Source organism: Streptomyces sp. NPDC004721 (assembly GCF_053601495.1).
This window is the reverse complement of sequence record NZ_JBSGBZ010000019.1, coordinates 113,322-163,554: the sequence shown is the minus strand read 5'-3', so window position 1 is coordinate 163,554 and position 50,233 is coordinate 113,322. Positions and strand designations below refer to the sequence as shown.

45 protein-coding genes (1 of these 45 running past the window's edge) are annotated in these 50,233 nt (G+C 71.5%); 24 read left to right on the top strand and 21 right to left on the bottom strand.

All coding sequences use genetic code 11. The features are described 5' to 3' along the window. The 3 genes from ACWEK3_RS19790 to glgB all read left to right on the top strand — a co-directional run. The coding region (locus ACWEK3_RS19790) for an alpha-glucosidase C-terminal domain-containing protein (protein WP_390730031.1) at window positions 1-360 on the top strand (360 nt) is incomplete at its 5' end. Window positions 361-465: 105 nt separating this feature from the next. Further along, window positions 466-1,860: a maltokinase N-terminal cap-like domain-containing protein gene (locus ACWEK3_RS19785; protein WP_453250217.1), complete on the top strand. Its 1,395-nt coding sequence runs from the start codon at window positions 466-468 to the stop codon at window positions 1,858-1,860. Between the two features lie 70 nt (window positions 1,861-1,930). After that, window positions 1,931-4,486 carry a 1,4-alpha-glucan branching enzyme gene (gene glgB / locus ACWEK3_RS19780; protein WP_453250216.1) on the top strand — a complete coding sequence of 852 codons (2,556 nt, stop codon included), beginning with the start codon at window positions 1,931-1,933 and terminating at the stop codon, window positions 4,484-4,486. 91 nt (window positions 4,487-4,577) lie between these two features. Here glgB and ACWEK3_RS19775 read toward each other — a convergent pair whose 3' ends face one another. From ACWEK3_RS19775 to ACWEK3_RS19755, 5 genes are all read right to left on the bottom strand, one after another. Beyond that, the gene (locus ACWEK3_RS19775) at window positions 4,578-6,812 is read right to left on the bottom strand and encodes a HelD family protein (protein ID WP_453250220.1); all 2,235 of its coding nucleotides are present in this window, start codon (window positions 6,810-6,812) and stop codon (window positions 4,578-4,580) included. Between the two features lie 191 nt (window positions 6,813-7,003). Further along, complete coding sequence (locus tag ACWEK3_RS19770; RefSeq protein ID WP_453250215.1) at window positions 7,004-7,336, bottom strand: thioredoxin family protein; 333 nt, start codon at window positions 7,334-7,336, stop codon at window positions 7,004-7,006. Beyond that, window positions 7,333-7,761, bottom strand: coding sequence for a MerR family transcriptional regulator (locus ACWEK3_RS19765; RefSeq protein WP_361417519.1), 429 nt, complete (start codon window positions 7,759-7,761; stop codon window positions 7,333-7,335). The genes ACWEK3_RS19770 and ACWEK3_RS19765 overlap by 4 nt, the downstream gene beginning before the upstream one ends. A 29-nt stretch (window positions 7,762-7,790) precedes the next feature. Continuing rightward, window positions 7,791-8,588, bottom strand: a complete 798-nt coding sequence (locus ACWEK3_RS19760; RefSeq protein ID WP_453250214.1) for a DUF2127 domain-containing protein — start codon at window positions 8,586-8,588, stop codon at window positions 7,791-7,793. 106 nt (window positions 8,589-8,694) lie between these two features. Next, window positions 8,695-10,368, bottom strand: coding sequence for an MFS transporter (locus tag ACWEK3_RS19755; protein WP_453250213.1), 1,674 nt, complete (start codon window positions 10,366-10,368; stop codon window positions 8,695-8,697). 106 nt (window positions 10,369-10,474) lie between these two features. On the opposite strand from ACWEK3_RS19755, the gene ACWEK3_RS19750 reads away from it, so the two are divergent. Next, complete coding sequence (locus tag ACWEK3_RS19750; RefSeq protein WP_450542446.1) at window positions 10,475-11,092, top strand: TetR/AcrR family transcriptional regulator; 618 nt, start codon at window positions 10,475-10,477, stop codon at window positions 11,090-11,092. Window positions 11,093-11,160: 68 nt separating this feature from the next. Here the strand turns inward: ACWEK3_RS19750 and ACWEK3_RS19745 are convergent, their stop codons facing one another. Further along, window positions 11,161-12,528, bottom strand: coding sequence for a cation:dicarboxylate symporter family transporter (locus ACWEK3_RS19745; RefSeq protein WP_390727031.1), 1,368 nt, complete (start codon window positions 12,526-12,528; stop codon window positions 11,161-11,163). A 164-nt stretch (window positions 12,529-12,692) separates the two neighbouring features. Between ACWEK3_RS19745 and ACWEK3_RS19740 the strand changes: the two genes are divergently transcribed. Next, the gene (locus tag ACWEK3_RS19740) at window positions 12,693-14,363 is read left to right on the top strand and encodes a sensor histidine kinase (protein ID WP_453250212.1); all 1,671 of its coding nucleotides are present in this window, start codon (window positions 12,693-12,695) and stop codon (window positions 14,361-14,363) included. Then, window positions 14,360-15,070 (top strand): response regulator, encoded by a 711-nt coding sequence (locus tag ACWEK3_RS19735; RefSeq protein WP_376397294.1) that lies wholly within the window; start codon window positions 14,360-14,362, stop codon window positions 15,068-15,070. The genes ACWEK3_RS19740 and ACWEK3_RS19735 overlap by 4 nt, the downstream gene beginning before the upstream one ends. A 113-nt stretch (window positions 15,071-15,183) precedes the next feature. Here the strand turns inward: ACWEK3_RS19735 and ACWEK3_RS19730 are convergent, their stop codons facing one another. Then, window positions 15,184-16,209, bottom strand: a complete 1,026-nt coding sequence (locus tag ACWEK3_RS19730) for an ATP-dependent 6-phosphofructokinase (protein WP_225075630.1) — start codon at window positions 16,207-16,209, stop codon at window positions 15,184-15,186. Between the two features lie 199 nt (window positions 16,210-16,408). Between ACWEK3_RS19730 and pta the strand changes: the two genes are divergently transcribed. The 3 genes from pta to pyk all read left to right on the top strand — a co-directional run bounded on the left by pta (window position 16,409) and on the right by pyk (window position 21,323). Then, window positions 16,409-18,484: a phosphate acetyltransferase gene (gene pta / locus ACWEK3_RS19725; protein WP_453250211.1), complete on the top strand. Its 2,076-nt coding sequence runs from the start codon at window positions 16,409-16,411 to the stop codon at window positions 18,482-18,484. Window positions 18,485-18,575: 91 nt separating this feature from the next. After that, the gene (locus tag ACWEK3_RS19720) at window positions 18,576-19,784 is read left to right on the top strand and encodes an acetate kinase (RefSeq protein WP_453250210.1); all 1,209 of its coding nucleotides are present in this window, start codon (window positions 18,576-18,578) and stop codon (window positions 19,782-19,784) included. A 108-nt stretch (window positions 19,785-19,892) separates the two neighbouring features. Beyond that, a complete protein-coding gene (pyk, locus tag ACWEK3_RS19715; RefSeq protein ID WP_361417489.1) occupies window positions 19,893-21,323 on the top strand; it encodes a pyruvate kinase in 1,431 nt (476 codons plus the stop codon). A 104-nt stretch (window positions 21,324-21,427) separates the two neighbouring features. Here pyk and ACWEK3_RS19710 read toward each other — a convergent pair whose 3' ends face one another. From ACWEK3_RS19710 to ACWEK3_RS19695, 4 genes are all read right to left on the bottom strand, one after another. Continuing rightward, a complete protein-coding gene (locus ACWEK3_RS19710; RefSeq protein WP_453250209.1) occupies window positions 21,428-22,831 on the bottom strand; it encodes a hypothetical protein in 1,404 nt (467 codons plus the stop codon). Next, window positions 22,821-23,432, bottom strand: coding sequence for a DUF6114 domain-containing protein (locus tag ACWEK3_RS19705; protein ID WP_450542433.1), 612 nt, complete (start codon window positions 23,430-23,432; stop codon window positions 22,821-22,823). Before ACWEK3_RS19705 ends, ACWEK3_RS19710 begins: the two co-directional genes overlap by 11 nt. Before the next feature lie 131 nt (window positions 23,433-23,563). Beyond that, window positions 23,564-24,205, bottom strand: coding sequence for a DUF6230 family protein (locus ACWEK3_RS19700; protein WP_450542431.1), 642 nt, complete (start codon window positions 24,203-24,205; stop codon window positions 23,564-23,566). Window positions 24,206-24,851: 646 nt separating this feature from the next. After that, window positions 24,852-25,823 carry a tetratricopeptide repeat protein gene (locus ACWEK3_RS19695; RefSeq protein WP_450542430.1) on the bottom strand — a complete coding sequence of 324 codons (972 nt, stop codon included), beginning with the start codon at window positions 25,821-25,823 and terminating at the stop codon, window positions 24,852-24,854. Between the two features lie 237 nt (window positions 25,824-26,060). On the opposite strand from ACWEK3_RS19695, the gene ACWEK3_RS19690 reads away from it, so the two are divergent. Further along, window positions 26,061-26,678 carry a TetR/AcrR family transcriptional regulator gene (locus ACWEK3_RS19690; RefSeq protein WP_361417475.1) on the top strand — a complete coding sequence of 206 codons (618 nt, stop codon included), beginning with the start codon at window positions 26,061-26,063 and terminating at the stop codon, window positions 26,676-26,678. Window positions 26,679-26,720: 42 nt separating this feature from the next. Here ACWEK3_RS19690 and ACWEK3_RS19685 read toward each other — a convergent pair whose 3' ends face one another. The 4 genes from ACWEK3_RS19685 to ACWEK3_RS19670 form a co-directional block, all read right to left on the bottom strand. Continuing rightward, a complete protein-coding gene (locus ACWEK3_RS19685; protein ID WP_384425879.1) occupies window positions 26,721-28,421 on the bottom strand; it encodes an acyl-CoA mutase large subunit family protein in 1,701 nt (566 codons plus the stop codon). 79 nt (window positions 28,422-28,500) lie between these two features. Beyond that, entirely contained in the window at window positions 28,501-28,842 is a 342-nt protein-coding gene (locus tag ACWEK3_RS19680) for a DUF3817 domain-containing protein (RefSeq protein ID WP_376547583.1), read from the bottom strand. A gap of 102 nt (window positions 28,843-28,944) precedes the next feature. Beyond that, window positions 28,945-29,454, bottom strand: a complete 510-nt coding sequence (locus ACWEK3_RS19675; protein WP_141358265.1) for a MarR family winged helix-turn-helix transcriptional regulator — start codon at window positions 29,452-29,454, stop codon at window positions 28,945-28,947. 44 nt (window positions 29,455-29,498) lie between these two features. Further along, window positions 29,499-30,773 (bottom strand): MFS transporter, encoded by a 1,275-nt coding sequence (locus ACWEK3_RS19670; RefSeq protein WP_453250208.1) that lies wholly within the window; start codon window positions 30,771-30,773, stop codon window positions 29,499-29,501. A 135-nt stretch (window positions 30,774-30,908) separates the two neighbouring features. On the opposite strand from ACWEK3_RS19670, the gene ACWEK3_RS19665 reads away from it, so the two are divergent. Then, window positions 30,909-31,889: an ArsR/SmtB family transcription factor gene (locus tag ACWEK3_RS19665; RefSeq protein ID WP_388724191.1), complete on the top strand. Its 981-nt coding sequence runs from the start codon at window positions 30,909-30,911 to the stop codon at window positions 31,887-31,889. A gap of 47 nt (window positions 31,890-31,936) precedes the next feature. On the opposite strand, the gene ACWEK3_RS19660 is transcribed toward ACWEK3_RS19665, so the two are convergent. After that, window positions 31,937-32,248 carry an MTH1187 family thiamine-binding protein gene (locus ACWEK3_RS19660; RefSeq protein ID WP_361417459.1) on the bottom strand — a complete coding sequence of 104 codons (312 nt, stop codon included), beginning with the start codon at window positions 32,246-32,248 and terminating at the stop codon, window positions 31,937-31,939. Further along, on the bottom strand, window positions 32,245-32,589 hold the full coding sequence (locus ACWEK3_RS19655; protein ID WP_225075616.1) for a DUF3817 domain-containing protein: 345 nt from the start codon (window positions 32,587-32,589) through the stop codon (window positions 32,245-32,247). The genes ACWEK3_RS19660 and ACWEK3_RS19655 overlap by 4 nt, the downstream gene beginning before the upstream one ends. A gap of 217 nt (window positions 32,590-32,806) precedes the next feature. Between ACWEK3_RS19655 and ACWEK3_RS19650 the strand changes: the two genes are divergently transcribed. The 4 genes from ACWEK3_RS19650 (at window position 32,807) to ACWEK3_RS19635 (ending at window position 35,460) form a co-directional block, all read left to right on the top strand. After that, window positions 32,807-33,439: an AIM24 family protein gene (locus ACWEK3_RS19650; RefSeq protein ID WP_365426246.1), complete on the top strand. Its 633-nt coding sequence runs from the start codon at window positions 32,807-32,809 to the stop codon at window positions 33,437-33,439. A 1-nt stretch (window position 33,440) separates the two neighbouring features. Next, window positions 33,441-34,091: an AIM24 family protein gene (locus tag ACWEK3_RS19645; RefSeq protein ID WP_225075614.1), complete on the top strand. Its 651-nt coding sequence runs from the start codon at window positions 33,441-33,443 to the stop codon at window positions 34,089-34,091. Continuing rightward, the gene (locus ACWEK3_RS19640; protein WP_453250207.1) at window positions 34,088-34,891 is read left to right on the top strand and encodes an AIM24 family protein; all 804 of its coding nucleotides are present in this window, start codon (window positions 34,088-34,090) and stop codon (window positions 34,889-34,891) included. Before ACWEK3_RS19645 ends, ACWEK3_RS19640 begins: the two co-directional genes overlap by 4 nt. Before the next feature lie 92 nt (window positions 34,892-34,983). Continuing rightward, window positions 34,984-35,460 carry a MarR family winged helix-turn-helix transcriptional regulator gene (locus ACWEK3_RS19635; protein ID WP_384425897.1) on the top strand — a complete coding sequence of 159 codons (477 nt, stop codon included), beginning with the start codon at window positions 34,984-34,986 and terminating at the stop codon, window positions 35,458-35,460. A 112-nt stretch (window positions 35,461-35,572) separates the two neighbouring features. On the opposite strand, the gene meaB is transcribed toward ACWEK3_RS19635, so the two are convergent. Both meaB and ACWEK3_RS19625 read right to left on the bottom strand, forming a co-directional pair. Further along, window positions 35,573-36,529 carry a methylmalonyl Co-A mutase-associated GTPase MeaB gene (meaB, locus tag ACWEK3_RS19630; protein ID WP_361417441.1) on the bottom strand — a complete coding sequence of 319 codons (957 nt, stop codon included), beginning with the start codon at window positions 36,527-36,529 and terminating at the stop codon, window positions 35,573-35,575. 81 nt (window positions 36,530-36,610) lie between these two features. Continuing rightward, the gene (locus tag ACWEK3_RS19625; protein ID WP_365775181.1) at window positions 36,611-37,819 is read right to left on the bottom strand and encodes an acetyl-CoA C-acetyltransferase; all 1,209 of its coding nucleotides are present in this window, start codon (window positions 37,817-37,819) and stop codon (window positions 36,611-36,613) included. A 149-nt stretch (window positions 37,820-37,968) separates the two neighbouring features. Here ACWEK3_RS19625 and mce point away from each other — a divergent pair, with 149 nt between their 5' ends. The 7 genes from mce (at window position 37,969) to ACWEK3_RS19590 (ending at window position 47,771) form a co-directional block, all read left to right on the top strand. Further along, on the top strand, window positions 37,969-38,409 hold the full coding sequence (gene mce, locus ACWEK3_RS19620; protein ID WP_376547570.1) for a methylmalonyl-CoA epimerase: 441 nt from the start codon (window positions 37,969-37,971) through the stop codon (window positions 38,407-38,409). A 233-nt stretch (window positions 38,410-38,642) separates the two neighbouring features. Continuing rightward, window positions 38,643-42,488, top strand: a complete 3,846-nt coding sequence (gene scy / locus ACWEK3_RS19615; protein ID WP_453250206.1) for a polarized growth protein Scy — start codon at window positions 38,643-38,645, stop codon at window positions 42,486-42,488. A gap of 181 nt (window positions 42,489-42,669) precedes the next feature. After that, on the top strand, window positions 42,670-43,605 hold the full coding sequence (locus ACWEK3_RS19610) for a cellulose-binding protein (protein ID WP_450542420.1): 936 nt from the start codon (window positions 42,670-42,672) through the stop codon (window positions 43,603-43,605). Between the two features lie 103 nt (window positions 43,606-43,708). After that, a complete protein-coding gene (locus tag ACWEK3_RS19605) occupies window positions 43,709-44,677 on the top strand; it encodes an ABC transporter ATP-binding protein (RefSeq protein WP_450542418.1) in 969 nt (322 codons plus the stop codon). 3 nt (window positions 44,678-44,680) lie between these two features. Beyond that, the gene (locus ACWEK3_RS19600) at window positions 44,681-45,448 is read left to right on the top strand and encodes an ABC transporter permease (protein ID WP_361417424.1); all 768 of its coding nucleotides are present in this window, start codon (window positions 44,681-44,683) and stop codon (window positions 45,446-45,448) included. A gap of 113 nt (window positions 45,449-45,561) precedes the next feature. After that, on the top strand, window positions 45,562-46,899 hold the full coding sequence (locus ACWEK3_RS19595; protein ID WP_450542414.1) for an ATP-binding cassette domain-containing protein: 1,338 nt from the start codon (window positions 45,562-45,564) through the stop codon (window positions 46,897-46,899). Further along, the gene (locus tag ACWEK3_RS19590; protein WP_450542412.1) at window positions 46,896-47,771 is read left to right on the top strand and encodes an ABC transporter permease; all 876 of its coding nucleotides are present in this window, start codon (window positions 46,896-46,898) and stop codon (window positions 47,769-47,771) included. The genes ACWEK3_RS19595 and ACWEK3_RS19590 overlap by 4 nt, the downstream gene beginning before the upstream one ends. Window positions 47,772-47,775: 4 nt before the next feature. On the opposite strand, the gene ACWEK3_RS19585 is transcribed toward ACWEK3_RS19590, so the two are convergent. After that, window positions 47,776-48,117 carry an ATP/GTP-binding protein gene (locus tag ACWEK3_RS19585; protein WP_450542410.1) on the bottom strand — a complete coding sequence of 114 codons (342 nt, stop codon included), beginning with the start codon at window positions 48,115-48,117 and terminating at the stop codon, window positions 47,776-47,778. Between the two features lie 223 nt (window positions 48,118-48,340). On the opposite strand from ACWEK3_RS19585, the gene ACWEK3_RS19580 reads away from it, so the two are divergent. Further along, the gene (locus ACWEK3_RS19580; protein WP_450542408.1) at window positions 48,341-49,369 is read left to right on the top strand and encodes an LLM class flavin-dependent oxidoreductase; all 1,029 of its coding nucleotides are present in this window, start codon (window positions 48,341-48,343) and stop codon (window positions 49,367-49,369) included. Between the two features lie 84 nt (window positions 49,370-49,453). Here ACWEK3_RS19580 and ACWEK3_RS19575 read toward each other — a convergent pair whose 3' ends face one another. Then, window positions 49,454-49,846, bottom strand: coding sequence for an SCO5389 family protein (locus tag ACWEK3_RS19575; RefSeq protein ID WP_225075600.1), 393 nt, complete (start codon window positions 49,844-49,846; stop codon window positions 49,454-49,456). 300 nt (window positions 49,847-50,146) lie between these two features. Between ACWEK3_RS19575 and nucS the strand changes: the two genes are divergently transcribed. Next, on the top strand, window positions 50,147-50,233 hold the start of the coding sequence (gene nucS, locus ACWEK3_RS19570) for an endonuclease NucS (RefSeq protein ID WP_225075599.1). Its footprint extends 585 nt past the window's final position; 87 of the gene's 672 nt are visible here — the first part of the coding sequence; it begins with the start codon at window positions 50,147-50,149; its stop codon lies off the right edge, out of view.

Sequence of the window (50,233 nt, the reverse complement as noted above, 5' to 3'; positions counted from 1 at the left end):
GTCACCAACGTCGAAGCGTCGATGTCCTCCCCCTCGTCGCTGCTGCACTGGACCCGCCGCATGATCGAGATCCGCAAACAGAACCCCGCCTTCGGGCTGGGGTCCTTCACCGAACTCCAGTCCTCCAACCCCGCGGTCATCGCCTTCCTGCGCGAGTACGAGGACGACCTGGTCCTGTGCGTCCACAACTTCTCCCGCTTCGCCCAGCCCACGGAGCTGGACCTGAGCGCGTTCCACGGACGGCATCCGGTGGAGCTGTTCGGCGGAGTCCGCTTTCCGGCCATCGGAGAGCTGCCGTACCTGCTGACCCTGGCGGGTCACGGCTTCTACTGGTTCCGGCTGCGCCGGGACGCCGCCTAGGTTTCGGGGTGCCCCGGGGCGGGGCGGGCGTTTCCTCCGCCCCGCCCGTGGGCACGCGTCAGTCACACCCGACCAGCGATTGGACGCGACGCCATGTCGGAAGCCATGTCGCAAGCCGTCACACGCTCAGTCACCGCCGGGGGCCCCGGTCTCCTCGCGTCACTGGACCCACTGCTGCGGGAGTGGCTGCCGCGGCAGCGCTGGTTCGCGGGCAAGGGCCGTCCGGTGACGGGCTTCTCGCTGGTCGCCGCCACCGAGCTGCTGCCGGGCGACCGGAAGCTGGGCCTGTACCACCTGCTCGTCCGCGCCCACCAGCCGCTTGCGCCCGTGCACGGCGCGGTTCCGCACCCCGGTGACTGCTACCAGCTGCTCATAGGCGTGCGCGAGGCGCTGCCCCCGCGGCTGGCGCCCGCGCTGATCGGCCATGTGCACGAGGGCCCGCTCGCCGGACGCACGGTGTACGACGCCCTGTACGACCCCCGGCCCGCCGAGGTGATCCTGGAGGCACTTCGCACCCGGGCCCGTATCGGCGGACTGCGTTTCGAACGGCGGGACGAGATACGCCCCGACCTGGTCCCCCGCGTGGTCACCGCCGAGCAGTCCAACTCGTCGGTGGTCTACGGCGATACGTTCATCCTGAAACTGCTGCGCCGGGTGGTGCCCGGCGTCAACCCCGACCTGGAGCTGCCGCTGGCGCTGGCCGAGGAGGGCTGCTCGCGGGTGCCGCCGCCGACGGCGTGGATGACGGCGGAGCTGGACGGCGAGTCGTACGTGCTCGGAGTGCTCCAGCCCTTCGTGCAGGGCGCCTCGGACGGCTGGGAGCTGGCACTGCGCGAGCTGGCCAAGGGCGAGGACTTCAGCGCCGAGGCGCGGGCCCTGGGCCGCGCCACCGCCGAGGTGCACACCGCGCTGGCCCGGGCGCTGCCCACGGTCACGCTCGGCCACATGCAGCTCGAAATCCTGGTGAACGGCATGACCGAGCGCCTGGAGTCGGCCGCGCAGGCGGTGCCCGCGCTCGGGCCGTACGTCTCCGGTCTGCGCTCCGCGTTCGAGGCGCTGGCCAATCTGGCGGCCGAGGGCCACACCTGGACCGCCCAGCGCATCCACGGCGACCTCCACCTGGGGCAGTGCCTGCGCTCCCCCTCCGGACAGTGGTGGCTGATCGACTTCGAGGGCGAGCCGGCGAAGCCGCTGGCCGAGCGGCGGATGGCCCAGCCCGTGGTGCGGGACGTGGCCGGGATGCTGCGTTCCTTCGACTACGTGGCGCACTCGGCCGGCGGCCCGCCGGCACCGGAGTGGGCCGAAGCCTGTCGCGCCGCGTACTGCACCGGATACGCCGAGGTCAGCGGCAGCGACCCGCGCACCGACCCCGTCCTGCTGCGCGCCTACGAGACGGACAAGGCCATCTACGAGGTGCTCTACGAGGCCCGGCACCGCCCCGACTGGCTCCCGGTACCGATGTCCGCGGTACACCGCCTGGCCGCTCCGGACACGACCTGACGCCCTCCCCCGTCCACCCCCCCGTCTGCCCAGTCCACCGCACCCGACCTGCGCCGAGGAGGCACCACCCGTGACCCCCCGCACCCCGTCCAGCGGTTCTGATCCGAAGAACACGGCCGAGGCCGCGGGCCACGACCGGCCGGCACCGGCGAAGAAGGCAGCCGCGAAGAAGGCCACGGCCAAGAAGGCGGCGGCGAAGAAGACGACAGCCAAGAAGACGCCGGCGAAGAAGGCAGTGGCGAAGAAGACCACCGCGAAGGCGACGACCGCGAAGGCCGCGGCCACCGGGGCCGCCGCCAGGAAGACCGCCAAGAAGGCGGCAACGGCGGCGAAAAAGGCACCGGCCACGAAGGCAGCCCCCCGACCCGCGGCGCCGGAGCCCATGGCACCGGAACCCGTGGCACCGGCACCCGCGGCCGCCCGGCGCCCGGAGGACCCCGCTCTGGTCGCCGTCGGGGCCGGCGACCGGGAGCGGTTGCTCGCGGGGACGCATCACGATCCGCATTCCGTGCTCGGTGCGCACCCGGTACCCGGTGGCGTCGCCTTCCGGGTGTTCCGGCCGTACGCGCTGGGCGTGACCGTGGTCGCCGGGGAGCAGCGGACCGGGCTGCGCGACGACGGGGAGGGGTTCTTCTCGGGGCTGCTGCCGCTGCCGGAGGTGCCCGCGTACCGGCTGGAGGTGGAGTACGCGGGGACGGTGCAGCACGCCGATGACGCCTACGGCTTCCTGCCCACGCTGGGCGAGTTCGATCTGCACCTGATCGGCGAGGGCCGGCACGAGCAGCTGTGGCAGGCGCTCGGGGCGCATCCGATGACCCACGAGGGCGTGACCGGTACCCGGTTCGCGGTGTGGGCGCCCAATGCCCGAGGAGTGCGCGTCGCCGGTGGCTTCAACTTCTGGGACGGCACCGGGTACCCGATGCGCTCGCTCGGCGCCACGGGCGTGTGGGAGCTGTTCGTGCCCGGGATCGGCGAGGGCGAGCTGTACAAGTTCGAGATCACCCGGCCGGACGGCTCCAGGACACTGCGCGCCGACCCGCTGGCCCGCCGTACCGAGGTGCCGCCGGCCACGTCGTCCATCGTCCACGCCTCGCACCACGAGTGGGGCGACGCGGAGTGGATGGCGCACCGCGCGGACACCCCGGCGCACGAGGCCCCGTTCTCGGCGTACGAGCTCCATCTGCCGTCCTGGCGGCCTGGTCTGACCTACCGTCAGCTCGCCGAACAGCTCCCGGCGTACGTCAAGGACCTCGGCTTCACCCACGTGGAGCTGATGCCGGTCGCCGAGCATCCCTTCGGCGGCTCCTGGGGCTACCAGGTCACCGGCTTCTACGCGCCCACCGCGCGCCTGGGCACTCCGGACGACTTCAAGTTCCTGGTCGACGCCCTGCACCAGGCGGGCATCGGCGTCCTGATGGACTGGGTGCCGGCGCACTTCCCGCGCGACGAGTGGGCCCTGGCCGAGTTCGACGGCCGGCCCCTGTACGAGCACGCGGACCCGCTGCGGGCCGCCCATCCGGACTGGGGCACCCTGGAGTTCGACTTCGGCCGCCGCGAGGTGCGCAACTTCCTCGTCGCCAACGCCCTTTACTGGTGCGAGGAGTTCCACATCGACGGCCTGCGCGTGGACGCGGTCGCCTCCATGCTGTACCTGGACTACTCGCGCGAGCCGGGCCAGTGGACGCCGAACGAGCACGGCGGCCGGGAGAACCTCGACGCGGTGGCGTTCCTCCAGGAGATGAACGCGACCGTGTACCGCAGGGTGCCGGGCGTGGTCACCGTCGCCGAGGAGTCCACGGCCTGGGACGGCGTCACCCGCGCGACCCACCACCGGGGCCCGAGCGGTTTCGGCGGCCTGGGCTTCGGGCTGAAGTGGAACATGGGCTGGATGCACGACTCGCTCCAGTACATGAGCCACGACCCCGTCCACCGCAGGTTCCACCACGGTGAGATGACGTTCTCGATGGTGTACGCCTACAGCGAGAACTACGTGCTGCCGATCTCGCACGACGAGGTGGTGCACGGCAAGCGTTCGCTGGTGTCGAAGATGCCCGGCGACTGGTGGCAGCAGCGGGCGGACCTGCGCGCCTACCTGGGCTTCATGTGGTCCCACCCGGGCAAGCAACTGCTGTTCATGGGTCAGGAGTTCGCGCAGGGCGCCGAGTGGTCGGAGACCCGCGGCCCGGACTGGTGGCTGCTCGACCCGAACTACGGTGCCGCGGCCGACCACCGGGGGGTGCTGGACCTGGTCCGCGACCTCAACACCGTCTACCGGGCCACGCCCGCCCTGTGGGCGCGCGACGTCCACCCCGACGGCTTCCAGTGGATCACCGGGGACGCCGCGGACGACAACGTCTTCGCCCTCCTGCGCTACGACACCGACGGCACCCCGCTGCTCGCGGTGTCCCACTTCGCCCCGGTCGTCCGCCCCGACTACCGCCTCGGCGTCCCCGACGACGTGCCCGCCTGGCTGGAGGTCCTCAACACCGACGCGGCCCGCTACGGCGGCAGCGGCGTCGTCCACCCGCACCCGGTCAAGCCGGAGCCGCAGGGGCGGCACGGCCGCCCGGCGAGCATCCGCCTGACCCTGCCGCCCCTGGCGACGGTGTGGCTGCGCCCGGCGTGAGGATTTCCTGTCAGCCCGTCCGGCGCTCGAGGACGAGGCCGTTCGGGCCGAAGCGGGGGTCCGGGGGCGGCAACCCCCGGACCGGCCACCGCTACTCCGTGAACGCCTCCACCAGAGCCGGAGGCAACACCTCCGTGTACAGCACGCCCAGCCGCTGTGTGGCGCGGGTCAGCGCCACGTACAGGTCGCTCGTGCCGTAGCGGGCGGGTTCGACCACCAGGACGGAGTCGAACTCCAGGCCCTTGGCCTGGCGCGGGTCGAGAAGGACGACCGTCCGGGTCAGGTCGGGCTCGGCACCGGCCTCGACCCCCTCGAGGCGGGCGGCCAGCCGCCGGTGCAGGTCGCGCGGGGCGATCACGGCGAGCCGGCCCTCCTCCGGGGTGAGTTCCGCGACGGCCTTCTCCACCGCGCCGGGCAGGTCGTCGGTGGCGCGGGCCCAGGGCCGTACGCCCGTGGAGCGGACCGAACTAGGAGGCGCGAACCCGGGGTGCTCGGCGCGGACCACGGCCGCCGCCACGTCCATGATCTCGGCCGGGGTGCGGTAGTTGACGCCGAGACGGGTGTGCTCCCAGTGGTCCTCGACGTACGGCCGGAGGATGTCCGCCCAGGAGCCGACGCCGGCCGCCTCCGCCGTCTGCGCGGGGTCGCCGACCAGGGTCATGGAGCGGGTCGGGCTGCGCCGCATCAGCAGCCGCCACGCCATCGGCGACAGCTCCTGCGCCTCGTCGACGATGATGTGCCCGAACGCCCAGGTGCGGTCGGCCGCCGCACGCTCGGCGGCGCTGCGGTGGTCCTCCTCCTCCTGGCGTTCGGCGAACCGCTCGGCGTCGATGATGTCGTGCGCGGACAGCACCTCCGAGGCGTCCGGGTCACCGTCCTCCTTGTCCTCGAACTCGTACGTCCGGGACGCGTACGACACGTCCAGCACGCCCTGGGCATAGGCGATCTGGGTCTCGCGCTCGTGCTCGGCCAGGGCGCGGGCCAGGCGGTCGTCCTCGCCGAGCAGTTCGGCGGCCTCGTCGAGAAGGGGAACGTCCGCGACGGTCCACGCCCCGGTCACCGGGCGGCGGATCGCGGCCGCGTCCTCGTCGCCGACGTACCCCTCCGGGTCCGCCAGGAAGTCCGCCACCAGCCGCTGCGGGGTCAGCCGCGGCCACAGCTGGTCGATGGCCGACCAGACCTCGGGGTTCTCGGCGAGTTCATCGCGGATCTGGCTGATGTCGCTGGGGTCGAGGAGGTTGGAGCCGTCGTAGGGGTCGGTGCCGATGCGCTCGGCGACCAGGTCGGTGAGCGTGTTGAGGATGTGGCCCTCGAAGTGCTCGCGGGCCGCGTTGTGCGGCAGCTTCGCGGCGCGGGTGCGCTCACGGGCGACGCCCACCAGGCCGTCGTCGAGCATCAGGATCTCGCGGTCGTGCTCGATGGCGATCACCGGATCGGGCAGCGCCTGCCGGTCCCGTACGACGGCGGCGAGCACGTCGGCCATGCCGGCGCGGCCCTTCACCGCGGCGGCCTCGGGAGTGTCCGCCGCGGTGGCCTTCACTCCGGGGAACAGCTCGCCGACGGTCGCCAGGAGCACCCCGGTCTCGCCGAGCGAGGGCAGCACCTCGCCGATGTAGCCGAGGAACGCGGGGTTCGGGCCGACGATCAGCACGGCGCGCCGGGCGAGCAGTTCCCGGTGCTCGTACAGCAGGTAGGCGGCCCGGTGCAGGGCGACGGCGGTCTTGCCGGTGCCCGGGCCGCCCTCGACCACGAGCACTCCGCGGTGCGGGGCGCGGATGATGCGGTCCTGGTCGGCCTGGATGGTCCGCACGATGTCGCCCATCCGGCCGGTGCGCGCGGAGTCGAGCGCCGCGAGCAGCACCGCGTCGCCGGTCGGGTCCTCGTGGCCGGTCCGGGTGGTGTCGCCGAGGTCGAGGATCTCGTCGTGCAGGGCGGAGACCCGGCGGCCCTCGGTGGAGATGTGCCGGCGGCGGCGCAGGCCCATCGGGGTGTGGCCGGTGGCCAGGTAGAAGGGGCGGGCGACGCCGGCCCGCCAGTCGATCAGGATCGGCGTGCGCTCGGCGTCGTCGGCGCGCAGGCCGATGCGGCCGATGTGGTGGCTGTCTCCGTCGGTGAGGTCGATCCGGCCGAAGCAGAGCGAGCCGTCCACGGCGTTCAGCGCGGCCAGCAGCCCGGACCGCTCGGCGACGAGAATGTCCCGCTCCAGCCGGGCCTGCATGGGCGTGTCGCCCTGCGCGAGCGCGTCCGCGACGGAGGTCTCGGTGTCACCGCGCAGCGCGTCCACGCGCGCGTACAGTCCGTCGATGAATTCCTGCTCCTGCCGCAATTCACCGTCTGGAAATTCGGTGTTTGACAATTCGGCTCCCGCCCGGATATACTGTGCTTAGTGAACTTCTTCGTGGCCTGACGAATACCAAGTACACGAATCACCGAATATACGCAAAGAAAACCCCCGGGCGCAATTACCCCGGGGGATTTCTCATTCTCCGGCCCGCCGTCACAGCAGGTCCGGGCAGGTCACAGGACGTCCGACAGCTCCTCAAGCAGCCGCCGCCTGGGCCGTGCGCCCACCATGGACTTCACGGGTTCGCCGGCGCGGAAGACCATGAAGGTCGGCATCGACAGCACCTTGTACGCGTTCGTGGTGTCCGGGTTGGTGTCCACGTCGAGTTGCACCACCTTCAGCCGCTCGCCCTGCTCGGCGGCCAGTGCGCTGAGCACGGGCCCCATCTGCCGGCACGGCGGACACCAGTCGGCGGTGAACTCCACCAGCACCGGCCGGTCCGCGCCGAGCACCTCCGCCGCGAAGTCCGCGTCCGTCACCTCCGCCACTCCCGCTGTCCTGATCACCGCTGCTGCCCTCCCAGTTCGCACCTGGGCTCCGGACCGCCCGGAACCCCTGCGTCGGCGGCCAGCGCCTCCCGCGCCTGCTCGGCCCTCACGAGCTGGGCGCCGACCTGCTCCCGCACGGCGCGCAGCTCGCCGATCAGCGCGTCGAGCTGGTCCAGCTTGCGCCGGTAGACCGCGAGGGACGCCGGGCACGAGTCGCCCTCCGGGTGCCCGGCCCGCAGACACTCGACGAAAGGCCGGGTCTCCTCCAGCTCGAACCCGAAGTCCCGCAGCGTCCTGATCTGCCGGAGCAGCCGCAGGTCGCGCTCGTCGTAGGAGCGGTGGCCCTGCGCGTCCCGCCGCGCGGGCAGCAGCCCCCGCGACTCGTAGTACCGCAGCGCCCGCGTCGTGGTCCCGGCCCGCTCGGCCAGCTCGCCGATTCGCATGCGTACGAACGTAAGCCCTGACGCCGACGTCAAGGCAACGCCGGCGGAGTGCGGACCGCCGCTGAGGCCGTCACGCCGGCCGACTCCTCCACTTCCAGCAGGGAGGCGCTGCGGCGCTCCTCGTCGAAGGCCCTGCGCCCGCCGCGCAGGCCGAACAGGCGCTTGGCGAGGGCGATGTAGAGGACGGCGACGATATTGAGGACCAGTGTGGTGATCTTGACCGCGCTGACGTGCTCGGTGAGCTCGTAGATCTCCAGCGGCAGGAAGGCGGCGGTGGCGACCACCGTCAGGTACTCCGCCCACCGCTTGGCGTACCACAGGCCGACGGCCTCGATCAGTTCGACCAGCGCGTAGGCCACCAGCACGGAGGCCACGACGAGCAGCGTGGAGTGCCGGTAGCCGAAGGTCTTCTGGATGGTGCCGATGACGGGCGAGTGGTCGAGGTCGTAGTGGAAGTGCCGGAAGACGGGGCGGAAGACGTCCAGGTACTCGTTGAACAGGCGGCGCACCGCGTCCTGGCTGTTGCTGAACTTCCACACCGCCACCGCGACCAGCACGATGAACACCCCGCGCAGTGCCCGTTCGAAGGCGAGGAACCGCAGGATGAACAGGTCCCGCAGCACCTTGCCGCGCGGCACCAGCGGGGCGTCGCCGGCCGGTCCCGAGCCGTGCGGCTCGCCGAGCGCGAAGTCGCCGCAGCGCAGGCAGCGCCACACGTCGCCCAGCGCGGTCCGCGCGTGCAGCCGGATCCGCAGCCTCGGATCGTCCGGTGCGTAGGTCACATGCCCCCTGCGCGCGCACGTGCGCCGGTCCCAGTCGATCGCCATCCCGTGGTTGCCTCCATGCCTGCCGATGTGCCTGCGGCCGTGCCGTGCCGGTCGGTCCGGCACGGCACGGTAGTACATCGCAGTAAGAGACGACCGCCGGGAGCTTTCAGTTCACACCGCTGCCCACCAGCTCCTTCGCCTCCTCGGCCGACTGCTCGTCACGGGCGGTGCCGCGCGGCAGCAGCAGGGCGACGGCGAGGGTGCCCGCGCCCAGGATCACCGCGCCGACCAGGCTGGTGTGGGCCACCGCGTCGGAGAAGGACGAGCCGACCGCGTCCTTCATCCGCTGGGCGCCCTGGGCGAGTTGGCCGGCCTGTGCCTTGAGCTGCGCGGCCTGCTGCGGGTCGGTCGCGTGGGCGGCCTGCGCCGCGAGCTGCCGGGCCTTCTCCCCGATGCCCTGGGCGACGGCGTATCCGGCGCCGACCGAGTCCTGGGCGGTGGACAGGGCGCCGGCCGGGAGCCCGCCGCCGGCGGTGGCGTCGGAGAGGTGCCGGGCGTACGAGGTGGACAGCAGGGAGCCGAGGATCGCGATGCCGAGCGAGCCGCCCAGCTCCAGGGAGGTGTCGTTCACGGCACCGCCGACACCCAGCTCGGACTCCGGGAAGGCGCCCATGATGGCGTCGGTGCAGGGCGAGAGGGCGAGTCCGATCGCCAGCCCCAGGATCACCAGGGGTGCCACGAAGTCGCCGTAGCCGGACGAGCCGTCCACCCGGGTCAGAAGCGCCAGGGCCGCGGTGCCGCCGACCATGCCCGCGGTCACCGTCCACTTCATGCCGACCCGCGGGGTGAGGTAGCCGGTCAGCGCCGAGCCGGCGAAGACGGCGCCGGCCAGCGGCAGCATGCGCAGGCCGGTGGCCAGGGCGTCGTAGCCGAGGACGAACTGGAGGTGCTGGGTGAGGTAGTAGAAGGCGCCGAAGACGGCCAGGAAGAACAGGGCGACGGCCAGGTTGGAGCCGGCGAAGCGGCGCTGCCCGAAGCGCCGTACGTCGAGGACCGGGCGCGGGTGGCGCAGCTCCCACAGGACGAAGGCCACCAGGCCCACACCCGCGACGGCGGCCGCGGTGACCGCCTTGGCGTCCCAGCCGAAGTGCGGACCCTCGATGATCATGTAGACCAGCGAGCCGATCCACACCACCGACAGCAGTCCGCCGACGTAGTCGATCCGGCCGTGGTGCGCCGCCCTGGAGGGCGGTACGAGGACGAAGGCGCCGACCAGGGCGACGGCGGCGACCGGCACGTTGATCAGGAAGGTCGAGGACCAGCCGTGGTCCTGGAGCAGCGCGCCGGCGACGAGGGGACCGGCGGCGATGGCGAGGCCGGCGGTGGCGGTCCACAGGGTGATCGCCTTGGCACGCTCGGCGCGCGGGAACGTCGCGGCCAGCAGGGAGAGGGTGGCCGGCATGATCAGCGCGGCGCCCACACCCATCACGGCGCGCGCCGCGATGACGGTGGCCGCGCTGTCGGCGAGGTAGCCGAAGACGGCCCCGCCGCCGAACACGACGAGCCCGAGGACGAGCGCGCCGCGCCGGCTGTACTTGTCGCCGATCGCGCCGAGCAGCAGCATCAGCGCCGCGTACGGGACGGTGTAGCCGTCGATGACCCACTGGAGGTCGGCGCTGGACAGGCCGAGGTCCTGGGTCATGTCGGGCGCGGCGACCGTGAGCGCGGTGTTCGCCATCACGATGATCAGCAGGCTCAGGCAGAGCACGAGGAGCGCCCACCAGCGCCGGGCGTAGGGCCGGTCCATCCTTTCGGCCGGTTCGTTCATGACGAGTCGCATGGCAGGGGGGCCTTCCTCGGTCTACTTGCACAGCGGAGTGCAATTGCACAACGATGTGCAATGTACGACCCTTGCACAGCACTGTGCAAGTCGAGGAGAGGGCAGAATGTCAGCCATGACCACGGGTAGCACCAGTCGCGCCGACGTGAACCGGCGCCGGATCCTCGACGTCGCCCTCGCGGAGCTGCTGCGCGACCCCGACGCGTCCATGGACCAGATCGCGCGCGCGGCCGGTGTCGTACGGCGCACGGTGTACGGCCACTTCCCCAGCCGGGAGGCGCTGATCAGCACGCTCGTCGACGAGGCGGTGCTCGCGCTCGCCACCGCGCACGCGACGGGCCGGGAGGGCGTCGAGGACCCGGCGGAGGCCGTGGCGCGGTCGGTGCTGGCCGTCTGGGAGATCGCCGACCGCTACCGGCTGCTGGTCGCGCTCGCCCAGCGCACGGTGACCACGGAGGGCATCCGCGAACGCCTCACCCCCGTCCGGGAGAGCGCCGCGGGACTCCTCCAGCGCGGCCTGGACGAGGGCGTCTTCGCCTCTCCCCTGCCCGCGCCTGCGCTGGCGTACGTGAAGGAGCAGATCCTGTTCGCCGTGATGGAGGCGGTGAACGACGGACTGCTGGACCCCCGCGAGGCGGGCCGCACGGCCGCGGTGACGGTCCTGACCGCGGCCGGGGTGCCCGCCTCCCTCGCCGCCGCCCTGGTGGCCAAGCTCAGCGGCTGACCGCCCCGGAACGCGAAGAGACCCCGCGCCCCTTGAAGGGGCGCGGGGTCTCGGTGTCCCGTGGAGCGCTACGCCTTGGCCAGCTCGCGCTGCTCGGGGACCCCGGCGGAATCGTCGGCGTCGTCCAGCAGCGTCTTCTCGTCGAAGGGCAGCTCGCCGGCGAGGACGCGCCGGACGCGGTCCTTGTCGACCTCGCCGGTCCAGGTGCCGATCAGCAGGGTGGCGACCGCGTTGCCCGCGAAGTTGGTCAGGGCGCGGGCCTCGCTCATGAAGCGGTCGATGCCGACGATCAGGCCGACGCCGTCGACCAGGGCGGGCTTGTGGGACTGAAGGGCACCGGCGAGGGTGGCCAGTCCGGCGCCGGTGACACCGGCGGCGCCCTTGGAGGCGATCATCATGAACAGCAGCAGCGTGATCTGCTGGCCGATGGACAGCGGCTGGTCCATCGCGTCGGCGATGAACAGCGAGGCCATGGTCAGGTAGATCATCGTACCGTCGAGGTTGAAGGAGTAGCCGGTCGGCACCGTGATGCCGACGACCGGACGGCTCACGCCCAGGTGCTCCATCTTGGCGATGAGCCGGGGCAGCGCGGACTCCGACGACGACGTCGACAGGATCAGCAGGAACTCACGGCCCAGGTACTTCAGCAGCTGGAAGATGTTGACGCCGGCCACCAGCCGGGTCAGCGCGCCCAGCACCACGAGCACGAACAGCAGACAGGTGACGTAGAAGCCGAGCATGATCGCGGCGAGTGCCTTCAGGGCGTCGATGCCCGTCTCGCCGACGACGGCGGCCATGGCGCCGAAGGCACCGATCGGGGCGGCCCACATGATCATGGCGAGCACGCGGAAGACCAGCCGCTGGATGTGCTCCACCCCGCGCAGGACCGGCTCGCCCTTGCGGCCCATGGCCTGGAGCGCGAACCCGACGAGCAGGGCGACCAGCAGGGTCTGGAGCACCTGGCCCTCGGTGAACGCCGACACGAGCGTGGTCGGGATGATGCCGAGCACGAAGTCGACCGGGCCCTCGCTCGCGGCCTGCGCCTGCGCCTGGCCGGCGCCCTTCACGGCTTCCGTCAGGTGCATCCCGCTGCCGGGGTGGACGATGTTGCCGACCACGAGTCCGATGGCCAGGGCGACGAACGACATCGCGAGGAAGTAGCCGAGCGCGAGCCCGCCGACCTTGCCGACCTTCGCGGCCTTGCGCACCGAACCGACGCCGAGCACGATCGTGCAGAAGATGATCGGCGAGATCATCATCTTGATCAGGCTCACGAAGCCGGTGCCGAGCGGCTTGAGCTCCTTGGCGAAGTCGGGCGCGGCGAACCCGACGGCGACGCCGAGGACCACCGCGGCGATCACCGCTATGTACAGATAGTGGGTACGGTCCCGCTTGGCTGCGGGTGCGGCAGGTGCCGTATCGGCTGCGCTGCTCAAGGCGGCCCTCCTTGACGACGTCATCGGCATCACCGGCGTGCGGCTCACGTCCGGGTGTGGGGGAATGCCGCGACTATCTCCCGTCCTGTGAGGGGGGTCACGCTTCCGTTCATTAAGTTCACGCCACATAGTTCACGCCAGAACGAAAGAGGCAGACTGGCGGCATGCGCATACCCGTCCTCCCCAGACCCCGCAGCCTGGCGGGCCAGCTGTTCGCCATGCAGGCCGTGCTGCTGGCGCTCGTCGTGGCCGGGTACGCGCTCTTCAGCTACGTCAGGGACCAGGGCCAGGCCGAGGAGGCGGCCCGCCGCCAGACCACGGCGGTGGCCCGCTCCATCGCCGACGCACCCTCGGTCCTCACGGCCATCCACACCTCCGACCCCTCGGCGGAGCTCCAGCCGTACGCGCTGAGGGTCCAGCAGGACACCGGCGTCGACTTCGTCACGATCATGACTCCGGGCGGCATCCGCTGGACGCACCCGGATCCGGACCAGATCGGGCGGTCCTTCCTCGGCAACATCTCCCGCGCCCAGCGCGGCGAGTCCTTCACCGAGACCTACACCGGCACCCTCGGCCCGTCCGTCCGCGCGGTGACGCCCGTCGAGGAGCACGGCCGCGTGGTCGGCCTCGTCAGCGCCGGCATCAAGGTGGAGGCGATCAGCGAGCGGGTCCGGGAACAGGTCATCGCCCTGTTCTCGGTCGCGGCCGGGATCCTCGCGCTCGGCGCGATCGCCACGTACGTCATCAACGCTCGTCTGCGCCGCCACACCCACGGCATGAACGCGGCCGAACTCAGCCGTATGCACGACTACCACCAGGCCGCCCTGCACGCGGTGCGCGAGGGTCTGCTGATGCTGGACGCGCAGCACCGGGTGGCGCTCATCAACGACGGCGGGCGGGAACTGCTGGGCGTGGGACGCCAGGAGGACGTGATGGGCCGGTCGGTGGCGGACCTCGGCCTGCCGGCCCCGCTGACGGGCGCGCTGCTGGCGTCCGAACCGCGGGTGGACGAGGTGCACCTGACCGAATCGCGCGTGCTGGTCGTCAACACCTCACCGGTGTCGGGCGGGCAGCGCCGGGGCACGGTGGTGACCCTGCGGGACGTCACCGAACTCCAGTCGCTGATGGGGGAACTGGACTCGGAGCGCGGCTTCAGCCAGGCTCTGCGCTCCCAGGCGCACGAGGCGGCCAACCGGCTGCACACGGTGGTGTCGCTGATCGAACTGGGGCGGGCGGAGGAGGCCGTGGAGTTCGCGACGGCGGAGCTGGAGCTGGCCCAGGCGCTGACCGACCAGGTGGTCAGCGCGGTGAGCGAGCCGGTGCTGGCCGCCCTGCTGCTCGGCAAGGCGGCCCAGGCCAACGAGCGCGGCGTGGAGCTGGTGGTGTCCTCGGACAGCGGCCTGGACGACGGTCTGCTGCCGCGGAGCCTGCCGCCCCGGGACCTGGTGACGATCCTCGGCAACCTCGTCGACAACGCGGTGGACGCGGCGCGGGGCTGCATGCCGGCGCGGGTGACGGTCACGGCGTGCGCGGAGGACGGCGAGCTGGTGCTGCGGGTCGCGGACACCGGGCCGGGCGTGCACCCGGCCCATGCGGACCGGGTGTTCCAGCACGGCTTCTCCACCAAGCCGACGGGTCCCGGCGGACGGGGACTGGGGCTGGCGCTGGTACGGCAGGCGGTACGGCGGCACGAGGGGACGCTGACGGTGGCGGACGCCGAAGGGGGCGGCGCGGTGTTCGAGGCGCGGCTGCCCTTGGCGCACGGGACGGAGGACCACGTGACCCGCAAGGCCGTGTCCGGGGCCGAGAGCGGCCTGCCCGGAGGCGTGGCATGACGGACGGCGGGAGCGGGACGCAGCCCATCCGCGTCCTGGTGGTGGAGGACGACCCGGTCGCGGCGGACGCGCACGTGATGTACGTGGGCCGGGTGCCGGGATTCGTCGCGGTCGGCAAGGCGCACACCGGCGCCGAGGCCCGGCGGGCGCTGGAGCGCACCCCGGTGGACCTGCTTCTGCTGGACCTCCACCTGCCGGACGTGCACGGACTGAAGCTGGCCCGGTCCCTGCGGGCGGGCGGCCATCACGCGGACGTGATCGCGGTGACCTCGGCACGGGACCTGGCGGTGGTGCGCGAAGGGGTCTCGCTGGGGGTGGTCCAGTACGTCCTGAAACCGTTCACCTTCGCCACGCTCCGGGACCGGCTCGTGCGATACGCCGAGTTCCGCGCGGCGGTCGGGGAGGTGGGCGGCCAGGACGAGGTGGACCGCGCGATAGCGACCCTGCGCGCCCCGAGCCCGGCCGCCCTCCCCAAGGGCCTGAGCGCGCCGACGCTCCAGCGGGTGACGGACGCGCTGCGCGAGGCGGAGGAAGGACTCACGGCGGCGGGGGTCGCCGGGGCGGTCGGCATCTCCCGGATCACCGCCCGGCGCTACCTGGAGCACCTGGTGGACGCGGGCCGGGCCGTACGCAGCCCGCTGTACGGGCAGGTGGGCCGGCCGGAACTGGTGTACCGGTGGGTGCGGGAGAGTGGCGGGGACCGGTAAGGGGGCCGCCCCCCCCGTAGAGAGGTTCTGCAGCCCCCGTAGAGGGGTTCCGTGGAGAGCTTCGCGTCCGCGCGGGCCTCTTCAGAGAACGGCGCCGCCCGGACCACCGGCTCCTAGAACACCGACTCCGTCTCGTCCATGCGGTCCTTGGGGACGGTCTTCAGCTCGGTCACCGCCTGGGCCAGCGGGACCATCACGATGTCGGTGCCGCGCAGCGCGGTCATGTGGCCGAACTCCCCGCGGTGGGCGGCCTCCACCGCGTGCCAGCCGAAGCGGGTGGCGAGGACGCGGTCGTACGCGGTCGGGACGCCGCCGCGCTGGACGTGGCCGAGGATGACCGGCTTGGCCTCCTTGCCGAGCCGGCTCTCCAGCTCGTACGCCAGCGCCGTGCCGATGCCCTGGAAGCGCTCGTGGCCGAACTTGTCGATCTCGCCCTTGCCGTAGTCCATGCTGCCCTCGGCCGGGTGGGCGCCCTCGGCGACGCAGATCACCGCGAACTTCTTGCCGCGGGCGAAACGCTCCTCGACCATCTTCACCAGGTCGGCCGGGTCGAAGGGGCGCTCGGGCAGGCAGATGCCGTGGGCGCCGGCCGCCATCCCGGACTCCAGCGCGATCCAGCCCGCGTGCCGGCCCATGACCTCGACGACCATCACGCGCTGGTGCGACTCGGCCGTGGTCTTCAGCCGGTCCATGGCCTCGGTGGCCACGCCGACGGCCGTGTCGAAGCCGAAGGTGCGGTCGGTGGAGGAGATGTCGTTGTCGATCGTCTTCGGCACGCCCACCACCGGCAGCCCGGCGTCCGACAGCATGCGCGCCGCGGTCAGCGTGCCCTCGCCGCCGATCGGGATCAGCGCGTCGATGCCGAACCGGTGGATCATGTCCGAGGCGTTCTCACAGGCCTCGCGGAGCCGGTCGCGCTCCAGTCGGGAGGAGCCGAGGATGGTGCCGCCGAGGGCGAGGATGCCGCCCACCGCGTTGAGGTCCAGAGCGCGGTAACGGCCGTCGAGCAGGCCCGCGTAGCCGTCCTCGAAGCCGATGACCTCGTCGCCGTACGTGGTGACCGCCCGGTGTACGACCGACCGGATCACCGCGTTCAGTCCCGGGCAGTCGCCGCCCGCCGTGAGAACTCCGATACGCATCCTGCTGTGTCTCCTGCTCGCTGTTGACACCGGTGATCCCATCCGATTGTTTCATGTCCGGGAGGCGTCCACGGCCTGACGGGCGCTATATCTACCGACGGGGGTATTGTCAAGAGGATTCCGCTCACCCCGGTGGGCGTTTTTTGCAGGACGCCATCCCCGGCCGACGAGTGATCCCCCGAGGAAACGGAGAGCCCGCGTGACCCGCAGCGTGTACGTGACCGGCATCGAGCGCGGTGACGGCCGACAGGTCGTCGAGCTGGGAGTCATGGAACTGCTGACCCGGCAGGTGGACCGGGTGGGCGTCTTCCGCCCCCTCGTCCACGACGGCCCCGACCGCCTCTTCGAGCTGCTGCGCGCCCGCTACCGGCTCTCCCAGGACCCGGCGACCGTCTACGGCATGGACTACCACGAGGCGTCCGCCCTCCAGGCCGAGCAGGGCACGGACGAACTGGTGTCGGCCCTCGTCGACCGCTTCCACCTGGTCACCCGCGACTACGACGTGGTCCTCGTCCTCGGCACCGACTACGCCGACACCCAGCTCCCGGACGAGCTGTCCCTCAACGCCCGGCTCGCCAACGAGTTCGGGGCCTCTGTCCTGCCGGTCGTGGGCGGCCGCAGGCAGAGCGCCGAGTCGGTGCTCGCCGAGACCCGCAACGCCTACCGCGCCTACGACGGCCTGGGCTGCGACGTGCTGGCCATGGTCACCAACCGGGTGGCCCGCGAGGACCGCGACGAGATCGCCGAGCGACTGGCCGGCCGGCTGCCGGTGCCCTGCTGGGTGGTGCCCGACGAACCGGCCCTGTCCGCGCCGACGGTCGCGCAGATCACCCAGGCCCTGGACGGCCGGGTCCTGCTCGGCGACGACTCCGGTCTGGCGCGCGACGCCCTCGACTTCGTGTTCGGCGGCGCCATGCTGCCCAACCTCCTCAAGGCGCTGACGCCCGGCTGCCTGGTGGTCACCCCCGGCGACCGCGCCGACCTGGTCATCGGCTCGCTCGCCGCGCACAGCGCCGGCACCCCGCCGATAGCCGGCGTGCTGCTCACCCTGAACGAGGCGCCGCGGCAGGAGATCCTCACCCTGGCCGGCCGGCTCGCCCCGGGCACCCCGGTCGTCTCGGTGTCCGGCAACAGCTTCCCCACCGCCGAGCGGCTGTTCTCCCTGGAGGGCAAGCTGAACGCGGCCACCCCGCGCAAGGCGGAGACCGCGCTCGGCCTGTTCGAGCGGTACATCGACACCGCCGACCTCAGCAAGCGCGTCTCCGCGCCCAGCAGCGACCGGGTCACCCCGATGATGTTCGAGCACCAGCTGCTCGAACAGGCCCGCAGCGACAGGCGCCGGGTCGTGCTGCCGGAGGGCACCGAGGAGCGCGTGCTGCACGCGGCGGAGGTGCTGCTGCGCCGGGGCGTGTGCGACCTGACGCTGCTCGGCCCGGTGGAGGGGATCCGCAAGAAGGCCGCCGACCTCGGCATCGACCTCGGGGACGCGCAGCTGATCGACCCGGCCACCTCCGAACTGCGGGACGCCTTCGCCGAGCGGTACGCGCTGCTGCGCGCCCACAAGGGCGTCACCGTCGAGCTGGCGTACGACGTCGTCTCGGACGTGAACTACTTCGGCACGCTCATGGTGCAGGAGGGTCTGGCCGACGGCATGGTGTCGGGCTCGGTGCACTCCACGGCCGCGACCATCCGGCCCGCGTTCGAGATCATCAAGACTCGCCGGGACGCCTCGATCGTCTCGTCGGTGTTCTTCATGTGCCTGGCCGACAAGGTCCTCGTCTACGGCGACTGCGCGGTCAACCCCGTCCCGGACGCCGAGCAACTCGCCGACATCGCCATCCAGTCGGCGGCCACCGCCGCCCGGTTCGGCGTGGAGCCGCGGATCGCCATGCTGTCGTACTCCACCGGCGACTCCGGCTCGGGCGCCGACGTGGACAAGGTGCGCGAGGCGACCGAGCTGGTGCGGCTGCGCCGCCCGGACCTGATGATCGAGGGGCCGATCCAGTACGACGCGGCCGTGGAACCGTCGGTGGCCGCCACCAAGCTGCCCGGTTCGGAGGTGGCGGGGCAGGCCACCGTGCTGATCTTCCCGGACCTGAACACGGGCAACAACACGTACAAGGCCGTACAGCGTTCGGCCGGCGCGATCGCGGTCGGACCGGTCCTCCAGGGCCTGCGCAAGCCGATCAACGACCTGTCCCGCGGCGCCCTGGTGCAGGACATCGTCACCACCGTGGCCATCACGGCGATCCAGGCCCAGTCGTCCGGCAACTGACCTCCCCTCGGCCGTGTGTACCGGGGCCGCCGCCCCCGGGCGCACACGGCCGCAGACCTCCACAGCTCCCGACCAGAAAGCGCCAGCGCTCGTGACCGCGACCCGCGTCCTCGTCCTCAACTCCGGCTCCTCGTCGGTGAAGTACCAGCTGCTCGACATGCGCGACGCGACCCGGCTCGCCGTCGGCCTGGTGGAGCGCATCGGCGAGCGGACCTCCCGGCTCGAGCACACCTGCCTGACCACGGGGGCCACCCGCGAGGAGAACGGCCCGATCGCCGACCACGACGCCGCGCTGAAGTCGGTCGCGGAGGAACTGGCCCGGGACGGGCTCGGCCTGGACTCCCCCGAACTGGCCGCGATCGGGCACCGGGTGGTGCACGGCGGCATGTTCTTCACCGAGCCCACCGTCATCGACGACGCCGTGCTCACCGAGATCGAGCGGCTGATCCCGGTGGCGCCGCTGCACAACCCGGCCAACCTCACCGGCATCCGCACGGCCATGGCGCTGCGTCCCGACCTGCCGCAGGTCGCCGTCTTCGACACCGCGTTCCACACGACCATGCCGGAGTCCGCGGCACGCTACGCGATCGACACGAAGATCGCCGACCGGTACCGGGTGCGGCGCTACGGCTTCCACGGCACCTCGCACGCCTACGTCTCCCGGGCGACGGCGGAGCTGCTGGGCAAGGCCCCCGAGGACGTCAACGTCATCGTGCTGCACCTGGGCAACGGCGCGTCGGCCTCGGCGGTCCGGGGCGGCCGGAGCGTGGACACCTCCATGGGGCTCACCCCGCTGGAGGGACTGGTGATGGGAACGCGTTCCGGTGACCTCGACCCGGCCGTCATCTTCCATTTGCAGCGTGTCGGCGGAATGTCCATGGACGAGGTCGACACTCTCCTCAACAAGAGGAGCGGTTTGTTCGGCCTGTGCGGCGACAACGACATGCGGGAGATTCGGCGCCGGATGGAGGAGGGCGACGATGAGGCACGGCTCGCGTTCGAGATCTACACCCATCGGCTGAAGAAGTACGTGGGTGCCTATTACGCGGTACTCGGCACGGTGGATGCGGTCGCCTTCACGGCCGGGGTCGGCGAGAACGCGGCCTTTGTGCGCGAGGCCGCCCTCGACGGCCTGGAGGGGCTGGGCCTGGCGGTGGACCGGGAGCGGAACGCCGTCCGCGGCGACGGTGCGCGGCTGATCTCGCCCGAGGGCGCGCGGACCGCCGTGGCCGTGGTTCCCACGGACGAGGAAATGGAGATCGCCACCCAGACTTACGCACTGGTCGGAAAGGACGGCTGAGCACGTCCACGGAATTCCGGCCGGCACTCGACTGAGCGCGAAGGCGCCCATTTGCTGCTTCCACCAGACGGAATATTCCGGAGCGAAACAAACCGATAGGATCGCCCCATGCGCCGTTCGAAAATCGTCTGTACTCTCGGCCCAGCGGTCGACTCCCACGAGATGCTCGTCGCCATGATCGAGGCGGGCATGAATGTGGCCCGTTTCAACTTCAGCCACGGAACGCACGCCGAGCACCAGGCACGGTACGACCGTGTCCGCGCCGCGGCCAAGGAGACCGGCCGGGCCATCGCCGTCCTCGCCGACCTCCAGGGCCCGAAGATCCGGCTGGAGACCTTCGCCGAGGGGCCGGTGGAGCTCGAGCGGGGTGACGAGTTCACCATCACCACCGAGGACGTCCCGGGCGACAAGCACATCTGCGGTACGACGTACAAGGGGCTGCCGGCCGACGTCTCGCGCGGCGACCAGGTCCTCATCAACGACGGCAACGTCGAGCTGAAGGTCCTGGACGTCGAAGGCCCGCGGGTCAAGACGATCGTCATCGAGGGCGGCGTCATCTCCGACCACAAGGGCATCAACCTGCCCGGCGCCGCGGTGAACGTGCCCGCGCTGTCCGAGAAGGACGTGGAGGACCTGCGGTTCGCGCTGCGCATGGGCTGCGACATGGTCGCCCTGTCCTTCGTCCGCGACGCCAAGGACATCTCCGACGTCCACCGGGTCATGGACGAGGAGGGCCGCCGCGTCCCCGTCATCGCCAAGGTGGAGAAGCCGCAGGCGGTGGAGAACATGCAGGACGTCGTGATGGCGTTCGACGGCGTGATGGTGGCCCGCGGCGACCTTGCCGTCGAGTACCCGCTCGAGAAGGTCCCCATGGTGCAGAAGCGCCTGATCGAGCTGTGCCGGCGCAACGCCAAGCCGGTGATCGTGGCGACCCAGATGATGGAGTCGATGATCACCAACTCCCGTCCGACCCGCGCCGAGGCCTCCGACGTGGCCAACGCGATCCTGGACGGGGCCGACGCGGTCATGCTGTCGGCCGAGTCGAGCGTGGGCGCCTACCCGGTCGAGACCGTCAAGACGATGTCGAAGATCGTCAAGGCGGCGGAGGAGGAGCTGCTCGCCAAGGGCCTGCAACCGCTGGTGCCGGGCAAGAAGCCGCGCACACAGGGCGGTTCGGTGGCCCGCGCCGCCTGCGAGATCGCCGACTTCCTGGGCGCCAAGGGCCTGGTGGGCTTCACCCAGTCCGGCGACACCGCGCGCCGGCTGTCCCGCTACCGCGCCTGCCAGCCGATCCTGGCGTTCACCACGGACGAGTCCACCCGCAACCAGCTGGCGCTCAGCTGGGGTGTGGAGCCGCACGTGGTGCCGTTCGTCAACAGCACCGACGAGATGGTCGACCTGGTCGACCAGGAGCTGGTCAAGCTCAACCGCTTCGCCCCCGGCGACACGGTCATCATCACCGCCGGCTCGCCCCCCGGCGTCCCCGGCACCACCAACATGGTCCGCGTCCACCACCTGGGCGGCGGCTCGCGCGACTGAGACTGACCAACCGCACGGTGGATCGGCACACCACTGAGGGCGCCCCCTGCGAACAGGGGGACGCCCTCAGTGGTGTCGCGGCTCCCGGACGGGCCTTGGGCCGGTCAGTCGGTGGTGTACACGTGCATTCCGGGGACGTGCAGGTTGCCGCCGAACTGCGCCGCCTGGACCACTTCGACCTTGGTGAAGTAGATCAGCGGGAGGTTCAGCGGCGGAGGGTTGTCCGGGCTGAAGCAGACGTGGATCAACCCGAACAGGTTGCCGCAGATGCTCTGGGTGTACATCACCGTGTCGCCACCGCGGATCGTGGACGTCGAGCCCTTGGCGGCCTGCACGTGGTAGGTCTTGCCGGCCTGCTTGTCCTTCACCGTCTGGTGCAGGTCGCCGATGTCGGTGCCATCCGAAATGACGTACTTCAGCACCTTCTTGACGTGTCCGCCGGCCGTGCGCACCTCCACGATGCCCTGGTAGTCGGCACCCTTCAGCAGCAGCGAACTGGCGTTCAGGTACCAGGGGTCGTCGGCCAGCAGCACCTTGTTGTCCACGCCGCCCACGGCGTCGGTGGCGGCCGGGCAGTGCTCCGGGTCCGTCGTGGAACCCGCCGACGGGCTCGGCGAGGCCGTCGCCGCGTCGGCCGCCTCACCGGCCGCCTTGCCGGCCGTGTCCTTGACGCCCTCGACGGCCTTCCCGGCCTCCTCGACCGTCTTGGAGACCGTGCCGGTCGCGTCCTTCACGGTGTCCTCGACCGTGTCGGTGACCTTCTCGGCGGTGTCCTTGACCGTGCCGGCAGCGTCGTCGCCGGAGCCCCCGGCCCCGCCCGCCGAAGGCGTGGCGGAGGCGGACGGCGCGGCCGCGGAGTCGGCGGAGGCCCCGGACCCGGAGCTCTGCTTGCCGCCGGTGAGGACGCCGCCGAGCGCGTCACCGATGGTCCCCAGCAGACCGCCGCCGCCCGCGGGCGCCGACGGGTCCGCCGTGGCGGCGCCTCCCGTGCCCGAACCGCCCGGCTTGCTCTGCGAGGCGGTGGAGTCGGGCTTGGGCGCGGCCTTGTCACCGGAAGCCGGATCAGGCGAGGGGGACGTGTGCGAGGAGCCCTCGTCCCCCTTGCCGTCCTGGTCCGCCTGACCGTTCTGGTCCGCAGGGCCCGTGGAGGACGTGGCCGAGGGGTCCGGCTGCGCGGTGGCGTCCTCGGCGCCCGCGGAGGCGGACGGCGCCGGCGAGGCCGGGGCCTTGTCCTGGGAGCCGTCCAGCGCCGCGACACAGTCCTTGTACTCGTCGGCCGTCAGGCTCTTGGCGGACGGCGTCGTCGCGTTGTTGTCGGCGACGGCGTGGGTCGACGTGAAGCCCATCCCCATGAGGACCGCCGTCGGCATCGCCGCCATGGCTATCGCCTTGCCGGCCGGCATGTGGAACCTGGTGAACAGCGGCTTCTTGGGTGCCGCGTGACGCGGCCCGGTTCTCACGCGGGACACCTCCACTCCCGTCCCGTGAGTCACCTCGTCAGCCGGCACTTTGCCTCCCGTTCGCCCCGTTGGCCGGGCTCGTTCCTGACAGGTCGTTCTCCCCCAGTGCCTTGAAATCCTGGGAGGGGCCCCCATCGCTCATCGGGTCCACCGCAGGGCCGGACGGCACCGGGCCGTCCACCACCGGGCCGGGCACGGCCTCCGGGGCACCGCCCCGCACCGGGCCGGCCCGCTCGGCGTCCTCTCTCGAGGGCGGCGCCCCCTCCGCCCACGCCACGGCCATCGCGCCGCCGATGAGCGCGAGCAGGAAGCCCATGACGAAGCCACCGAAGTTGGACACGGGGATGGACACCAGCGCCAGCAGGATCGCCGCGACACCCGCGAACACCCGGATGTGCTTCTGGAACCAGAGGCTGATGCCGAGGACGACGAGCAGCACGCCGATGATCAGGGACCCGGCTCCCGCGGTCGTCGCCATCGCCAGCGTCAGATGACCGAGCTGGAGGTGGGCGTACGGGAAGTACATGATCGGAAAGCCGCCGAGCAGGACGAACAGACCGGCCCAGAACGGACGTGTGCCCCGCCAGGCGCGGAACTGCAGCCTCCGGCGGGTGAACTGGCCGGTTACGGCAGGAGTCTCGGCGCTCATGGAAAACAGCTCCCTGGTGCGGCGTTGCTGTGATGAGGGTGGTGCTTGGTCGGTGTGGGGGATGTGTGAAGAGCGGGTGGAAGGTGGAACGGGCGGGGGCGCCGTCGGCTCCCCCGCCCGTTCCCGAGTGCCTAGTAGCACTCCTTGGTACCCGTCGCCAGCGACATGCTGAGCCCGCTGAGCTTGAAGGTTCCGGCGGTCGTCGCCCACGCCGTCTGCTTCACGCCGGTCAGCACGGCCGAGTCGGCCTGCTGAGCGAACCCGAAGGGGTTGGCCTTCTTCTGCTCGACCTCGCCCGGCTTGATGCCCGGACCCTTGCCGGCGGCCCCGGCCGCAACACCGATGTCGATGTTGGTGAACGTGGCGTCGGCCTTGAGGTCGGCGATGTCGATGTAGAGGTTCTCGGCCTCGACCGGCGACTTGCCGCCGCCCGCCTTCAGCAACAGGCTCACGTTACCGAAGGGCGTCGGGGTGACGACCGACTGGCACAGGTTGTTGATCCTGGCCTTCTTGAACGCCGAGACCGCGACCGGGTGGTGCTCGTCCTTGCTGCCGTCGAGGCTCTTCCCCGAGTCGATCGCGCCGTACTGCGCGAACCCCTGACCCTCCAGCCGGTCGGCCGTCACCTTGAACGACTGACCCGACACGCTGAACGACGCGGCGAGGGCACCCTGAGCCAGGGCCACGCCTATCGCCGCTGTCGCGGCAACGCTGGGCACCATGACCACAGCGAACCGCTTCCATCTCGTCCCGCCACGCAGTTGGGACTCCATTTTTCCTCCTTCTCGGACGTACATCTCCTGGCCCGGCTCACCACCGGCCGGCGGTTCGGCCGGGCAGGGATGGGAGAAGTGCTACGTCCTCGGGAAGGAGAGCGCCCGCGCTCGGTGGCGCCAACCGCGCCCGAATCACCGGCGATCACCCCCGAGCGACAACCACTGGTCGCGCCTGACACGCATCACGCACAACCTTGCTGGACAGGCTTCGCCAGACGGCGAAGACCCCCCTGCCCCAAGGGACGGCGCCACTGCCGCCGGCCCTGCTCGGTGGGGACCCAGACACCCCATGACCCGACCGGCTGCCGGGGTACGGGGATGGACCGAGCGTCGCCGATCGTGGTGCATTCTCGCCGCCCGCACAAGGGGGGTCGTTACTCGCTAGTAACGGCTGGATAACCGGGACACGACTCACCGGTTCCGAACGGCGACACTCGGTGGTAACAAAGGGCAGAACAAAACGGTTCACCCCCGGACGGAACCGGGCGGAACCACACCCTCGATTTACTGCCAGTAACAGCGGCCGCGATTACCAAGTTTTGGTAAAGCGCGGCCGCGCTGACGGCTCCCCGGCCAATCTTTCACTCGGGCATCACATGCCGTGGTGTTTAACGACTGGTCAGAACAAGAGGGTTGGCACGGATCAGAACAGCGCCCGCGCCAACGCCCGGCGTGCCCCCGCCACTCGCGGGTCCTCGGCGCCGACGACCTCGAAGAGCTCCAGCAGCCTCAGCCGCACCGCGTCCCGGTCCTCGCCCGCGGTGCGCCGCACGGTGTCGATGAGCCGGCTGAACGCGTCCTCCACGTGACCGCCCACCAGATCCAGGTCGGCGGCGGCGATCTGCGCCCGCACATCGGCGGGCTTCCCGGCCGCCTCCTCGCGCACCCGCTGCGGGTCGAGGTCCTGCACCCGCTGGAGCAACTCGGCCTGCGCCAGGCCGAGTTTGGCCTCCGGGTTGCCCGGGTCGTCGGCCAGCACGTTCTTGTACGCCTGGACCGCGCCGCCCAGGTCGCCGGCGTCCAGGGCCTGCGAGGCCGCGTTCAGCAGCGCTTCGTACGGGCCGACCGGGGCCTGCTGAACCGTCTGTGCGCCCGCCTCGGCGTCCGGGTCGACGGTCAGGCCGGTCAGTCCGAACCGCTGCTCGGCGACCTGCACCAACTGGTCCAGCGTCTCCCGGATCTGCGCCTCGCCCGCCGCCCCCTGGAACAGGGGCAGGGCCTGGCCCGCGACCACCGCGAAGACCGCGGGGATCCCCTGGACGCCGAACTGCTGCATCAGCAATTGGTTGGCGTCGACGTCGATCTTGGCAAGGAGGAAGCGACCGTTGTACTCGACGGCCAGTCGCTCCAGGACCGGGCTCAGCTGCTTGCAGGGCTGACACCACTCGGCCCAGAAGTCGATGACGACGGGCACCTCGGCCGACCGCTGGAGGACATCGCGCTCGAAAGTGGCCTCGTCGACGTCGATGACGAGATCGGCCGGGGAGACCGCCCCCGCGCCGCCCTCCCTGGCCGCTTGGGCGCGCGCCTGCTCCGCCTTCGCCTTGGCCTCCTGGGCCGCCTTCACCGCGGCGAGGTCGACGACTCCGCTCATGGACATGTTCCGTGGCTGCATGCGTCTATCCTCCCCCGTTCTGCCCGCCTGAGTGAAAACCGCCGGGAAAGCCGTACTGCGCCGGGCGCCCGGTCCCCACCTGGCACCCTGTGGTCATCGCTCGGAACGGGCTCGCACCCGCGTTTCGCTACGACCCGTAGCGTAATGGCAGCGGATGCCCACGCGGAAGCACACCGTGGTGATCTCTCTCACGACCGGACAGGAACCACTCGTTTTCGGTCCGGTTATGGTCAGGGGATGCAGAGCCGCACCCCCGCCGCCCGTGCCGGCCGGCCGCGCAGCGCCGCCGCGGACGCGGCGATCCTCGCCGCCACCCGGGCGGCGCTGGTGGACCTGGGCTGGTCCAGGCTCACCCTGGGGGACGTGGCCACCCGGGCCGGGGTCGCGAAGACGACCCTGTACCGCCGCTGGGCGGGCAAGAACGAACTCGTCGTCGACGCCGTCGCCGAACTCTTCGACGAACTCCGCCTCCCCGACCGCGGCAGCCTCGCCGCCGACATCGAGGGCGTGGTCCTCCAGTTCGCGGCGATCCTGGCCCGGCCCGAGGCCAAGAGCGGCCTGATGGCCGTGGTCGCCGAGTCGACGCGCGACGAGGCCCTGCGCGAACGCATCCGCACCTCGATCGTGGACCGCCAGAAGCGCCTGGTCCTGGAGGGCCGCGCCCGCGCCCAGACCCGGGGCGAACTCCCCCCGGAACCCGACCCGGAGGAAGCCGCCCGCACGGTCGGCCTGATCTTCGACATCGTCGCCGGCGCGGTGGTGCACCGCACCCTGGTCAGCGCCGAACCGGCGGACGAGGAATGGGTGCGCGGCTTCACCCGGGTCCTTCTGACCGGGCTCGCGGCGGACGGCTGACTGGGGCGCCGGGGCGGACGGGCCCGCCCCGGCGCCGGTCCCTCAGAACCCCGCGGGCTCCGTGTACACCCCCCACTCGTCCCGCAGGACCCCGCAGATCTCACCCAGCGTCGCCTCGGCGCGCACGGCGTCGAGCATCGGCTCGATCATGTTGGCGCCGGACCGCGCGGCCGCCAGCATCGCGTCCAGCGCGGAGCGCACGGCACTCTCGTCCCGCCCGGTCTTCCGCTCCCCGAGCACCCGCACCTGCTCCCGTTCCACCTCGTGGCTGACCCGCAGGATCTCCAGGTCGCCGGTGACCGAGCCGGTGTGGACGTTGACGCCGACGACCCTCTTGTCGCCCTTCTCCAGCGCCCGCTGGTAGCGGAAGGCCGACTCCGCGATCTCGCCGGTGAACCACCCGTCCTCGATGCCCCGCAGGATCCCGGACGTGATCGGCCCGATCGGGTGCTGCCCGTCGGGGTGCGCCCGCAGCCCCCGCTCCTTGATCTGCTCGAAGATCTTCTCGGCGTCCGCCTCGATCCGGTCCGTCAGCTGCTCGATGTACCACGAACCGCCCAGCGGATCGGCCACGTTGGCGACGCCGGTCTCCTCCATCAGCACCTGCTGCGTGCGCAGCGCGATCTCCGCGGCCTGCTCGCTCGGCAGCGCCAGCGTCTCGTCGAGCGCGTTGGTGTGCAGCGAGTTGGTGCCGCCGAGCACCGCCGCGAGCGCCTCCACGGCCGTGCGCACGACGTTGTTGTACGGCTGCTGGGCGGTCAGCGAGACCCCGGCGGTCTGCGTGTGGAAGCGCAGCCACTGCGCCTTGTCGGTCTTCGCGCCGTAGACGTCCCGCATCCACCGGGCCCAGATGCGGCGGGCCGCGCGGAACTTGGCGATCTCCTCGAAGAAGTCGACGTGCGCGTCGAAGAAGAAGGACAGGCCGGGCGCGAAGACGTCGACGTCGAGACCGCGGCTGAGCCCGAGTTCGACGTACCCGAAGCCGTCCGCCAGCGTGTACGCCAGCTCCTGCGCGGCCGTCGCCCCCGCCTCGCGGATGTGGTAGCCGGAGACGGACAGCGGCTTGTACGCGGGGATCTTGGTGGCGCAGTGCTCCATCAGGTCGCCGATGAGGCGCAGATGGGGCTCGGGCTGGAAGAGCCACTCCTTCTGGGCGATGTACTCCTTGAAGATGTCGGTCTGGAGCGTGCCGTTGAGGACGGAGGCGTCCACTCCCTGCCGCTCCGCGGCGACCAGGTACATGCAGAAGACGGGGACGGCCGGCCCGCTGATCGTCATCGACGTGGTGACGTCACCGAGCGGGATGTCCTTGAACAGCACCTCCATGTCGGCCGCCGAGTCGATGGCCACGCCGCAGTGGCCGACCTCGCCCAGCGAACGCGGGTCGTCGGAGTCGCGGCCCATGAGCGTCGGCATGTCGAAGGCGACCGAGAGCCCGCCTCCGCCGTTGCCGAGGATCATCTTGTAGCGCTCGTTGGTCTGCTCGGCGTTGCCGAACCCGGCGAACTGCCGGATCGTCCACGTACGCCCCCGGTAGCCGGTCGGGTACAGGCCGCGGGTGAAGGGGTACTCCCCCGGCCAGCCGATCCGCTCGAATCCCTCGTACGTGTCTCCCGGCCGGGGACCGTACACCGGCTCCACGGGGTCGCCGGAGAGCGTGGTGAAGTCCGCCTCGCGCTTGCGTGCGGTGTCGTACCGGGCCTGCCAGCGGCGGCGGCCCTCCTCGATGGCGTCAGCGTCCATACCCTCGAATTTACTAGGACGTCCAAGTAAATGTCGACGGCTGACCGCCGTACGGGTTCCGTACGGCGGTGACGCGTGCTTACGCCTCGGCGACCGCGGGGGCCTCGTCCTGCGCGAGCTTGGACTCCAGCTCCTGGCTGACCTTGCGCTCCACGAAGAACGCGGCGGTCGGGATGGTCCCCGCGAGGAGCACCCACAGCTGCTTGGCGACCGGCCACTTGGCCTTGGAGCCCAGGTCGAAGGCGAACACCAGGTACACGACGTACAGCCAGCCGTGCGCGATGCCGACGACGCTCGTGAAGCCCGCCGCGCCGTTCATGTCGAGCAGGTACTTGGCGATCACGCCGAGAGTCAGCAGGACCAGCAGCACACCGGTGACGTAGGCCATGACGCGGTAGCGGGTCAGCACGCTTCGTTTCATGAGGACGAGCGTAACCACCCGTTCCGGGAGATCTTGCCCCGGGTGGGCCCTGCCGCGGCGGTCCGTGCCCCGGCCCCTCGGTCCTCGTGGAAGCCGTGCGCGTCAGTCCTCGTGGAAGTCGTGCGCGGCGATCCGCAGCGGCCGCAGCATCGCGAAGATCTCGCCGCACTCCTCGGCGTCGTAGGCCCCGAGGCCGAACTCCATCGCCATCAGGTCGCGGGTGGCGGCATCGACCGCCTCGCGGCCCTTGTCGGTGATGACGGCGAGCGTGCCGCGCCCGTCGTTGGGGTTGGGGCGCCTGGCGACGAGACCGGATCTGACCAGCCGGTCCACGGTGTTCGTCACGGACGTGGGGTGCACCATCAGACGCTCGCCGATCTTGGACATCGGCAGTTCGCCGGCCTTCGAGAAGGTGAGCAGCACCAGGGCCTCGTAGCGCGCGAAGGTCAGCCCGTACGGCTTGACCACCGCGTCGACCTCGGCCAGCAGGATCTGGTGGGCGCGCATGATCGAGGTGATCGCGGCCATGGACGGAACGCTTCCCCAGCGCTGCTTCCAGAGCTCGTCGGCACGGGCGATGGGGTCGAAAGGGAGACTGAGGGGCTTCGGCACGTCACCAGACCCTACCGGTCGGTCATATCCGGCTCAGCCCCGTCTCAGCTTTCGGTCCGGCGGGCGGCCACCGCCAGCCCCACGCAGCACACCGTCCCCAGCACTCCGGCCCCCGCGACCGTCGCCGCCACCCCGGCGAACTCCGCCGCGACGCCGGCCAGCGCCATGCCCAGGCCCTGGATCGTCATGAGTCCGGCGGTCATCAGGGTCATCGCCCGGCCGCGCAGTTCCTCGGGCACCGCCCGCACGAACCACTGGTCCAGGCCCAGTGTGTACGCCGCCCCGGCGCCCGAGAGCACGAGCAGGAGAAGGGAGACGGCGAGACCGGGGTGCAGGGCGTAGCCGACGTAGGGCAGCAGGGTCAGGCAGACCAGTGGCAGGGCGATCCGCTCGCGGACGGCGGGCCGCAGCCGGGAGCCGGCGTACACCTCACTCGCGATCGTGCCGACGGGCAGCCCGCACATCAGCAGACCCAGACCGATGGAGCCGGCGCCGAGCGCGTCGGCGTACGGGGCCGTCAGGGCCTCCGGCACGACCGCGAACATCGGCGGCACCCAGAACAGCAGGAGGAGTACGCGGACCCGGCGGTCGGCGAGCACCTGCCGGGCACCGCGCAGCGAGTCGCCCACCAGGGCGCCGGACTGCCCGGTCCGGGCGGGACGGCGCCGGGTGCCGAGGCGGAGCAGGACGGCGGAGGCGAGGAAGGTACCGACGGTGATCAGCAGAGCGTGCCGGGGGCTGACCACGGTGAGCAGCAGGCCGCCGAGGCCGAAGCCGACGAGCAGCGCGCTCTGCGAGACGATCCGCAGCAGGGAGCGGCCGAGGACGAACAGTTCGCCGTCCCCGAGGATGTCGGTGAGGCTCGCCATCCGCGTTCCCTGGAACACCGGCGACACGATGGCGACGGCGCAGCGCAGCGCGAGCAGGACGCCGATGTGGGCCCCGGGCACCACCATCGGCGCCACGCAGGCCGCGCACACCAGGTCGCAGGTGACGAGCACCCGGCGGGCCGGGAAGCGGTCGGCGATCCCGCTGAGGAAGGTGCCGCCGACGACGTAGGGCAGCATGCCGAGCGCGAAGGTGAGGGCGCTCATCAGGGGCGAGCCGGTGAGGTCGTAGACGAGGACCGACAGGGCGATCTCGCTGACCATCACGCCGAGCAGGGAGAGGGCGTGGGCGGCGAAGACCGCCCGGAACTCGGGTACGGCGAAGACCCGCGCGTAGCCGGCCGCCGGTTCGGGGGCGGGGGCGGGCGCGGGCGGGGGCTCCGGCCGGTCCGGGGCCTGCGAGGTCGGGGTGGGCTCGGGGGCTTGCTGCATGGGCCGCAGCGTGCCGGTGGAAAGGGCGGGCGGCGTAGAGTTTCGGCCACTGCCGAATCTTCGCCCTCTCTCCCTGCCTTTCCTGACCTGTCTTTCCTGTCTTTCCTGTCTTCGCCTGTCTTTTCTGGGAGTGCCGTGCCGTTCCGTCTGCACTTCGGGGACGACGACCTCATGCGGTGCCGGTTCGCGGTGTCACCGCTGTGGGAGACGCAGGAGGCGGTGCGGACGCTGCGGCGGCCGGACCGGCACGGCTACCACCCGCACTGGCTGCGCCGCATCCGGGAGGCCGCACGGGGGCTGGACCTCGCCCCGCTGTGGCTGCTCATGCCCCGGCGCGGGCACAGCCCCGACTTCCTCGGGCCGCCGCCGATCGGGCCGGCGGCCGTGTTCGAGGACGAGATCGCCCAGGTGCGGGCGGCGGATCCCGGGGCGGCGCGGGAGGACCTGGCGCGGGCGCTGGCCGATACGCCGGGTGCGCTGGAGTCGTCGCGGGGGCGGGCGATGCTCGCCGATCCGGGGCGTGCGGTGCGGGAACTGGCCGATCTGCTGGAGGCCGCGTGGCACGCGCTGGTCGAGCCGGAGTGGCCGCGGCTGCGGGCGCTGCTCGAGGCCGATGTGGCCTTCCACTCGCGGCGGCTGGCCGAGGTGGGGCTGGGGGCGCTGCTGCCGGAACTGGACCGGCGGCTGTCCTGGGACGCGCGGACGCTGACGGTCGACTGGCCGGGCGAGCACGGGCGCGACCTCGACGGGCGGGGGCTGGTGCTGATGCCGAGCGTGTTCTCCTGGCCGGACGTGATCAGCGGCTTCGATCCGCCCTGGCAGCCCACGCTGGTGTACCCGGCGCGCGGGCTGGGCGGTCTGTGGGCGCGGCGGGGCGCGGAGGCCGGTGAGGCCCTGGTGCGGCTGCTGGGGCGCGGACGGGCCGCGGTGCTGGCCGCGCTGACCGATCCGGCGTCGACGACGGCGCTGGCCCACCGCCTGGACCTGGCCCCGTCCTCGGTGTCGGCGCATCTGACGGTGCTGCGGGACGCGGGCCTGCTCACGTCCCGCAGGTACGGGCACCAGGTGCTCTACGAACGCACTCCGCTGGGGATGGCGCTGGTCTCGGGCGGGTGAGGCCCGCGCGGCGCGGGACAGGTGTCTCCGGGCGCGCCGCCGGGTACCTACTCCGCTTTCCGGGCCTCTTGGGCAAGGTGCCTCTCGACCCGCTCCACCTTGGCGGTGAGGCCGTCCGTGACGCCGGGACGGATGTCCGCCTTGAGGACCAGGGACACACGCGGAGCGCGTGCCTCCACCGCGGCGACGGCTCGCTTGACGACGTCCATGACCTCGTCCCACTCGCCCTCGACGGAGGTGAACATCGCGTCGGTGCGGTTGGGCAGGCCGGACTCGCGGACGACCCGGACGGCGTCGGCGACGTACTCCCCCACGTCCTCGCCGACGCCCAGCGGGGTCACGGAAAAGGCGACGATCATGCGTTCACGACCCCTTCGCGGCGGGCGCGGGAGGCGATCACCGCGTCCTCGGCCTCGCGCTTGAGCCTGCGCTCGGCGAAGAAGCCGCCGGTAGGCAGGACCGAGAGGACGAAGTAGAGGGCGGCGGTCCCCACCGACCACTTGGCGCGGTTCCAGGCGTCGGCCCAGAAGATCACGTACAGGATGAACAGGACGCCGTGGATCGCGCCCATCACGGGCACCGCGTTGAAGTCCGTGGTCCGCTTCAGGACCGAGCAGACCAGCAGCAGGAGGAAGGAGACCGCCTCGGGGGCGGAGACCAGGCGGAGGCGGCGGAGGGCGGTGGCGGTCTTGATGTCCACGGGTCACCTTCGGTGGGAGACGGACCGGCGGGCCGCTGAGGTGGCGCCGGCCGGCTTGTGAATGCGAGCACAAACGTTCGTCCATTGTGGCAAACCCGCGGGGCGGGTCCGGTCAGGGGGTGGGCGCGGCCGTCCCGTAAGGGCGTGAATCAGGGTCGTTGTCCCCCCGCAGGCCCTGTCGGCCTCCCCCGTCCGCCGCTACCTTCACTCCGTGGCGATGTTCCGACTTCAAGACAGCAGGGTGCTCGCCGTCGACATGACCGGGGACGCCGTGAAGGCGAAGAACGGCTCGATGGTCGCGTACGACGGGCAGATGGCCTTCAAGAGGCTGACCGGTGGCGGCGAGGGACTGCGCGGCATGGTGACCCGGCGGCTCACCGGCGAGCAGATGACCGTGATGGAGGTGCGGGGGCACGGAACGTGCTGGTTCGCCGATCGGGCGGCCGAGATCAATCTGGTGCAGCTCCAGGGGGACAAGCTGTACGTCGAGTCGAGCAACCTGCTCGCGACGGACGCCGGGCTGCGCACGGGGACGACGTTCACCGGGCTGCGCGGCGCCTCCCAGGGCAACGGGCTGTTCACGACCACGGTCGAGGGGCACGGGCAGGCGGCGATCATGTCGGACGGGCCGGCGGTGGTGCTCAGGGTCGGCCCGCAGTACCCGCTGATCGTCGACCCCGGCGCCTACATCGCGCACCAGGGGAACGTCCGGCAGTCCTTCCAGTCCGGGGTGACCTTCCGCACGTTCCTCGGGGAGGGCGGCGGGGAGGCCTTCCAGATCCGGTTCGAGGGGGACGGGCTGGTGTACGTCCAGCCGAGCGAGCGGAACACGATCGCGGGGGACCTGTGAGATGACGTTCCGGGAGATCAACTCGAAAATGGTCGAGGCGACGGTCGTACCCGGCCGGCGCCTGTTCAGTCAGCGCGGCGCGATGCTCGCCTACCGGGGCGACGTGGCGTTCACGCCCAACATCCAGGGCGGCCAGGGCGGTCTGATGTCGATGATCGGGCGCCGGGTGGCGGGCGAGGCGACGCCGCTGATGACCGTGGAGGGCAGCGGCACGGTCTTCTTCGGGCACGGCGGCCACCATGTGCACGTGATCGAGATGACGGGCGACACGCTGTACGTGGAGGCGGACCGCCTGCTCGCCTTCGAGGGCACGCTCCAGCAGGGCACGATGTTCATGGGCTCGCAGGGCGGGGTCATGGGCATGGTGCGGGGTCAGGTGACGGGCCAGGGACTGTTCACGACGACCCTCCAGGGACACGGCTCGGTGGCGGTCATGGCGCACGGCGGCGTCTTCGAGGTGCCGATCACCCCGCAGCGTCCCGTCCACGTCGACCCGCAGGCCTACGTCGCCCACCACGGCGACGTCCGCAACAAGCTGTCCACCGCGCTGGGCTGGCGCGAGATGGTGGGACGCGGCTCCGGGGAGGGCTTCCAGCTGGAGCTGAGCGGCAACGGCACGGTGTACGTCCAGGCGTCGGAGGAGAAGCTGTGAGCGCGTACGGAACGCCCGGCTCCGGGCCGGTGGTCCACGACCCGACGACCCTGCCGGCCGACGACAACGTGAACCCGTACACCTTCTGCGTGGAGCTCAAGGGGAGCCAGTGGTTCCTCCAGAAGGGGAAGATGATCGCCTACTACGGGACGATCGAGTTCAACGGCATCGGGCACGGCCGGCTGGACCATCTGGTCCGTACTGCCTTTCATTCGCCTCTGCACGCGAGCGACTGGGTGGTGGCCGAGGGTTCGGGCCGGATGCTGCTCGCCGACCGGGCCTTCGATGTCAACTCCTTCGACCTGGACGACGGCAATCTGACCATTCGCTCCGGCAATCTGCTCGCTTTTCAGCCAACTCTGTCGCTCAAGCAGTCGATCGTGCCCGGCTTCCTCACTCTCATCGGAACCGGAAAGTTCGTGGCCGCGTCCAACGGGCCGGTGGTGTTCATGGAGCCCCCGATCCGGGTGGACCCGCAGGCGCTGGTCGGCTGGGCCGACTGCCCGTCCCCGTGCCATCACTACGACCACGGGTACCTGACCGGCGTACTGGGCGGGCTGCGTTCGATGACGGGCCTCGGGCCGGTCTCCGGGGAGGAGCACCAGTTCGAGTTCGTGGGAGCCGGGACGGTCCTGCTGCAGTCCAGCGAGAGCCTCATCGCCGAACTGGCGGCGGGGGTGCTTCCGGACGAGCCCGGGGTACCCGGAGGGGGAAGGGTGTCCGGAACCCGCGGACAGCAGGGTGGGCAACCGCGCCTTCCCGGACAGCTGGGAGATCTCCAGCGTCGCTTCGGGGTGTGAGCGGTAGTCTGCGGAGTGTGACATCGAACGCGTGCGCGCCGTCACACCACCCTCACTAGTTCGCCTTTCAACTTCTTAGGTAGACTTCATTCATGGAGACCGAGACGGCCACGCGCTGGCTGACCGATGCGGAGCAGTGCGCCTGGCGCACCCACCTGGAGGTCAACAGGCTGTTGACGTACCAACTCGAGAAGGACCTGCAGCCGTTCGGCCTGACGATGAACGACTACGAGATCCTGGTGAATCTCTCCGAGTCGGAGGACGTACGGATGCGCATGAGCGACCTCGCGTCCGCCACCCTCCAGTCCAAGAGCCGCCTCTCGCACCAGATCACCCGCATGGAGAACGCGGACCTGGTGCGCCGTGAGAACTGCGAGTCCGACCGCCGGGGCCTGTACGCGGTCCTCACCGAGCACGGCATGGAGACCATGCGGAAGGTCGCGCCGCACCATGTGGCGTCCGTGCGGAGGCACTTCGTCGATCTGGTCGACCACGAGACGCTGATGGAGCTGGACAAGGCCCTGAAGCCGATCGCCCAGCATCTGCGGGGACAGCGGGGCGGGGCGTAACCACCCCGCACGGCACCTCCGCGCGGCGCCCCCGCGCGGAGAGAAGACGGAGAGAAGGCGGAGCCCTCGGGGCTCCGCCTTCCGTGTCACAACGGGTGTCACCAGGGGCGGGTCAGGCCTCGGTCAGACCCGCCACCAGCTCGTCCGCCGCCTGGTAGGGGTCCAGCTCACCGGCGGTGATCCGCTCCGCGAGGGCGCTCAGACGGCGGTCGCCGTGCAGGTCGCCGATGCGCTCACGCAGGGCCGTGACCGCGATGGTCTCCACCTCGTGGGCGGCGCGGGCGCGGCGGCGCTCCGCGAGGACGCCCCGCTCCTCCATCCAGGCCCGGTGCTTCTCCAGCGCCTCGACCACCTCGTCGACGCCCTCGGAGCGCGCGGCGACCGTCTTGACGATGGGCGGGCGCCAGTCGCCGGGGCCGCGGGACTCGCCGAGGCCCAGCATGTGGTTCAGCTCGCGGGCGGTGGCGTCCGCGCCGTCCCGGTCGGCCTTGTTGACGACGTAGACGTCGCCGATCTCCAGGATGCCGGCCTTGGCCGCCTGGATGCCGTCGCCCATCCCCGGGGCCAGCAGGACGACGGAGGTGTCGGCCTGGGAGGCGATCTCCACCTCCGACTGGCCCACGCCGACCGTCTCGACCAGGATCACGTCGCAGCCCGCCGCGTCCAGTACGCGGATCGCCTGCGGGGCGGCCCAGGCAAGCCCGCCCAGGTGGCCGCGGGTGGCCATGGAGCGGATGTAGACGCCCGGGTCGGAGGCGTGCTCCGACATCCGCACCCGGTCGCCGAGCAGCGCGCCGCCGGAGAAGGGCGAGGACGGGTCGACGGCCAGGACGCCGACCCGCTTGCCCTGCTTGCGGTACGCCGTCACCAGCGCGGACGTGGACGTCGACTTGCCCACGCCCGGGGAGCCGGTCAGACCGACGACGTACGCGTTGCCGGTCAACGGCGCGAGCGTCCGCATGACCTCCCGCAACTGCGGGGACGCCCCCTCCACCAAGGAGATCAGCCGGGCCACGGCCCTCGGCCGGCCTTCCCTGGCCTGGGCCACCAGAGAGGAGACGTCCTGCATCACAGCTCCGTTCACGTGATCCACGTACGCGGTCCGCGTACGAGAGGTCCTACGAATGAGATCGGTCGGGTGTTACCCGGCTCAGGCCTTCGGCACCCGGACGATCAGCGCGTCGCCCTGACCGCCGCCGCCGCACAGCGCGGCCGCGCCGACGCCGCCGCCGCGCCGCTTCAGCTCCAGCGCCAGGTGCAGCACGAGACGGGCGCCGGACATCCCGATCGGGTGACCCAGGGCGATGGCGCCGCCGTTCACGTTCACCTTTTCCGTGGACACGCCGAGGTCCTTCATTGACTGCACGGCCACGGCGGCGAACGCCTCGTTGATCTCGACGAGGTCCAGGTCGGAGACCTCGAGCCCCTCCTTCTTCAGGGCGTGCTGGATGGCGTTGGAGGGCTGGGACTGCAGGGAGTTGTCCGGGCCGGCGACGTTGCCGTGGGCGCCGATCTCGGCGATCCACTCCAGGCCCAGCTCCTCGGCCTTGGCCTTGCTCATCACGACCACGGCCGCGGCGCCGTCGGAGATCTGCGAGGAGGAGCCGGCGGTGATCGTGCCGTCCTTGGCGAAGGCCGGGCGCAGCTTGGCCAGGCCTTCGGCCGTGGTGTCGCCGCGGATGCCCTCGTCCTTGCTGAACAGGACCGGGTCGCCCTTGCGCTGCGGGATCTCCACCGGGGTGATCTCGGCCTCGAAGACGCCGTTCTTCTGCGCGGCGGCGGCCCGCTGGTGGGACAGCGCGGCGATCTCGTCCTGCTCGGCGCGCCCGAGGCCCAGGCGGGTGTTGTGCTTCTCCGTCGACGCGCCCATGGCGATGCCCTCGAAGGAGTCGGTCAGGCCGTCGTGGGCCATCGCGTCCAGCATCTCCACCGCGCCGTACTTGTAGCCCTCGCGGGACTTCGGCAGGAGGTGGGGGGCGTTGGTCATGGATTCCTGGCCGCCGGCCACGACCACGTCGAACTCACCCGCACGGATCAACTGGTCGGCGAGCGCGATGGCGTCCAGACCGGACAGGCACACCTTGTTGATGGTGAGCGCCGGGACGCTCATCGGAATGCCGGCCTTGACCGCGGCCTGGCGGGCCGGGATCTGCCCCGCCCCGGCCTGCAGCACCTGGCCCATGATCACGTACTGCACCTGGTCGCCCCCGATCCCCGCGCGGTCGAGGGCGGCCTTGATCGCGAAGCCGCCGAGGTCGGCTCCGGAGAAGGACTTCAGCGAGCCCAGCAGTCGTCCCATGGGCGTCCGCGCGCCCGCGACGATCACCGAGCCGGTCGTACCGGAAGTTCCAGAAGACATGAGCTGCGATCCCCTTACCGGCCTGCACAGCCGAGGAGTGAACGAGGGTTTACTTCGAATGTACTGAGGCCTGCTCCGCCCCGTCATCGGGCCGTCGGTGTGATCGCGCGCACGTTGCGTAACCACCCCGGTGGCGCTGCACTGATTCCATGCTGACGCGAATCGACCACATCGGGATCGCCTGCCACGACCTCGACGCCACCGTCGAGTTCTACCGGACCACGTACGGCTTCGAGGTGTTCCACACCGAGGTCAACGAGGAGCAGGGCGTGCGCGAGGCCATGCTCAAGATCAACGACACCTCCGACGGAGGGGCTTCCTACCTGCAGCTTCTCGAACCGACCCGCGAGGACTCCACCGTCGCGAAGTGGCTCGCGAAGAACGGCGAGGGCGTGCACCACATCGCCTTCGGCACGGCGGACGTCGACGCGGACGCGGCCGCCGTCCGCGACAAGGGCGTACGCGTTCTGTACGACGAGCCGCGACGCGGCTCGATGGGGTCCCGGATCACCTTCCTGCACCCCAAGGATTGCCACGGTGTCCTGACAGAACTGGTCACTTCGGCGCCTGTTGAGTCGGTTGAGCACTGACTCCCGTACATAAGGGCCGGTAGGGTTGAGGGCGGTCGTCCCCCGAGCGGGGACGACCCGGTCCTGCCGTCGAGAGCGACAGGACCGCCGGGGTCCGTGTTTCGGGGGACGAGCGGCGGGGCAGCAGCCCGTGCTCCGCTGTTGATCTGACACCATTCCCGGGGGCCCCGTTCGGCGGATGGACGGAGCTCGTTTGGACAGGCTTGCGACCAGGGGACGGATGGGACCGCGCAGTGCGGGGCTACGAACGCCAGGAGCGAGAGCCGGCGGCTGACGTCGACCACCTCTCTCGGTTCGAGGCCGAGATGGATCGGCTGAAGACCGAGCGGGAGAAGGCGATCCAGCACGCCGAGGACCTCGGCTACCAGGTCGAGGTGCTGCGCGCCAAGCTGCACGAGGCGCGCCGCACCATCATGTCCCGGCCCGCCTACGACGGCGCCGACCTCGGCTACCAGGCCGAGCAGTTGCTGCGCAACGCGCAGGTGCAGGCCGATCAGATCCGCGCCGACGCCGAGCGCGAGTTGAGCCAGGCCAGGGCGCAGACCCAGCGCATCCTCCAGGAGCACGCGGAGCAGGCCGCTCGTCTTCAGGCCGAGCTGCACGCCGAGGCGGTCAACCGGCGCCAGCAGCTCGACCAGGAGCTCGCCGAGCGCCGGCAGACCGTCGAGTCGCACGTCAACGAGAACGTGGCGTGGGCGGAGCAGCTGCGCGCCCGCACCGAGCAGCAGGCCCGGCGCCTGCTGGACGAGTCCCGCGCCGAGGCCGAGCAGGCCATGTCGGCCGCCCGCGCGGAGGCCGAGCGGCTGGCCGCCGAGGCCCGGCAGCGGTTGCAGAGCGACGCCGAGGCGGCCCGCGCGGAGGCCGAGCAGACCCTGCGCCGCGCCCGCGCCGACGCCGAGCGGCTGCTGAACGCCGCCTCCGACCAGGCCCAGGAGGCCACCGACCACGCCGAGCAGCTGCGCTCCGCCACCGCCAGCGAGTCGGACGCCGCCCGCCGGCAGGCCGCCGAGCTGAGCCGGTCCGCCGAGCAGCGGATGGCCGAGGCCGAGGACGCGCTGCGCAAGGCGCAGACCGAGGCCGAGAAGCTGGTCACCGAGGCCAAGGATTCCGCGTCCAAGACGCTCGCCGGCGCCGAGTCGGCCAACGAGCTGCGCACGCGCACCGCCAAGGAGCAGGTCGCCCGGCTGGTCCAGGAGGCCACCAAGGAGGCCGAGGCCACCAAGTCCGAGGCCGAGCAGCTGGTCGCGGACGCCCGCGCCGAGGCGGAGAAGATCGTCGCGGAGGCCTCCGAGAAGGCCCGTACGATCACCGCCGAGGAGAGCGCGACCCAGCTGTCCAAGGCGGCGAAGACCGCCGAGGACGTGCTGAACAAGGCGTCGGCGGACGCCAAGGGGACCACGAAGGCCGCGGCCGAGGAGGCCGAGCGGATCCGCGGGGAGGCCGAGGCCGAGGCGGACCGGCTGCGCGCCGAGGCGCACGACCTGGCCGAGCAGCTCAAGGGCGCCGCCAAGGACGACACCAAGGAGTACCGCGCCAAGACGGTCGAGCTCCAGGAGGAGGCCCGCCGGCTGCGCGGCGAGGCCGAGCAGCTACGGGCCGACGCGGTCGCCGAGGGCGAGAGGATCCGCTCCGAGGCCCGGCGCGAGGCCGTGGTGCAGATCGAGGAGGGGGCCAAGTCCGCCGAGGAGCTGCTGGCCAAGGCGAAGGCCGACGCCGACGAGTTGCGCGGCACCGCGCAGAGCGACAGCGAGAAGGTCCGCACCGAGGCCATCGAGCGGGCCACCACGCTGCGCCGGCAGGCCGAGGAGACCCTGGAGCGCACCCGCCAGGAGGCCGAGCGGCACCGCGCCGAGGCAACCGAGCAGGCCGAGTCCGTCCAGGCGGACGCCGAGCGGGCCGCGCGCGAGCTGCGCGAGGAGACCGAGCAGGCGGTCGCCGCCCGGAAGGCGGAGGCCACCGAGGAGCTCACCCGGCTGCACACCGAGGCCGAGGAGCGGCTGGCAAACGCCGAGAAGGCGCTGAGCGACGCCCGCGAGGAGGCCACCCGCATCCGCCGTGAGGCCGCGGAGGAGGCCGAGCGGCTGCGCACCGAGGCCGCCGAGCGCATCCGGACGCTGCAGCAGCAGGCGGAGACGGAGGCCGAGCGGCTGCGGACCGAGGCCGCCGCCGACGCGGCCGCCTCCCGCGCCGAGGGCGAGGCCGTCGCCGTACGGCTGCGGTCGGAGGCCGCGGCGGAGGCCGAGCGGCTCAAGACGGAGGCGCAGGACACCGCGGACCGCGTGCGCGCGGAAGCGCAGGCCGCCGCGGAGCGGCTGGGCGCGGAGGCCTCGGAGACGCTGGCCGCCGCCCAGGAGGAGGCCGCCCGGCGCCGCCGCGAGGCCGAGGAACTGCTCGGCGCCGCGCGCGCCGAGGCCGACCAGGAGCGCGAGCGGGCCCGCGAGCAGAGCGAGGAGCTGCTGGCCTCGGCCCGCAAGCGGGTGGACGAGGCGCAGGCCGAGGCCACCCGTCTGGTGGAGGAGGCCGACCGGCGCGCCACCGAGATGGTGTCGGCCGCCGAGCAGCACGCGCAGCAGGTGCGGGACTCCGTCGCCGGGCTGCACGAGCAGGCGCAGGAGGAGATCGCCGGGCTGCGTTCGGCCGCCGATCACGCGGCGGAGCGGACCCGCCGGGAGGCCGAGGAGGAGGCGGACCGGGTCCGCACCGACGCCTACGCCGAGCGGGAGCGGGCGAGCGAGGACGCGAGCCGGCTGCGCGGCGAGGCCCGGGAGGAGACCGAGGCCGCCAAGGTGCTCGCCGAGCGGACCGTGTCCGAGGCGATCGCGGAGGCGGAGCGGATCCGCGCGGACGTCTCCGAGCACGCCCAGCGGGTACGCACCGAGGCCTCCGACACCATCACGCAGGCCGAGCAGGACGCCTCCCGCACCCGCGCGGAGGCCCGCGAGGACGCCAACCGCATCCGGTCGGAGGCGGCCACCCAGGCGGACACGCTCATCTCCGAGGCGCGCTCGGAGGCGGAGCGGCTCCAGACGGAGACGGTCGCGGAGGCCGACCGGGTCCGCGCCGAGTCCGTCGCCAAGGCGGAGAAGCTGATCTCGGACGCCACCGGGGACGCGGAGCGGCTGCGCGCCGGCGCCGCCGAGACGGTCGGCTCCGCGCAGGCGCACGCCGAGCGGGTCCGCGCCGAGTCCGAGCGGGTCGGATCCGAGGCGCGGGCGGAGGCCGAGCGGCTGGTGGGCTCGGCCCGCGAGGAGGCCGACCGGACCCTGGACGAGGCCCGCCGGGACGCCAACAAGCGGCGCTCGGAGGCGGCCGAGCAGGTCGACACGCTCATCACCGAGACCACCGCCGAGGCCGACAAGCTGCTCACCGAGGCGCAGGCGAGCGCGGTCAGGACGAAGGCGGACGCCGAGTCCCAGGCCGACACGATGGTGGGCGCGGCCCGCAAGGAGGCCGACCGGATCCTGTCCGAGGCGAGGGTCGAGGGCAACACCACGGTGGAGAAGGCCCGTACGGACGCGGACGAGCTGCTCGTCGGCGCCCGCCGGGACGCCACCCAGATCCGGGAGCGCGCGGAGGAGCTGCGCGAGCGCCTGACGACCGAGATCGAGGAACTGCACGAGCGGGCCCGCCGCGAGTCGGCCGAGACGATGAAGTCGGCCGGCGACCGCTGCGACGCGCTCATCAAGGCGGCCGAGGAGCAGCTGGCCAAGGCGCAGACCAAGGCGAAGGAGATCGTTTCGGAGGCCAACTCCGAGGCGGGCAAGGTGCGGATCGCCGCGGTGAAGAAGGCCGAGGGGCTGCTGAAGGAGGCCGAGCAGAAGAAGGCCACCCTCGTGAAGGAGGCCGAGGAGCTCAAGGCCGAGGCGGTCCGCGAGGCCCGGCGCACGGTCGACGAGGGCAAGCGCGAGCTGGAGATCCTGGTGCGCCGGCGCGAGGACATCAACGCCGAGATCTCCCGGGTCCAGGACGTGCTGGAGGCGCTGGAGTCGTTCGAGGCGCCGTCCGGGAAGGACGGCGCGGTGAAGGCAGGCGCGACGGTGGGGGCACCCCGGTCGGGTGGCAAGACGTCAGACGGCTAGCCTGTAGGCGGATTCCGGCCTTCTGGGTGCTTTGACCGGTTCTTTGGCAAGCCCTGGAACGGTCAGCCACTCAAAAGAGGTGTCATTCTCCAGATCAAACACGTATCCGCTCGATGACACACCGCTTCGGCCCCTAGGATTCCACCTATCACCTCACCGGTCTCATTCGGACAGGAACCCCATGAGCGACACTTCCCCCTACGGCTTCGAGCTTGTGCGGCGTGGGTACGACCGCGCTCAGGTGGACGAACGAATCTCCAAGCTCGTCTCCGATCGTGACAGTGCTCTCGCCCGCATCACCGCCCTGGAGAAGCGCATCGAGGAGCTCCACCTCGAGACGCAGAACGCCCAGGCCCAGGTCGGCGACGCCGAGCCGTCGTACGCGGGCCTCGGCGCGCGGGTCGAGAAGATCCTCCGCCTCGCCGAGGAAGAGGCCAAGGACCTGCGTGAGGAGGCCCGGCGCGCGGCCGAACAGCACCGCGAACTCGCCGAGTCGGCGGCCCAGCAGGTTCGCAACGACGCCGAGTCCTTCGCCGCGGACCGCAAGGCCAAGGCCGAGGACGAGGGCGTCCGGATCGTCGAGAAGGCCAAGGGCGAGGCGTCCCAGCTGCGCGCCGACGCGCAGAAGGACGCCCAGTCCAAGCGGGAGGAGGCGGACGCCCTCTTCGAGGAGACCCGCGCCAAGGCCGCGCAGGCCGCCGCCGACTTCGAGACGAACCTCGCCAAGCGGCGCGAGCAGTCCGAGCGCGACCTGGCCTCCCGTCAGGCCAAGGCCGAGAAGCGGCTGGCGGAGATCGAGCACCGCGCCGAGCAGCTGCGCCTGGAGGCGGAGAAGCTGCGCACCGACGCCGAGCGCCGCGCCCGCCAGACGGTGGAGACGGCCCAGCGCCAGGCCGAGGACATCGTGGCCGACGCCAACGCCAAGGCGGACCGCATCCGTTCGGAATCCGAGCGCGAGCTCGCGGCGCTCACCAACCGCCGCGACTCCATCAACGCTCAGCTGACGAACGTGCGCGAGATGCTGGCGACCCTCACCGGTGCCGCGGTGGCCGCCGCGGGCGCGCCGACCGAGGACGAGCCGATCTCCCGCGGCGTTCCGGCCCAGCAGTCCCGCTGACCCGTGCTCACCGGGCCTGACCGCGGCTGACATCCGCCGCTGACCGCGAAGCTCTCCGCCCCAGGGGTGGCGGAGAGCTTCGCGGCGTTCTAGCGTGTCTGGCATGATCGAACTGGAGGGGTTGACCAAGCGGTACGGAGGGAAGCCGGCGGTCGACGGCCTCACCTTCACCGTCCGGCCGGGCATCGTCACCGGGTTCCTCGGACCCAACGGCGCCGGGAAGTCCACGACGATGCGGATGGTCCTCGGCCTCGACCGTCCCACCTCCGGGTACGTCCGCATCGACGGCCGGCACTACCACGAACTCAAGGACCCGCTGACGTACATCGGCGCGCTGCTGGACGCCAAGGCCCTGCACGGCGGGCGCAGCGCCTACAACCACCTGCTGTGCCTCGCCCAGAGCAACGGCATCCCCACCCGCCGGGTGAACGAGGTCCTGGACACCGTCGGCCTGACCTCGGTGGCGCGGAAGAAGGCGAAGGGCTTCTCGCTCGGCATGAGCCAGCGGCTCGGCATCGCCGGCGCGCTGCTCGGCGACCCGCGGATCCTGATGTTCGACGAGCCGGTCAACGGCCTCGACCCCGAGGGCATCCACTGGATCCGCGGTCTGATGAAGTCCCTCGCCGCCCAGGGCCGTACGGTGTTCGTCTCCTCGCATCTGATGAGCGAGATGGCGCTGACCGCCGACCACCTCGTCGTCATCGGCCAGGGCCGGCTGCTCGCCGACACCTCCATGGCCGACTTCATCGAGCGGAACTCCCGTTCCCACGTCCGGGTCCGCACCCCGCAGCGCGAACGCCTGCTCGACGTGCTGCACGAGGCCGGGATCACGGCCGTGCCGGGCGAGGGCGGGCTGCTTCAGGTCGAGGACGGCAAGGCCGAGCGCATCGGCGAGCTGGCCGCACAGCACCACGTCGTGCTGCACGAGCTGAGCAGTCAGCAGTCGTCGCTGGAGGAGGCGTTCATGCGGCTGACGGCCGGGTCGGTGGAGTACCACGCGCACACCGGCCAGGCCGTGCCGGAAGGGGCGCCCGCGCAGCCGTGGGGCACCGACAGCAAGAAGGAGGGCTGAGCGATGGCGGCGACTCAGGTCATCAGGTCCGAGTGGACCAAGATCCGGTCGGTGGCGTCCACGGTGTGGACGCTGTCCCTGACGGCGGTCGTCACGATCGCCCTCGGCATGCTGATCTCGGCCCTGTCGAAGCACGCGTTCGACAGCATGGACGAACGGGACCGGTTCACCTTCGACCCGACCTACATCAGCTTCGCCGGCATGGGGCTCGGGCAGCTCGCGATGATCGTGTTCGCGGTGCTGGTGGTGTCCAACGAGTACAGCACCGGCATGATCCGCACCTCGCTGGCCGCAGTCCCGCAGCGCGGCGCCTTCCTGGCGAGCAAGGTCGCGGTGGCGACCGGGCTGGCCCTCGTGGTCGGCATGGTCACCAGCTTCGCCTCGTTCTTCCTCGGGCAGGCGATGCTCGGATCGCTCGGCACCTCCCTCGGCGAGCCGGGCGTGCTGCGCGCGGTCGTCGGCGGCGGCCTCTACATGGCCCTCATCGCGATGTTCTCGATGGGCGTCACCGTGATGCTGCGCTCGCCGATGCTGTCGCTGGGCATCCTGATGCCGTTCTTCTTCCTGATCTCCAACATCCTCGCCAACGTATCGGCGACGAAGAAGGTCGGCCGCTTCCTGCCCGACCAGGCCGGCGGCCGCATCATGCAGGTGGTCCCGCAAGCCGACGACACCCCCTACGGCCCCTGGGGCGGCCTCGGGATCATGCTGCTGTGGGTGATCGCGGCGCTCGCCGGAGGGTACGTACTGCTACGGAAGCGGGACGCCTGAGCAGGGCACGCTTTTACTTTCTTTTGGGCGGAACCGTCAGCGCCCGGATATCCTCCTAACCCTTACGGGGGGCGCGCGCCCCGCTTACCTGAACCGTTCGATGGGTGCGGAGCATGATCGAGGCAGTCGGCCTGACCAAGCGCTATGGCGACAAGACCGCCGTGCACAACCTCTCCTTCCTGGTACGGCCGGGTGCCGTCACCGGCTTCCTCGGTCCGAACGGCTCGGGCAAGTCGACGACGATGCGGATGATCCTGGGGCTGGACAACCCCACCTCGGGGTCGGTGACGATCGGCGGCTATCCGTACCGCACGCTGCCGAACGCGCCTCGCCAGGTCGGCGCCCTGCTGGACGCGAAGGCGGTGCACGGCGGCCGGTCCGCGCGCAACCACCTGCTGTCCCTGGCACAGCTGTCCGGCATCCCGGCCCGCCGCGTCGACGAGGTGCTCGGGGTCGTCGGCCTCCAGGACGTGGCGAGGAAGCGCTCCAAGGGCTTCTCCCTCGGCATGGGCCAGCGGCTGGGCATCGCCGCCGCGCTGCTGGGCGACCCGCAGGTGCTGCTGTTCGACGAGCCGGTGAACGGTCTCGACCCCGAGGGCATCCTCTGGGTGCGCAATCTGATGAAGTCGCTCGCGGCGGAGGGACGGACCGTGTTCGTCTCCAGCCATCTGATGAGCGAGATGGCGCTGACCGCCGACCATCTGATCGTCATCGGGCGCGGGCAGCTGCTCGCCGACATGAGTGTGACGGACTTCATCTCCGCGAACTCCGCGGACTTCGCGCGGGTCCGCACGCCCGACACCGAGCCGCAGCAGCGGGAGAAGCTGACGTCCGCGCTGACCGAGGCGGGCGGGCACGTGCTGCCCGAGCAGGACGGCGCGCTGCGCGTGACCGGGCTGCCGCTGCCGCGCATCAGCGACCTCGCGCACGAGGCGGACGTACGCCTGTGGGAGCTGTCGCCGCACCAGGCCTCGCTGGAGGAGGCGTACATGCGGATGACCCAGGGAGTCGTCGACTACCGCTCCACCATCGACCAGAAGGCCGGGCTGATGCAGCCCCTGCCGCCCGGCGCCGAGCCGCCCGTGCCGGTTCCCGGTCAGGGCCAGCCCGGCTGGTACGCGCCGCCACCGCCCCAGCCGGGCGGACAGCCGTTCGCGGGCCCGCAGGGCGCTCCCGGCGCGCAGCCGAACCCGTACGCCGCTCCGGGCGCGGGCCGTCCCGGCCCCTACGGCGCCCCGAACTCGGGCGTCCCGAACCCGTACGCGCAGAGCGCGCCGCAGGCTCCCCAGGTGCCCGCCCAGCCCTCCGGCGCGCCGCATGCAGGGGCCGCACCGGCCGCCGCGCCCGCCTCCCTAGCGCCGCAGGCCGCCGCCGCGCCCGCGCAGCCGTCCGCACCGGCCGCCGCGCCCGCCCCCGCCGCCGACTCCACCAAGCCCGAGGACGCCCGATGAGCACGCCGCAGACTCCTGTGCCGCAGGCCGCGCCGCCCGCCTGGGAGGTAGCAACCGGTTCCCCCCACCCCGGCTACACCTCGCCGATCCCCGTCGTCCGTACGCACCTCGGACACGCCATCGCCTCGGAGTGGACGAAGATCAAGTCGGTGCGCTCCACGATGTGGACGCTCGGGGTGTTCGTCCTGCTCGTGGTCGGGATCGGGCTGCTGACCAGTCTGCTCGTCACCAAGGCCCCGGGGGAGGTGCAGGGCGACGAGAACATGCTGGCGCTCGGCTTCTTCGGGCTGCTGCTCGGGAGCATCTGCATCATCACGCTCGGCGTGCTGACCACGGCCTCGGAGTACGGCACCGGCATGATCCGGACCACGATGACGGCGTGCCCGAGCCGTGGGCGGGTGCTCACGGCCAAGGCGGTGGTGTTCTTCCTGCTCGCCTTCACGGTGACCCTGGTCTGCACCGGCCTGGTCGGCCTCGCGCAGACGGCCATGCTCGACAGCACCGGCGCCCGGCAGCCCACCGGCGCCGAGTGGTTCAAGGCCACGGTGGGCGTCAGCCTCTACATGGCCCTGCTCGGGCTGTTCTCGCTCGTCGTCGGCTCGATGCTGCGACACTCGGCGGGCGCCATCACGATCATGATCGGTGTCGTGCTCGCCCCGCTGGTGATCGCGCTGTTCATGTTCACGCGTTCGCTGGAGAAGGTGCGCCAGTTCCTTTTCGAGTACTCGATCCCGAACCAGCTGAGCGTCTTCTACTCCAACTCCCTCACCAATTCCGGCCCGACCGGCTGGGACCCACTGTGGATCCTCCTGGCCGCGGCGGCCGCCGCGTTCGCCGGGGCCTGGGCCCTGTTGCGGAGCCGGGACGTCTGAGCGGCTAGAACCGCGGCGCGTTACGGGACCGCTGCACCCGCGTGGTGCGGCGGTCCTTGGCGTTCCAGCACGCCTTGTGCCAGTGCCGGCGGTCGTCCACGCCCGCGTGCTGGGGCCAGGCCACCACGTGCGGGACGCCGGAGGAGATCAGCTGGTCGCAGCCGGGGCAGCGGTACGTCTTGCCGTCGGCGCCGGAGCCCGCGACATGGCGCACGCTGAAGTCCTCGCCCTGCCAGCTCTCGGTGGACTGCCAGCCGCCGTAGCGGCCCTCGGTGTCGTCCTCGGCGCTCCGGCCGGACGAGGCGGCGCCTCTCCCATCCTTGGGTCGGTTGCGGCGGGGGGACACGGGACACCTCACGAAGCTGTATGGGAGACAGGGACCTTCTCCAGCCTACGCGGCGCCATCACGGCCGGGTGGGGAGAACCAACCATCACAAGTTCCCTTCCCGGACGACCCATTCCGCAGACAATCCGCAAATCTCTTCGCCAGGCCGTGTCCTCGGCACGTGTCGCCCGGTTATGCCGGGTGGGGGAGCTCCGTGTCGGAGCCGAGGAAGCAGGAAAGAGCAATGCGCGTAGGAAGTTTCGTGCTGGCGGCCCAGTTCCCCGGGCAGGGCCAAGGCGAGGCGCTGCACCGGGCGGTCCGCTCCGCCGAGGTCGCCGAGGAGGCCGGGCTGGACGCGGTCTGGCTGGGCGAGCACCACTTCGTCCCGTACGGGACGTGCCCGTCGGCGATCACCCTGGCCGCGCTGCTGCTCGGCCGCACCCGCCGTCTGCGGGTGGGTACGGCGGTCAGCGTGCTGCCCACGGTCCACCCGGTCGCACTCGGCGAGCAGGCGGCGCTGCTGCACGTGACGAGCGGCGGACGGTTCTCGCTCGGCGTCGGGCGCGGCGGCCCGTGGGTGGACCTGGAAGTGTTCGGCATGGGACTGGAGGCGTACGAGAAGGGGTTCCCGGAGTCGCTGGACCTGTTGACGCGCTGGCTGCGTGAGCCGTCGGTGTCGGCCTCGGGAGAACGGTTCGCCTTCCGCGAGGTCCCCGTCGTACCGCGCCCGTCGGAGGCGCTGACCCAGGTCCCGGGTCCCGAGGTCGTCGTCGCCTGCACCTCCCCGGCGAGTGTGCGGCTGGCCGCCGAGCGCGGGCTGCCGATGCTGCTGGGGATGCACATCGGGGACGAGGAGAAGGCCGAGATGGTCGCCCTGTGGCAGCGGTGCGCGCGGGCGGCGGGCCGGCCGGGCGAGGAGATCCGGGGCGCCGCCCATGTCTCGGCGGGCGTCTGCCAGATCGCCGACCGGCGCACGGACGCGGTGGAGACCCTGCTGAAGGCGATGCCGGGCTGGCTGAAACAGGGGCTGGACGCCCATGTCACCGTGGACGGCCGGATCCGCGGGATGCGCGATCCGCTGGAGTACACCGAACTGCTCTGCGGGCTGCACCCGGTGGGCACTCCGCGGCTGTGCGCCGACCGGCTCGCGGCGACCTCCGAGCGGACCGGTATCGCCCGCTTCGCCCTGTTCACGGAGGGCTCGGGCGATCTGGCGGCGACGGAGGAGAACCTGCGGCGGCTCGGCGCCGAGGTACTGCCCCACCTCCGCTGACCGGGAGCGCGTCGTGGGAAGCTTGCCGCCCCTGTACTCCAAGCACCTCCCGCGCACGGAGCGGCAAGCAGGTGACTCACGGCGTCAGCAGTCCCGCAGTTCCGGGGACTGGTTGAGGAGCTGGTTGCGCACCGAGGTGAAACGCGCCAGCGTCTCGTCGACCGAGGCGTCCAGCGGGAACACCGCCACCCGGTGGCAGTTCTGGAAGGCGAGCCGCACACCGAAGTGCCGCTGAAGCGCGCCGCGTATGGCGTCGCTCGCCAGCGCACGCAGCAGCTGACCGCGTGCCTGCTCGTCCGGCGGGGGCGTCTGGTTGTCGGCGAACTGGCCGCCGTCCACCTTCAGCTGGGCCACCAGGGAGCTGATCATCTCCCACGCGTAGGGCAGGGAGGTCCGGACGCAGTCGACGAAGTCAGCTTCGTCGACCTCGCCTCGCTCGGCCGCTTCGAGTAGGGCCGGTGAGACGTCGAGCGACATGGGTTCTCCTCTCGCACCCCCGAACGACAGGGGTTGCCGGACAGATATGGGGGCACGCGACTGCCAACACGGTGAGTACACGGGTCGCGACCTCCCGTTCACTACGGTAGGCACAAGAACGGACGCCCACCAGGCGAATGCATATACAGACCGGGCGAGTTGGGCACACAATCGGCCACAAGTGAACACGGGTGATCCAGGGAAAAAAGGGGCGACCCACGGGGAGTCCCAGCGGACGCCCGATGGAAGGCCCCCGGGCGAATCGCGCGCACCGCCGTCCGTCCAGTAGCGTTGCCGACCATGCGTCTCGTCATTGCCCGGTGCGCCGTCGACTACGCCGGCCGGCTCACCGCCCATCTGCCGTCAGCGCCCCGTCTGATCCTGGTC

Excerpts from the sequence above, each read along its gene's own strand:
- ACWEK3_RS19650 (WP_365426246.1), top strand. The coding sequence starts at position 32,807 with ATGTTCCGACTTCAAGACAGCAGGGTGCTCGCCGTCGACATGACCGGG.
- meaB (WP_361417441.1), bottom strand. The coding sequence starts at position 36,529 with ATGCAGGACGTCTCCTCTCTGGTGGCCCAGGCCAGGGAAGGCCGGCCG.
- mce (WP_376547570.1), top strand. The coding sequence starts at position 37,969 with ATGCTGACGCGAATCGACCACATCGGGATCGCCTGCCACGACCTCGAC.
- ACWEK3_RS19670 (WP_453250208.1), bottom strand. The coding sequence starts at position 30,773 with ATGCAGCAAGCCCCCGAGCCCACCCCGACCTCGCAGGCCCCGGACCGG.
- ACWEK3_RS19755 (WP_453250213.1), bottom strand. The coding sequence starts at position 10,368 with ATGCGACTCGTCATGAACGAACCGGCCGAAAGGATGGACCGGCCCTAC.
- ACWEK3_RS19750 (WP_450542446.1), top strand. The coding sequence starts at position 10,475 with ATGTCAGCCATGACCACGGGTAGCACCAGTCGCGCCGACGTGAACCGG.
- ACWEK3_RS19605 (WP_450542418.1), top strand. The coding sequence starts at position 43,709 with ATGATCGAACTGGAGGGGTTGACCAAGCGGTACGGAGGGAAGCCGGCG.
- ACWEK3_RS19680 (WP_376547583.1), bottom strand. The coding sequence starts at position 28,842 with ATGAAACGAAGCGTGCTGACCCGCTACCGCGTCATGGCCTACGTCACC.
- ACWEK3_RS19625 (WP_365775181.1), bottom strand. The coding sequence starts at position 37,819 with ATGTCTTCTGGAACTTCCGGTACGACCGGCTCGGTGATCGTCGCGGGC.
- ACWEK3_RS19700 (WP_450542431.1), bottom strand. The coding sequence starts at position 24,205 with ATGGAGTCCCAACTGCGTGGCGGGACGAGATGGAAGCGGTTCGCTGTG.
- ACWEK3_RS19610 (WP_450542420.1), top strand. The coding sequence starts at position 42,670 with ATGAGCGACACTTCCCCCTACGGCTTCGAGCTTGTGCGGCGTGGGTAC.
- ACWEK3_RS19730 (WP_225075630.1), bottom strand. The coding sequence starts at position 16,209 with ATGCGTATCGGAGTTCTCACGGCGGGCGGCGACTGCCCGGGACTGAAC.
- ACWEK3_RS19595 (WP_450542414.1), top strand. The coding sequence starts at position 45,562 with ATGATCGAGGCAGTCGGCCTGACCAAGCGCTATGGCGACAAGACCGCC.
- ACWEK3_RS19645 (WP_225075614.1), top strand. The coding sequence starts at position 33,441 with ATGACGTTCCGGGAGATCAACTCGAAAATGGTCGAGGCGACGGTCGTA.
- ACWEK3_RS19760 (WP_453250214.1), bottom strand. The coding sequence starts at position 8,588 with ATGGCGATCGACTGGGACCGGCGCACGTGCGCGCGCAGGGGGCATGTG.
- ACWEK3_RS19580 (WP_450542408.1), top strand. The coding sequence starts at position 48,341 with ATGCGCGTAGGAAGTTTCGTGCTGGCGGCCCAGTTCCCCGGGCAGGGC.
- ACWEK3_RS19735 (WP_376397294.1), top strand. The coding sequence starts at position 14,360 with ATGACGGACGGCGGGAGCGGGACGCAGCCCATCCGCGTCCTGGTGGTG.
- pyk (WP_361417489.1), top strand. The coding sequence starts at position 19,893 with ATGCGCCGTTCGAAAATCGTCTGTACTCTCGGCCCAGCGGTCGACTCC.
- ACWEK3_RS19590 (WP_450542412.1), top strand. The coding sequence starts at position 46,896 with ATGAGCACGCCGCAGACTCCTGTGCCGCAGGCCGCGCCGCCCGCCTGG.
- ACWEK3_RS19635 (WP_384425897.1), top strand. The coding sequence starts at position 34,984 with ATGGAGACCGAGACGGCCACGCGCTGGCTGACCGATGCGGAGCAGTGC.
- ACWEK3_RS19695 (WP_450542430.1), bottom strand. The coding sequence starts at position 25,823 with ATGCAGCCACGGAACATGTCCATGAGCGGAGTCGTCGACCTCGCCGCG.
- ACWEK3_RS19765 (WP_361417519.1), bottom strand. The coding sequence starts at position 7,761 with ATGCGAATCGGCGAGCTGGCCGAGCGGGCCGGGACCACGACGCGGGCG.
- ACWEK3_RS19685 (WP_384425879.1), bottom strand. The coding sequence starts at position 28,421 with ATGGACGCTGACGCCATCGAGGAGGGCCGCCGCCGCTGGCAGGCCCGG.
- ACWEK3_RS19705 (WP_450542433.1), bottom strand. The coding sequence starts at position 23,432 with ATGAGCGCCGAGACTCCTGCCGTAACCGGCCAGTTCACCCGCCGGAGG.
- ACWEK3_RS19600 (WP_361417424.1), top strand. The coding sequence starts at position 44,681 with ATGGCGGCGACTCAGGTCATCAGGTCCGAGTGGACCAAGATCCGGTCG.
- ACWEK3_RS19690 (WP_361417475.1), top strand. The coding sequence starts at position 26,061 with ATGCAGAGCCGCACCCCCGCCGCCCGTGCCGGCCGGCCGCGCAGCGCC.
- ACWEK3_RS19740 (WP_453250212.1), top strand. The coding sequence starts at position 12,693 with ATGCGCATACCCGTCCTCCCCAGACCCCGCAGCCTGGCGGGCCAGCTG.
- ACWEK3_RS19575 (WP_225075600.1), bottom strand. The coding sequence starts at position 49,846 with ATGTCGCTCGACGTCTCACCGGCCCTACTCGAAGCGGCCGAGCGAGGC.
- ACWEK3_RS19660 (WP_361417459.1), bottom strand. The coding sequence starts at position 32,248 with ATGATCGTCGCCTTTTCCGTGACCCCGCTGGGCGTCGGCGAGGACGTG.
- ACWEK3_RS19785 (WP_453250217.1), top strand. The coding sequence starts at position 466 with ATGTCGCAAGCCGTCACACGCTCAGTCACCGCCGGGGGCCCCGGTCTC.